This window comes from Flavobacterium sp. CS20 (genome assembly GCF_018080005.1).
Lineage (GTDB): Bacteria > Bacteroidota > Bacteroidia > Flavobacteriales > Flavobacteriaceae > Psychroflexus.
In genome coordinates, this window is the sequence record NZ_CP073015.1 from 57,672 (window position 1) to 115,342 (window position 57,671).

Annotated in this window: 57 protein-coding genes and 3 pseudogenes (2 of these 60 cut by a window edge); 16 read left to right on the forward strand and 44 right to left on the reverse strand. The window is 33.0% G+C overall.

Going from position 1 to position 57,671, the window contains the following annotated elements; all coding sequences use genetic code 11:
* The 25 genes from IGB25_RS00220 to IGB25_RS15300 all read right to left on the reverse strand — a co-directional run.
* On the reverse strand, nt 1-267 hold the 5' end (the start) of the coding sequence (locus IGB25_RS00220; RefSeq protein WP_305793948.1) for an MBL fold metallo-hydrolase. It extends 669 nt beyond the left edge of the window; only the first 267 of its 936 coding nucleotides appear in the window; its start codon is at nt 265-267; its stop codon lies off the left edge, out of view.
* A gap of 54 nt (nt 268-321) precedes the next feature.
* Nucleotides 322-777, reverse strand: a complete 456-nt coding sequence (locus IGB25_RS00225) for a PaaI family thioesterase (protein ID WP_211065658.1) — start codon at nt 775-777, stop codon at nt 322-324.
* 11 nt (nt 778-788) lie between these two features.
* On the reverse strand, nt 789-1,280 hold the full coding sequence (locus IGB25_RS00230; protein ID WP_211065659.1) for a luciferase family protein: 492 nt from the start codon (nt 1,278-1,280) through the stop codon (nt 789-791).
* 119 nt (nt 1,281-1,399) lie between these two features.
* Nucleotides 1,400-2,296: a dioxygenase gene (locus tag IGB25_RS00235; protein WP_211065660.1), complete on the reverse strand. Its 897-nt coding sequence runs from the start codon at nt 2,294-2,296 to the stop codon at nt 1,400-1,402.
* A gap of 31 nt (nt 2,297-2,327) precedes the next feature.
* On the reverse strand, nt 2,328-2,699 hold the full coding sequence (locus tag IGB25_RS00240; RefSeq protein ID WP_211065661.1) for a DoxX family protein: 372 nt from the start codon (nt 2,697-2,699) through the stop codon (nt 2,328-2,330).
* Between the two features lie 20 nt (nt 2,700-2,719).
* The gene (locus IGB25_RS00245; protein WP_211065662.1) at nt 2,720-3,145 is read right to left on the reverse strand and encodes a DUF6526 family protein; all 426 of its coding nucleotides are present in this window, start codon (nt 3,143-3,145) and stop codon (nt 2,720-2,722) included.
* A gap of 34 nt (nt 3,146-3,179) precedes the next feature.
* Nucleotides 3,180-3,635, reverse strand: coding sequence for a MarR family winged helix-turn-helix transcriptional regulator (locus tag IGB25_RS00250; protein ID WP_211065663.1), 456 nt, complete (start codon nt 3,633-3,635; stop codon nt 3,180-3,182).
* A gap of 2 nt (nt 3,636-3,637) precedes the next feature.
* Nucleotides 3,638-4,117, reverse strand: a complete 480-nt coding sequence (locus IGB25_RS00255; protein WP_127137566.1) for a glutathione peroxidase — start codon at nt 4,115-4,117, stop codon at nt 3,638-3,640.
* Between the two features lie 5 nt (nt 4,118-4,122).
* On the reverse strand, nt 4,123-4,458 hold the full coding sequence (locus IGB25_RS00260) for a dienelactone hydrolase family protein (RefSeq protein ID WP_371815916.1): 336 nt from the start codon (nt 4,456-4,458) through the stop codon (nt 4,123-4,125).
* The gene (locus IGB25_RS00265) at nt 4,436-4,960 is read right to left on the reverse strand and encodes a dienelactone hydrolase family protein (RefSeq protein WP_211065665.1); all 525 of its coding nucleotides are present in this window, start codon (nt 4,958-4,960) and stop codon (nt 4,436-4,438) included. The genes IGB25_RS00260 and IGB25_RS00265 overlap by 23 nt, the downstream gene beginning before the upstream one ends.
* 117 nt (nt 4,961-5,077) lie before the next feature.
* Entirely contained in the window at nt 5,078-6,277 is a 1,200-nt protein-coding gene (locus IGB25_RS00270) for an IS4 family transposase (protein WP_211065666.1), read from the reverse strand.
* Between the two features lie 96 nt (nt 6,278-6,373).
* The gene (locus tag IGB25_RS00275) at nt 6,374-6,523 is read right to left on the reverse strand and encodes a hypothetical protein (RefSeq protein ID WP_211065667.1); all 150 of its coding nucleotides are present in this window, start codon (nt 6,521-6,523) and stop codon (nt 6,374-6,376) included.
* A complete protein-coding gene (locus tag IGB25_RS15090) occupies nt 6,524-6,802 on the reverse strand; it encodes an aldo/keto reductase (RefSeq protein WP_211065668.1) in 279 nt (92 codons plus the stop codon).
* A 17-nt stretch (nt 6,803-6,819) separates the two neighbouring features.
* On the reverse strand, nt 6,820-7,320 hold the full coding sequence (locus IGB25_RS15095; protein WP_211065669.1) for an aldo/keto reductase: 501 nt from the start codon (nt 7,318-7,320) through the stop codon (nt 6,820-6,822).
* A 602-nt stretch (nt 7,321-7,922) separates the two neighbouring features.
* The gene (locus IGB25_RS00290; protein WP_211065670.1) at nt 7,923-9,509 is read right to left on the reverse strand and encodes a lipopolysaccharide assembly protein LapB; all 1,587 of its coding nucleotides are present in this window, start codon (nt 9,507-9,509) and stop codon (nt 7,923-7,925) included.
* A 488-nt stretch (nt 9,510-9,997) separates the two neighbouring features.
* Nucleotides 9,998-10,978 carry a hypothetical protein gene (locus tag IGB25_RS00295; protein ID WP_211065671.1) on the reverse strand — a complete coding sequence of 327 codons (981 nt, stop codon included), beginning with the start codon at nt 10,976-10,978 and terminating at the stop codon, nt 9,998-10,000.
* A 400-nt stretch (nt 10,979-11,378) separates the two neighbouring features.
* Nucleotides 11,379-12,551: an IS66 family transposase gene (locus IGB25_RS00300; RefSeq protein WP_256437282.1), complete on the reverse strand. Its 1,173-nt coding sequence runs from the start codon at nt 12,549-12,551 to the stop codon at nt 11,379-11,381.
* Between the two features lie 2 nt (nt 12,552-12,553).
* Entirely contained in the window at nt 12,554-12,742 is a 189-nt protein-coding gene (locus IGB25_RS00305; protein WP_211065673.1) for a hypothetical protein, read from the reverse strand.
* A gap of 209 nt (nt 12,743-12,951) precedes the next feature.
* Nucleotides 12,952-13,230, reverse strand: a complete 279-nt coding sequence (locus IGB25_RS15295; RefSeq protein WP_371815917.1) for an SdpI family protein — start codon at nt 13,228-13,230, stop codon at nt 12,952-12,954.
* Nucleotides 13,208-14,098 carry a sporulation-delaying protein SdpB family protein gene (locus tag IGB25_RS00315; RefSeq protein ID WP_211065675.1) on the reverse strand — a complete coding sequence of 297 codons (891 nt, stop codon included), beginning with the start codon at nt 14,096-14,098 and terminating at the stop codon, nt 13,208-13,210. The genes IGB25_RS15295 and IGB25_RS00315 overlap by 23 nt, the downstream gene beginning before the upstream one ends.
* Nucleotides 14,091-14,540, reverse strand: a complete 450-nt coding sequence (locus IGB25_RS00320; protein WP_211065676.1) for an SdpA family antimicrobial peptide system protein — start codon at nt 14,538-14,540, stop codon at nt 14,091-14,093. The genes IGB25_RS00315 and IGB25_RS00320 overlap by 8 nt, the downstream gene beginning before the upstream one ends.
* Nucleotides 14,541-14,571: 31 nt before the next feature.
* Complete coding sequence (locus tag IGB25_RS00325) at nt 14,572-15,783, reverse strand: DUF4209 domain-containing protein (RefSeq protein ID WP_211065677.1); 1,212 nt, start codon at nt 15,781-15,783, stop codon at nt 14,572-14,574.
* 276 nt (nt 15,784-16,059) lie between these two features.
* On the reverse strand, nt 16,060-16,368 hold the full coding sequence (locus IGB25_RS00330) for a hypothetical protein (RefSeq protein ID WP_211065678.1): 309 nt from the start codon (nt 16,366-16,368) through the stop codon (nt 16,060-16,062).
* Nucleotides 16,355-19,570 carry a type ISP restriction/modification enzyme gene (locus IGB25_RS00335; protein WP_211065679.1) on the reverse strand — a complete coding sequence of 1,072 codons (3,216 nt, stop codon included), beginning with the start codon at nt 19,568-19,570 and terminating at the stop codon, nt 16,355-16,357. The genes IGB25_RS00330 and IGB25_RS00335 overlap by 14 nt, the downstream gene beginning before the upstream one ends.
* A gap of 733 nt (nt 19,571-20,303) precedes the next feature.
* Nucleotides 20,304-20,468, reverse strand: a complete 165-nt coding sequence (locus IGB25_RS15300) for a tyrosine-type recombinase/integrase (RefSeq protein WP_211065680.1) — start codon at nt 20,466-20,468, stop codon at nt 20,304-20,306.
* Nucleotides 20,469-21,570: 1,102 nt separating this feature from the next.
* Here IGB25_RS15300 and ltrA point away from each other — a divergent pair.
* Nucleotides 21,571-22,644 (forward strand): annotated as a pseudogene (gene ltrA / locus IGB25_RS00345) (group II intron reverse transcriptase/maturase); the annotation flags it as partial.
* A 251-nt stretch (nt 22,645-22,895) separates the two neighbouring features.
* Here the strand turns inward: ltrA and IGB25_RS00350 are convergent.
* Complete coding sequence (locus IGB25_RS00350) at nt 22,896-23,558, reverse strand: hypothetical protein (RefSeq protein ID WP_211065681.1); 663 nt, start codon at nt 23,556-23,558, stop codon at nt 22,896-22,898.
* A 205-nt stretch (nt 23,559-23,763) separates the two neighbouring features.
* Nucleotides 23,764-23,928 (reverse strand): tyrosine-type recombinase/integrase, encoded by a 165-nt coding sequence (locus IGB25_RS15305; protein ID WP_211065682.1) that lies wholly within the window; start codon nt 23,926-23,928, stop codon nt 23,764-23,766.
* A gap of 1,113 nt (nt 23,929-25,041) precedes the next feature.
* Between IGB25_RS15305 and IGB25_RS00360 the strand changes: the two genes are divergently transcribed.
* Nucleotides 25,042-25,518: a reverse transcriptase domain-containing protein gene (locus tag IGB25_RS00360; RefSeq protein ID WP_211065683.1), complete on the forward strand. Its 477-nt coding sequence runs from the start codon at nt 25,042-25,044 to the stop codon at nt 25,516-25,518.
* Nucleotides 25,470-26,108 (forward strand): reverse transcriptase domain-containing protein, encoded by a 639-nt coding sequence (locus IGB25_RS15100; RefSeq protein WP_211065684.1) that lies wholly within the window; start codon nt 25,470-25,472, stop codon nt 26,106-26,108. Before IGB25_RS00360 ends, IGB25_RS15100 begins: the two co-directional genes overlap by 49 nt.
* 56 nt (nt 26,109-26,164) lie before the next feature.
* On the opposite strand, the gene IGB25_RS00370 is transcribed toward IGB25_RS15100, so the two are convergent.
* The 8 genes from IGB25_RS00370 to ccsA all read right to left on the reverse strand — a co-directional run bounded on the left by IGB25_RS00370 (nt 26,165) and on the right by ccsA (nt 36,202).
* Nucleotides 26,165-26,743, reverse strand: coding sequence for a hypothetical protein (locus tag IGB25_RS00370; protein ID WP_211065685.1), 579 nt, complete (start codon nt 26,741-26,743; stop codon nt 26,165-26,167).
* 83 nt (nt 26,744-26,826) lie between these two features.
* Nucleotides 26,827-27,942, reverse strand: a complete 1,116-nt coding sequence (locus tag IGB25_RS00375; protein WP_211065686.1) for a S41 family peptidase — start codon at nt 27,940-27,942, stop codon at nt 26,827-26,829.
* Between the two features lie 535 nt (nt 27,943-28,477).
* On the reverse strand, nt 28,478-29,269 hold the full coding sequence (locus IGB25_RS00380; RefSeq protein WP_211065687.1) for a cation transporter: 792 nt from the start codon (nt 29,267-29,269) through the stop codon (nt 28,478-28,480).
* A 791-nt stretch (nt 29,270-30,060) separates the two neighbouring features.
* Nucleotides 30,061-30,981 (reverse strand): ribonuclease Z, encoded by a 921-nt coding sequence (locus IGB25_RS00385; RefSeq protein ID WP_211065688.1) that lies wholly within the window; start codon nt 30,979-30,981, stop codon nt 30,061-30,063.
* Nucleotides 30,982-31,314 (reverse strand): ribonuclease Z, encoded by a 333-nt coding sequence (locus IGB25_RS00390; RefSeq protein WP_211065689.1) that lies wholly within the window; start codon nt 31,312-31,314, stop codon nt 30,982-30,984.
* Nucleotides 31,315-31,317: 3 nt separating this feature from the next.
* Nucleotides 31,318-32,265 carry an aspartate carbamoyltransferase catalytic subunit gene (locus IGB25_RS00395; RefSeq protein ID WP_211065690.1) on the reverse strand — a complete coding sequence of 316 codons (948 nt, stop codon included), beginning with the start codon at nt 32,263-32,265 and terminating at the stop codon, nt 31,318-31,320.
* Nucleotides 32,258-32,806: a bifunctional pyr operon transcriptional regulator/uracil phosphoribosyltransferase PyrR gene (gene pyrR, locus IGB25_RS00400; RefSeq protein WP_211065691.1), complete on the reverse strand. Its 549-nt coding sequence runs from the start codon at nt 32,804-32,806 to the stop codon at nt 32,258-32,260. The genes IGB25_RS00395 and pyrR overlap by 8 nt, the downstream gene beginning before the upstream one ends.
* 153 nt (nt 32,807-32,959) lie before the next feature.
* On the reverse strand, nt 32,960-36,202 hold the full coding sequence (gene ccsA, locus IGB25_RS00405) for a cytochrome c biogenesis protein CcsA (protein WP_247653550.1): 3,243 nt from the start codon (nt 36,200-36,202) through the stop codon (nt 32,960-32,962).
* A 184-nt stretch (nt 36,203-36,386) separates the two neighbouring features.
* On the opposite strand from ccsA, the gene IGB25_RS00410 reads away from it, so the two are divergent.
* Genes IGB25_RS00410 through ribB form a run of 4 tightly spaced genes read left to right on the forward strand, consistent with a single transcriptional unit; the run spans nt 36,387 to nt 42,139 of the window.
* Complete coding sequence (locus IGB25_RS00410) at nt 36,387-38,759, forward strand: DNA translocase FtsK (RefSeq protein ID WP_211065692.1); 2,373 nt, start codon at nt 36,387-36,389, stop codon at nt 38,757-38,759.
* The gene (locus IGB25_RS00415; RefSeq protein WP_371815918.1) at nt 38,752-39,462 is read left to right on the forward strand and encodes an outer membrane lipoprotein carrier protein LolA; all 711 of its coding nucleotides are present in this window, start codon (nt 38,752-38,754) and stop codon (nt 39,460-39,462) included. The genes IGB25_RS00410 and IGB25_RS00415 overlap by 8 nt, the downstream gene beginning before the upstream one ends.
* Nucleotides 39,463-39,468: 6 nt before the next feature.
* Entirely contained in the window at nt 39,469-41,010 is a 1,542-nt protein-coding gene (locus tag IGB25_RS00420; RefSeq protein ID WP_211065693.1) for an LptF/LptG family permease, read from the forward strand.
* Nucleotides 40,994-42,139, forward strand: a complete 1,146-nt coding sequence (gene ribB / locus IGB25_RS00425; RefSeq protein ID WP_211065694.1) for a 3,4-dihydroxy-2-butanone-4-phosphate synthase — start codon at nt 40,994-40,996, stop codon at nt 42,137-42,139. Before IGB25_RS00420 ends, ribB begins: the two co-directional genes overlap by 17 nt.
* On the opposite strand, the gene IGB25_RS00430 is transcribed toward ribB, so the two are convergent.
* Nucleotides 42,129-42,764 carry an NAD(P)H-dependent oxidoreductase gene (locus tag IGB25_RS00430; RefSeq protein ID WP_211065695.1) on the reverse strand — a complete coding sequence of 212 codons (636 nt, stop codon included), beginning with the start codon at nt 42,762-42,764 and terminating at the stop codon, nt 42,129-42,131. The two genes, ribB and IGB25_RS00430, sit on opposite strands and share 11 nt — an antisense overlap.
* 449 nt (nt 42,765-43,213) lie before the next feature.
* Here IGB25_RS00430 and IGB25_RS00435 point away from each other — a divergent pair.
* From IGB25_RS00435 to IGB25_RS00445, 3 genes and pseudogenes are all read left to right on the forward strand, one after another.
* Nucleotides 43,214-44,165, forward strand: a pseudogene (locus IGB25_RS00435) (isopenicillin N synthase family dioxygenase).
* A 3-nt stretch (nt 44,166-44,168) separates the two neighbouring features.
* Nucleotides 44,169-44,501 carry a translation initiation factor gene (locus IGB25_RS00440; RefSeq protein WP_211065696.1) on the forward strand — a complete coding sequence of 111 codons (333 nt, stop codon included), beginning with the start codon at nt 44,169-44,171 and terminating at the stop codon, nt 44,499-44,501.
* 21 nt (nt 44,502-44,522) lie between these two features.
* On the forward strand, nt 44,523-45,398 hold the full coding sequence (locus IGB25_RS00445; RefSeq protein ID WP_211065697.1) for a nucleoside phosphorylase: 876 nt from the start codon (nt 44,523-44,525) through the stop codon (nt 45,396-45,398).
* Here IGB25_RS00445 and IGB25_RS00450 read toward each other — a convergent pair.
* Complete coding sequence (locus IGB25_RS00450; RefSeq protein ID WP_211065698.1) at nt 45,395-45,889, reverse strand: hypothetical protein; 495 nt, start codon at nt 45,887-45,889, stop codon at nt 45,395-45,397. The genes IGB25_RS00445 and IGB25_RS00450 overlap by 4 nt on opposite strands.
* 285 nt (nt 45,890-46,174) lie before the next feature.
* On the opposite strand from IGB25_RS00450, the gene IGB25_RS00455 reads away from it, so the two are divergent.
* Nucleotides 46,175-47,485, forward strand: a complete 1,311-nt coding sequence (locus IGB25_RS00455) for a deoxyribodipyrimidine photo-lyase (protein WP_247653771.1) — start codon at nt 46,175-46,177, stop codon at nt 47,483-47,485.
* Between the two features lie 112 nt (nt 47,486-47,597).
* Here IGB25_RS00455 and IGB25_RS00460 read toward each other — a convergent pair whose 3' ends face one another.
* Nucleotides 47,598-48,029, reverse strand: coding sequence for a hypothetical protein (locus IGB25_RS00460; RefSeq protein WP_211065700.1), 432 nt, complete (start codon nt 48,027-48,029; stop codon nt 47,598-47,600).
* 93 nt (nt 48,030-48,122) lie between these two features.
* Between IGB25_RS00460 and argS the strand changes: the two genes are divergently transcribed.
* Both argS and IGB25_RS00470 read left to right on the forward strand, forming a co-directional pair.
* A complete protein-coding gene (argS, locus tag IGB25_RS00465; protein WP_211065701.1) occupies nt 48,123-49,892 on the forward strand; it encodes an arginine--tRNA ligase in 1,770 nt (589 codons plus the stop codon).
* A 77-nt stretch (nt 49,893-49,969) separates the two neighbouring features.
* A complete protein-coding gene (locus IGB25_RS00470) occupies nt 49,970-51,739 on the forward strand; it encodes a DNA mismatch repair protein MutS (protein WP_211065702.1) in 1,770 nt (589 codons plus the stop codon).
* 144 nt (nt 51,740-51,883) lie between these two features.
* Here the strand turns inward: IGB25_RS00470 and IGB25_RS00475 are convergent, their stop codons facing one another.
* From IGB25_RS00475 to IGB25_RS00485, 3 genes and pseudogenes are all read right to left on the reverse strand, one after another.
* Nucleotides 51,884-52,270, reverse strand: coding sequence for a PUR family DNA/RNA-binding protein (locus IGB25_RS00475; RefSeq protein ID WP_211065703.1), 387 nt, complete (start codon nt 52,268-52,270; stop codon nt 51,884-51,886).
* A 67-nt stretch (nt 52,271-52,337) separates the two neighbouring features.
* A pseudogene (locus tag IGB25_RS00480) lies at nt 52,338-54,103 on the reverse strand (ABC transporter ATP-binding protein).
* Between the two features lie 163 nt (nt 54,104-54,266).
* A complete protein-coding gene (locus IGB25_RS00485) occupies nt 54,267-55,205 on the reverse strand; it encodes an FKBP-type peptidyl-prolyl cis-trans isomerase (RefSeq protein WP_247653552.1) in 939 nt (312 codons plus the stop codon).
* 85 nt (nt 55,206-55,290) lie between these two features.
* Here IGB25_RS00485 and IGB25_RS00490 point away from each other — a divergent pair, with 85 nt between their 5' ends.
* The 3 genes from IGB25_RS00490 to IGB25_RS15310 all read left to right on the forward strand — a co-directional run bounded on the left by IGB25_RS00490 (nt 55,291) and on the right by IGB25_RS15310 (nt 56,998).
* Nucleotides 55,291-55,680 (forward strand): RNA-binding S4 domain-containing protein, encoded by a 390-nt coding sequence (locus IGB25_RS00490; protein ID WP_211065705.1) that lies wholly within the window; start codon nt 55,291-55,293, stop codon nt 55,678-55,680.
* Nucleotides 55,673-56,254 carry a methyltransferase gene (locus tag IGB25_RS00495; RefSeq protein ID WP_211065706.1) on the forward strand — a complete coding sequence of 194 codons (582 nt, stop codon included), beginning with the start codon at nt 55,673-55,675 and terminating at the stop codon, nt 56,252-56,254. The genes IGB25_RS00490 and IGB25_RS00495 overlap by 8 nt, the downstream gene beginning before the upstream one ends.
* A gap of 540 nt (nt 56,255-56,794) precedes the next feature.
* The gene (locus IGB25_RS15310) at nt 56,795-56,998 is read left to right on the forward strand and encodes an AAA family ATPase (RefSeq protein ID WP_371815991.1); all 204 of its coding nucleotides are present in this window, start codon (nt 56,795-56,797) and stop codon (nt 56,996-56,998) included.
* A 49-nt stretch (nt 56,999-57,047) separates the two neighbouring features.
* Here the strand turns inward: IGB25_RS15310 and IGB25_RS00500 are convergent, their stop codons facing one another.
* The 3 genes in view from IGB25_RS00500 to IGB25_RS00510 are tightly spaced (at most 10 nt apart) and all read right to left on the reverse strand, a layout consistent with a single transcriptional unit that may run on beyond the window.
* The gene (locus tag IGB25_RS00500) at nt 57,048-57,251 is read right to left on the reverse strand and encodes an integrase core domain-containing protein (protein WP_211065707.1); all 204 of its coding nucleotides are present in this window, start codon (nt 57,249-57,251) and stop codon (nt 57,048-57,050) included.
* Entirely contained in the window at nt 57,227-57,418 is a 192-nt protein-coding gene (locus tag IGB25_RS00505) for a hypothetical protein (RefSeq protein WP_247653553.1), read from the reverse strand. The genes IGB25_RS00500 and IGB25_RS00505 overlap by 25 nt, the downstream gene beginning before the upstream one ends.
* Nucleotides 57,419-57,428: 10 nt before the next feature.
* On the reverse strand, nt 57,429-57,671 hold the 3' portion of the coding sequence (locus IGB25_RS00510; protein ID WP_211065708.1) for an IS3 family transposase. It continues 240 nt past the right edge of the window; the window shows 243 of its 483 coding nt (coding positions 241-483); the start codon falls outside the window, past its right edge; its stop codon occupies nt 57,429-57,431.

Sequence of the window (57,671 nt, forward strand, 5' to 3'; positions counted from 1 at the left end):
AATAGGGTTAGAAGGTTTTTCAAATAGTTGCTCTTTTATCACTTGTGTCCAAGAATAATTAGGGGTAAGCATCGGTGTTGGACTGATATTTTGAAATTTACCATCCTTATAATTAGAGAGTTGTTCATATTTTTGCCTGTCATCTTTGGTTGGAGAAGCCCCAAATTTATCTTGTTGCATAAAAAGCCAAAGAGCAAGAATTAAAATGGAAACTATTACAATAAATACAATCATCACTTTTTTTAATTTTCGAAAAAACTTGTTCATCTTTTTTAGATAGAAAAATTTGATTCATTTAAATTCTTGAAAAAGCCAACACATCTAATCTTTTCCAGAAAGCTTATCACTATTTTCTTTTATTAATTTGCTAAAAACACAACGGGCAACTACTACGGGATTTTCTTGGTGGTCTTGAAAAAGTTGAATATCCACTTTAACGATGGTTTTCCCATCTTTAATCACTTGGGCTTTAGCTTCTATATCGCTGGAGGTTGCAGCGTGTAGATAGTCTATGCGCATATCAATGGTATTGAGTTTGTCTTTGGGAGATTGCAGCGTAGTAGCAGCTGCAGTGCCACCTGCTGTATCTGCAATAGCGACTAAAAACCCTCCGTGCCAACGCTCTTGAATGAAATCTCCAATGAATTCGTTTTTAAAAGGAACGTGAAGATGTGCATAACCCGACTTCACTTCCAAAATTTTTATACCTAATAGTTGATTAGCAGGCATCAATTCTTCAATGCCTTTTTTTAATAACTCAATAAATTCTTTTTGCATATTTTATGGCTTTATTTGTCATTTAATTTGCCGGTTGCAAATAAATAAGACCGCAAGATAATTTTTTTAATGATTTCTTTTTCTTCTTCATTTCGAGGGGCATACACCATAATAAAATTATGAGTAAGATAGCCCATTTTGGCAACTGGGTGTAACTCACCCCAACCTCGGCTTATGACATATTCAGCATCTTTTAATGTTAGACCTAAGTGCATACTGCCATCGGGCAATGGATGAAAGTGAGCAAACTCATTTCCAATCATAAAGGCGTGACAATCATTGCACATTTTGTCGGAAGAGAGACACATAGCTTGGGCTCCGGGAACAGATATTTTGCTGAACTCTTTGTTGATTTCAGGAAGCGAGAATGCCCAATCCATTAGTGAATCAACGAGTTTACGGTCTTCGGGCTGTTGATTCAGTCGCATATGTGGGTTGCTTGGTGTAGTTTTGGGTTTAATCCCATTTCGTAAGGGAAGTTCAAAGGTGTTTTCGTTTATCATATTTTTAGGGATTGATTTTTCATATTTTGTTAATTGTATTTTTCCTTGATTGAAACTGACGCTAAATGAAGTGAAAATCAAAACGATTAATAGTAAGTACCAATAACAGGATACTGTCATTATTGTTTGATGATAAAACTCCTTTCCCCAAAAGCGGGAAGGGAAGACTCTGATTCAAAAAAGTAATGTATTTCATCTTTGGAATCCATCAACCCTAAACTATATAATACAGGCACAAAATGGTCGGGCGTAGGAGCTGCCAGTTTGCCTAATTTATGACTGTTTTGATAATTAATAATGTTAGAGATATTTCTTTTATCTATTTGTTCCTTAACCCAGTTATCATATTCCATCTCCCAACCATAGGGCGAACTATCATTGCTTTGCATTTTTTTCATAGCAAGTGGGAGATTGTGAATTAATGCACCGCTGCCAATGATGAGCACTCCTTTTTCACGAAGTGATTTTAATTGTTTTCCTAACTCGTAATGATATTCAGGTTTTGCATAATAGTCGATGCTTAATTGAAATACAGGCACGTCCGCTTCAGGAAACAAGTGCATAAGCATAGGCCAAGCTCCGTGGTCGAGACCCCAGTCGGTAGTTTCGCTAACCGATGGGATAATGCGTTTTACTTCTTTTGCAATTTCAGGGGAGCCTTTAGCTTTGTAAAATACATCATAATATTCTTTAGGAAACCCATAGTAATCGAAAATCTGTTGCTGTTCAGGCGATACGTTAACAAAAGTTCCTCTGGTACACCAGTGAGCCGAAACCACCAAAGCGACTTTTACTTCATAATTTTTTTTCAATTCCTTTCCCAATTGAAATAAGGTATTCCAAAAGGTGCGTTCTTCTCTTGAAAGCGGAATATCCATAGGATTGCCATGCGAAGTAAATAAAACAGGCATCTTTTTTCCTTGAACAGGAAGTTCATCCGTATATTTTCTAAAGTCGCTTAAGGTATTCACAATTGTTAGTCCTAATGTTGCTAATATAAATTGTTTTCTATCCATTTTAAGTTGACTGTTCTAATCTTGGATTTGATTAAGAAGGATTTCCACTGATTAGTCTTGTAAACATTTCAGGGGTTCTTAACCAAGCAGTTACCCAAATAAACAACAGAACGATGGATTGAAAAACGTAAGGCTCGTCATTGGCTATATGTACCAATATGGCACCTCCAAAATAAGCACTCAATAACAATACCCCTAAAACAGCAGTGCGAGGTATCAAAAACAACAATACACTTACCAATTCGCCCAAAGCTATGATGGTTATCATTGAGCCCAAGCCCCATTTACCGAAATTTTCAACCATTTCGGGGTTACCTATTAGCTTTTGGCTGGCACTCATTACTAATAAAGCGGTAAGCAATCCTGCCATTACCCAACCTGTAATTTTTCTTTTTTTGCTCATAATTTTTTGTTTTAAAATGTTTAAACTCTATTTTCATCTGCAGTCCAATTTTTTATGCTTTCTTTTATGGCTTTTGGACTAAGGTTTTCTTTGGTCGCTCGCTCTATCAATGTCGCTAATTCTTCATCTGATGCAAATCTAGTGGCAACCAGTTGTGCCATAGTTAATTTATCTTCTAATTCTTCTAATCTGTTGCCTGTCAAAATATAATAGCGTAATCGTAGTTCTGCTCTTATGGTTCTGTCTTGATTTTTTGTGGCATACAATCTAGCTATTAAAGAAGCGAGAAAAACACTTAAAGCTAAAATCAGAAAAAAGATTTTTTCAGTCAGACTGTGGTCAGAGAATAGCAATACAATACTCAATATCACCCCAACAAGTGTGAGCGGAGATAGAATAAAATGATGAAGTGGATTGTAACGGACGTGATTTTTAAAATTTTGCATATTCAATTATTTTTTGGTTATACTTTGTTTAAAATTATTTACAATGATGCTCTTTAGTTAAGGCAATTAGCTTTTGCAAGGTATGTTTCATCTGGTCCATTTCTTCTTGACTTATCCCTGAATGACTAATGGAGCAAGATAATTTTTCAGGTATGTAACTCGCCTTCTTTTTTAAATTTATTCCTTTTTCTGTAAGGCTTATCTCCACTACACGTTCGTCACTACTAGAGCGTTTCCTTGAAATAAAACCTTGACTTTCCAACCTTTTAAGCAAGGGAGTCAGGGTGTTGGACTCCAGCATTAGTTTACTGCCAATATCATTTACCGTCAGGTTTTGGTATTGCCAGAGCACCAACATCGTTAAATATTGAGGGTAAGTAAGCCCCAACTCGTTGAGCAGGGGCGTATAAAGTTTGGTTACCACTCTAGATGTCGCGTATATCGGAAAACAATACTGATTTTCAATTTCTAATTCAGCAGAATTTTTCATTTTTAAAGAATTTTTCGCAGGTAACTTTCCATTTTCTCCGGCTTGGTGGTAGGAGCAAATCGTTTGACCGGCTTTCCGTTTTTATCAATGACAAATTTGGTAAAATTCCATTTGATGTTGCTACCTAAAATGCCTCCAAGTTTGGATTTTAAATACTTAAAAACGGGGTGAGCATTGGGCCCATTGACTTCTACCTTGTCGAACATAGGAAAACTTACCCCGTAATTAATTTCGCAAAATTCACTAATCTCATTGGCTGTGCCTTGTTCCTGCTTTCCGAATTGGTTGCAAGGAAATCCCAAAATAACCAACCCCTTGTCTTTGTATATTTTATACAAATTTTCCAATCCCTCATATTGTGGGGTAAGTCCGCACTTGCTAGCAGTATTTACCACCACTATGGTTTTACCTTCAAACTCTTTCAAAGAAATGGTTTCTCCGTTGAGTTTTTTTGCCTCAAGTTCAAATAAGCTCGCTTCCATTTTAATTACTTTTTAGTTGGAAAATAAGTTTTGAAAAAGGCTTTCATATCCTTCCAAGAAGCTTTGTCGGCGACTTCATTGTAGGAAATGGGAAGATTGAATTTTTCCCCGGTAGCTGTAGATGCTTTATTGGTAAAAGCGTGTGTGGCATCAGCATAAGACTTAAACTGGTAGGTAATGTTGTTGTCTTTCATTTGTTGATGAAAATTATCCACATCAGCTTGCGGCACAAACGAATCACTTTCACCGTGGCAAACCAATACTTTGGTGTTTTTCATTGCAGGACTAGCTTGAAAGCCGCTTAGTCCACCGTGAAAACTAACCACAGTTTCTAATGGCACCCCTAAGCTGGCAAAGAAAAAGCGAAACCGTTCCGCCAAAGCAATAACCTATGGCACTTACTTTTGAAGCGTCCACCTGTTGTAGTTGAACTACAGCATCATAAGCCGCCTGCATCCGACTTTTTATCAGGTTAGGATCCCCATAAAACCTTCCGGCATTGGACTGGGCATCGGCAGGGTTTTCTACGACCAATCCATTACCGTACATATCCACCGCCATAGCTACATAGCCTAACTCTGCCAACATTTTAGCACGATTTTTCACATAGTCGTTCAGCCCCCACCATTCGGGCACTACTAAAATGGCAGGTTGTTTTCCCTTTTGCTTTGCAGGATAATAAACAACGCCATTGAGTGTAACCTCGCCATCTTTATAGGTAATTTCTTCAGTTTTAACCTTGCTTTTTACATTTTCTTTGCTGTTTTGGGCAGTCAGAGTTTCTACACTAAAAAGGAGTGTAAAAAGCAATAAAATGTATGTTTTAAAATTTATCGTATTCATTCTGTTTGGTTTTTAAATTTTATCATTGTTGTCCGATAAAAATCTAAACTACAAAAAAAATCATTTCTATCACCTAATTTTACTGTATAGCTCAAGTATTTTAAAAATAGAACCTCCTTATGGATCAAAAAGGCTTAGTTGCCCTATGTTTTTTGTGGTTATCTCTTCCCATTTTGCTTCCGGGTTTTTCAAGAATTTGAAAAGATCTATGTAGGTCATTAAGTGATATCTGATTACGGACATCATATTGGAATATGCCCATTTTCTTTCTGCTTTTCGCTGAATGACAAGCATGATGAGTTGGATGATTAAACTGACCCATATCTGTATTTCGATTGCATTTTGATTGTCACCGAGAAAATATTTTAGCGGGAAGTTTTGTTTAAGGCGTTTAAACATAGTCTCAATCTGCCACCTGTTCTTATAAATTTCAGCTATTTTGTCTGCAGGAAGTTCATAGTTGTTGGTTATAAATTCATAGACTTTACGGTGCTTATCATGCCAAAAAGCTATTCTTCTAAGTGAGAACGCCTCTCCATTTTTATCCAAAAGTTCAATTTTCTCGTCCTTTAGGACAGCATCGTCTATAGTGTTGGGAATATCAAACTCTTCAAGGCTTGTGTATCGGGCATTATCTTTTTGTCTGGTAACAAAGTAAATATCATCCAATATCCATTTTTGGTATTGCTGATAATCTACATATCCTTTATCAAAGACCACATAAGAACCTTTTTTTAACTCAAGGTCTTTTAAAAAGGTATGGTCATGGGTAGCGGCACTTGAAAACTTTATCAGACAGGGCACATCTTCCATAGCATTTATCATGGTGTGCATCTTTATACCGCCTTTCTTTTTGCCGTTGATAGGATTTCTTCCAACGCCTTTAAGAATGTCGCTAAATAGGGTTATTGTTGACGAATCAACAATTTTAAGGTCTTTTACAGCCGGTTCACAAGTTCTGCTGTCCGATAAAAATCGATGGTAACGTTTGTACAGTAAATGATAAATGTCGGCAAATACTGCTGCACTTCTTCGCTTGTTGGCATCGGACAATGTACTTCGCTTGGGGAAGTCTTTTAGCCCTAAATGATTGATCTTCCCTTCACAGGCAAGCATGATGCTGGATACTTCACGAAGCGAGCTACAACCACTGATAACAGTGAAAATCATAGTAACCAAATGCTCATAGGTATTGAACTTTTTGGTGTATCTGTCGCTATGATGCTTTTTGGCTGTCCGATAAACATCGTTAGGCAAAATGAAATTTAAAACTTGTTTGATTATGGGTTGACCGCTAAAATTTTTACTTTTGTTCATATCTTAATTCTTGGAAAAATCAAGATATAAAAAAAGCGGGAAATCCAACTATGGAAATCCCGCTTTTAAAAATCTTTATCGGACACTACTGAAATTTTATAAAAAGAAATCTCCATTGGCTCTATCCATAGCTGTAAACTGCAACATCCAATAAGGATAAATAGGGTTTAATGCTGTTAGCTCATCCAGGATTTTAACATCTTCTGCATCCATTTCCCAGGTAGTAGTTTTGATGTTGTCTTCCAACTAGTGAGGCTTGGTAGCTCCAATAAGTACGGAAGTTACTCCGGGTTTTCTCAAAAGATAATTTAGGGTCGCTTGTGCTATAGAAGCCTTGTGTTTGTTGGCAATTTTTTCCAACTCATCAACAATAGCATAGCCTTTTTCCGGATCGATTTGAATAAAATTCTGCTCTTCATTGGTTCTTCTTGCTCCTTCCGGCATTGGCTTGTCTTTTCTGTATTTACCGGTTAAAAATCCGCCTCCAAGTGGCGACCAAGGGGTAAAGGCTAGTTTTTGATGCATAGCAAAGCGGTATCAATTTATTCTACATCTCTGGATCGATTTGAGTTACTTACCCCATAATATCTAATTTTTCCTTGTGAAACGAGGTCATCAAGGGTTGAAATGGTTTCTTCAAAAGGAGTAATTGGATCGTAACTATGAAGTACATAATGGTCGATATAGTCGGCACCCAATCGTTTTAAACTGTTGTGACAACTCTCGATAATGTGTTTTCTGGAAAGGCCCACATCATTAATTTCTTTACTCATTCTACCGCGGACTTTGGTAGCAATGATGACATCCTTTCTTTTGTCTTTCACTGCTTTTCCTAAAATATCTTCCGATTGGCCGTGAGAATAAACATCAGCAGAATCGAAGTAATTAATGCCAGAGTCTATGGCGATGTCCACTAATCGCTTGCTATCTTCATAGCCTAGAGAACCTACCACACTCCAGTAGCCACTGCTACCAAAACTCATCGTTCCCATACAAAGTTCTGAAACTAAAATTCCTGAATTTCCTAATTGATTGTACTTCATAGTGATTTAATTTAAAGTGAATGATAAATATTTAAGTGTAAAAGTATATCTTTGAAGATTAAATCGCAAGCGATATATTTTGTTTTAACAAATTTTAGGATTTTGAAATTTTTTACACTGACCGCTAACTAGTATATATCCACAAAAATATACCACTTTTTTAATTTTTAGGCTTGTTTTTATACTTTTTTGCCATTTTATCTAATGGACTTTCTATCTTTTTAGTGCTTTTTTGACTAATATGAGTATAAACTGTAGTCGTTTTGATACTGCTATACTTCAAAAACTTTTGTATATATCTTATGTCTGTCCCGCCTTCTAACAAGTTCTGACTAACGTAAAATTATATCACTATAAATCAGTTGTTTATATTTTATTCAACATTACAATTTTCAATCCAAATTTACTCATTTTACGTTAGTTGAGGGACTAAAGTTTCTATGAGTCTATGAGGGATTGTGCCCAACGGTTTTGTATAAGATTAGTTGCGTGGTTTAAGCAACTAATTTAGTAAATACAAACCGAATAGAAAATCTGCGAGGATTTTCGTAAGTAGGCTTGCACTAGCAATTAATTTTATACGTTGTTGGCAACTGGCTTTGTCAGAATGGTAAATCATCATCTTCAATTCCGTTGTCAGGTTTATTTGGTTTTACATTTTTCATTTCCTTTATTTCGGTCAATTCGTAAGGTAAATTGATTTGGTCGAATTTTCCGGTTTTATGGTTACAATAACTAAACACGCTACAACTAAAGCATTTGTTTGCGTAAGAAATTCTGTCCGCATCTATTTGCATTGATTTAGTTGTTTTAAGACTTTTAACTCGGTTTAATGCATTATTAAGTTTATTAGAATTTGTATTAGTTCGCTCAACTTTTACAATTCTGTATGATGTTATTTTAATTTTCTTTTTAATTCTTCCAGTGTTCGTTTCTATATCAATTAATTCCCAATACCAAGTGATAAAGTAGCCATAGTTTAAATCCATTTTGTCAAATTTTTCCAAATAGGCAAAATGTTTAACCAAATCGCTGTCAAAAGGTGTTTTAGAATCGGCAGAATGAATACTGCTAAATTTCTCTGTTAAAACTATTTTTTTTCCATCATTGGCCTTTAAAATGTAATCTGGTGCTCCAACAATTGATTTTTGGCTATCAGTAAAAAGTTGAAGTAAACTCTTTGAAACATTGTCAACTATAATTTTTGAGCTAAATAAATAATCAAAATCCTTTTTAAGTTCATCATTAATAAGAATGTCAGAATCATCAAATGCTTTTTCGTAATCATTATGTTTATTATAATATCTATGTCTGTCACTAAAGTTTCTTCGATTTCCTAACCATTCATCTTTTTCCCAAGTATCGTTTGCATCTATTTCGTAAGTTTCATTAATTGCATAGCTAACTGGACAAAATAAATATTGACTCAAATCACTTACCGAAATTGTTTTGTTAGGATTGTATATTTTCTTAAAATTCTTTTTTTCTCTTAATTCAAATTCTTCTTGAAAGTTCTTGATATACCTTGCCAGTTTAACACGCGATATATAATCGTCATAGGTTATTGAATCTATTAAATGGCTTTTAAATTGCCTTAATTTTGTAGGCGAGAAATTTAATTGTTCAAAGCATTCATCTATATAATCGATATGCTTTCCAAGGATTATTAAAACATCAGCAAGTCTTATAAAGTAAACTTTTCTATCGGCTGGAAACCACTGTCCATTATATAGAAATCCTGTATTACTGATTTTGGATTGGTCTAATTTTAAAAGCCATTCATAAGCCTCATTATGCTCATTTTTATAACATAAATAACGAACTGTACTTAAAACGGTTTTTCTATAAATATTTCCTTCATATTTGTCGTGTTGATTTGTTCTCGACAAAATATCATTTGCGTCCGAAACTAAATCTGAATTATCCCAATCTTTTATTTTTTCACTATAATCCAACCAAAGTTTGTCGGTTTTTAACGGTTTAAATTTAGGATACGTTTGTGCTAGTTGATTATGTAAATCTCTCGCTTTCTGAAAATTATTTGATTTACGATATACTTGGGCTAGAAAATAGCCATTCCATTCATTTTTTTCCTGTTTCCAAAGTTCTTCATACAGTTCCATTGACTTATCAAAGTTTCCTTCGATTTTGTACTTTTTAGCTGTATTTTTTAATTCTGAAACGGTCATTTTTTAGCTTGTTGCCAACTAGTATATATCCACAAAAATATACCACTTTTTTAATTTTTAGGCTTGTTTTTATACTTTTTTGCCATTTTATCTAATGGACTTTCTATCTTTTTAGTGCTTTTTTGACTAATATGAGTATAAACTGTAGTCGTTTTGATACTGCTATACTTCAAAAACTTTTGTATATATCTTATGTCTGTCCCGCCTTCTAACAAGTTCTGACTAACGTAAAATTATATCACTATAAATCAGTTGTTTATATTTTATTCAACATTTCAATTTTCAATCCAAATTTACTCATTTTACGTTAGCCGAGGGACTAAAGTTTCTATGAGTCTATGAGGGATGGCTACCAACGTCCCGTATAAAAACAGTGCGATGATTGCCGGCGATGATTTTCCGCAGGAAAATTAGACGCAACAAGTACGCACAAACTATCAATTAGAAACTAAGATAGCATTGTTTTTATATGTTGTTGTACACAGTATTTATTCTTCAATTATTATTTTAATTAAGTATATTTTTCCGTTAAACCAATCGTATGCAATGCCATAACCAATTGTTGAGTCAACAAAATCTACCTTTGTTATTGAGTTAAACTTGTCATATAGTGTTGTTTCCCAATTTTTTCCAGAATTATTTGAAATAAACATCGCCCCATCAGGAAAAAATCCTTGCTCAGGATATTGTAATCCAAATCCAATTACAATATCATCTTTATAAACGTGAAAATCATTTATTGATGCTGATATTTCAAATTCCTGTGTTGTTCCAATATTTGACTTTACAACACTTTGTCCTCTAAAATAAAATATATCTTGAAATGGATAGATTTCATACAGATGAGAATTTATTCCTAAATTTAATTGTTCCCAATTAACACCCCAATTTGTACTTTTAATTAGTGTGCCATTTAATCCGCAGGCATAAAGTTCATTGCCTATTTCTATCAAATCATTCCATACATTAAAATCTAGTTCTATTTCAGTCCAAATTGAACCATTGTTCGCCGTTCTTAAAATATGATTACCTAAAGCAAACCCAACATTATTATTTGTAAAATATATTCTTCTTAAATCGCTACCATTAGGAATAGACGTTACTTGAAAGGACATCCCATAATCAGATGTTTTTAAAAGAAAAAAAGGTTGTTCATTTTGACTTTTTGCCAAAACATATCCAACTTGTTTAGAAATAAACTGAATATCTAATAGTTCGTATTCTGATGAATATAGTATTACCCAGTCAACACCTGAATTATTGGTGTTTAGAATTTGACCTTGTGTGTCAATTGCAACCCCATTGTTTTCATCTATAAAATCAATATTAAATATTCCGAAGTTAACAGTAGTTAGCTGAATTTCGATATTGTTTTCAGTTAATTGGATTTTATTGTTTAGAGAATCGTCATCATTAGCACAAGATGTCAAAATCAACGATAATATTATATATTTAAATATTTTTTTCATATTCTGACTAACGTAAAATTATATCACTATAAATCAATTGTTTATATTTTATTCAACATTACAATTTTCAATCCAAATTTACTCATTTTACGTTAGTTGAGGGACTAAAGTTTCTATGAGTCTATGAGGGATTGTGCCCAACGGTTTCCTGCTATAAGCAGTGGCGGTTTTTATTCAGTTACTATTCAGTTAAGTATGAAGATTGCTAAAATCTCAAAACTTTCGTGCCGGAACTTTCCCCGCCATTGCTTATAGCAGATGTTGTAGCACGTACTTTTTCTTGGAGCTATTCTTTGAATTTTTTGTTTATTGAGGTCTCTGTTTTAAAAATAATTAAGAAAACTCCAATTATAAATAATATTATAGCAATAAAATTACTTATGTTATTATTTAAGTGTAACTAATCAGTCCGCAAATTAGCAATAATATTTAGTGTAGATAAAACTGATTGCTGATTTTTTAAACAAGAATCTGTTACAGATCTAAGTATGGCAAAGTTATCACAGCCCTGTTCTGATCTAAATTGTCCAGAGATTTTCTGTTTTACTTTTATATTTCTTATTGCTCTTTCAGAGGCGTTGTTATCTGGAGGTACATCCAGATGATAGAGGAATGTAAAGATATAGTTCCTGTATTTTATAAGTCTTTTTTTAAAAGTTATTAATTCTTTATGTTCTTTTGGCGGATCATGATTTAAGATGATATCCATTCTTTTTTCTATACTTTTCTTTATTGGACAATCCTTGTTAAAGGCTATATCTTTTATATTTTTCTTAAAGTTGATGGCTTTTAAAAATAAGTTTTTGCAAGCTCTACTCCATTTATGATCGCATTTTTCAGTTAGATAGTTTAAATCCCGAAGTAAATGTGCCATGCAAATTTGGTGTGATTGAGCGTTGGTATTGAAATGACTCTTCCAACAATCGTGCACTAACACAGCATTTTCAAAACCATTTTCAAAGGTTTGTTCTATACTTTTTTGTCCTCTATTATCAGTTATGGTAATAAAGGTTGCTTTTTCATTTTGCCATGTCCACGCCCAGTTTTTGTCTCCTGATACTTTTACTCCTGTTTCATCGCTACCGATAGGCGATTTTGAGTTTGCTATTTCTTGTTTTATCAGATTATATGCAGGTTCAGCTTTAGTGACAAGTTTGTTTAATAAATAGTGTATTCCTCCTTCACTTATAGGAATATTAAAAACCGTATTGAACATTTCTTGCATTCTCTTAAAAGGCAAGTATTGTCTGGTATGAAAATATCCTATTAAACTTTCAATATTATTCCCATAGCTTACGGGTGCATTTGCTTGTGATGGATAGTCGCTTTTTGTTTCACAACCGCAAGGACAAACTTTTTTATAAACCTTGTGTTCTGTGACTTTTATTTTTATTTCAGGGATGTCAAATACCTGTCGACTTCCTGCATATTGATGTGGAAGTGATGAAAGGTCGTTTCCACAACAGTTACAATAATCTGGTATGTGTTCTTCTGTAACATCAGGTATCTCAACCATCTTCAAAGTATTGCCTTTTCTTCCTGTTTGCCCACCTGGCTTACGCCCTGTCTTTATTCTTAGGCTTTTCTCTTTGGTCTATTTTCATCCTTTGAGGGTGGTATGGAGCTATTATTACTGTTTTTTGGAGTTTCATATTTGGTCAGTCGTGCTTTAAGTTGACTATTTTCTAATTCTAAAGCAATTAGCTTTTTAGAAAGTTCTTCTACCTTCTGCAAGAGTGATTCTATAAGCTTATCCTTTTCCAACTTTTTTTCTTACAAATGTAGGGTGGTATGTTTGTAACAAACAAATTATTAACCAATTAGTTATCAATCCAAAAAGTTAAAAATGTTGATAAAGGTCTGATTTTTAAAATCAAGCTCTAATGAGTGGCTTATTTGAAATTTTTTTTAAAAAATTGAAATAAGCACAAAGAAAATATATGCTCAGTTTGTATTATCCAAAATTTATAGTCTTATTTTTGACACTGATTAGTTACATTTAAGTTTAATAAATATATTAATAAGGCGGAGATTAGTAAAATTACACCTAGTAAAATAAATAATTTACCTGAATAAAAATGGGCAAAATCCCAGTGTTTTTGACTTTTCATTGAACTTTTAGTTCTATATCCATAGAAAATATTTATTTTTTTTGGGTGATTAAAATAAAACCAAAAACCTGTAATTAAAGTAATCACTGACAGGACGCATAAAATAATAGTTGTGCTGTTATTTTCTAAACTCATAAACATTTTTTTTAATCTTGTTAAAATTGATTTGTTTTTCTATTGGCAACAAATAAATGATAAGTAAAGCTGTTATTGAAAAGAAAAAACTAAAGAGACCGTGAATAAGTATAATTGAAAAGTGAAATAGAACACCGATTACAAAAAGATGTTTTCGGTAATTTTTTTTCATTACGAGAGCCATTGATAATATTACTTCCAATATTATAACGCTCCAAGTTGCAATGGCAATTAATGGACTCTCAATTAGTGGTCTTGAGATTGCATAAAAAAAATCATTTGCACCAAAAACAGGATGTGTAAACCAATAGTAAAGAACAGTACCGTCTTGCCAATGGGGCTCTTTCATTTTTAGTGCCGCAGAAAAAAAGTAAACAACAGAAGCCTGAACCCTGATTGTTATAAAAACAAAAAAGATAAATATTTTGTAATAATCACTAATTTCATTTTTAGGTTTTGACCAATGCCACTTTCTATTGTCAACGAGGCCAAATGGAATAAGAAGTAAAGTTAGTATCGCCGAAATTTGGTCGCCTCCATCAATTACCAGTGCAGATGAAAAAAAGCTAATTGATAACCACCAATGCAGAACTACAGTATATCTTGACCATATGCCAATAATTACAGTTAGTAGAATTAAAATAGCAATTAATTTAGATAATAGTAGATTCTCTCTGAAAATGTAAAAGTAATTATAATTAAAAAGAGGATTAAGTTTTACATTTTTTATAAAAACTTCGTCAAATTGAAATAGAATATCAGTGGAATTAAATATTAAAGTAAGAAGCAGTCCCATAGCCAACAAGCTTCTTGAAATGCCATAGACATTAGTAATATAATTACATCGAGTTATTTTTGATATAAATTTATTCAATTTCAATTTCAATTACCTTATAATGATTTTTTAATTTTTCTTTACTCTTACTCCAAGCCCAAGGAATTGCCTTTTCTTTTTTAAGAAAATAAGTCCCTTTAAAATAATTGTTTTTATTTTTTGTATTATTACTTATAATTACTTTATTTATGTCACAATTTTGTACACTAATCTCATTGCATTTTACAAACTCTTCTTCTTTAATATCAGAAAGAAGTGCAGACATTTGTATTGCTTCGTAGCGTTGCCTCCTTGATAAACCAAAATAATTATTAAACGAGAAGTTTTTATCAGTAATTTTTACAACACTGTCTTTTTCGTCAAATTTGTACATAATAATGTGTTGGGCAATCGTACTTTTTTTTCGTCCGTCTGTCAGCGTTGGCAAAGACATACTCTTTGGCAAGTTTTGGCTTGTGTGTCGGCTGGTGCGACTTGCCAATGTGTATGGCTTTATGCGTTGGCTTTTTCATTTAAGATTCTTTTTCTTTCGTTTTAAGTTCATAATTACCAAGTCTTAATAATGCAACAATTAGCAATAGCATAACTGCTGATGTGTAATTCTTAGTCGTAAAAAAGCAATGAGCAACATTGTTTCTTAAATTCATTCCGTTTGAAGTGAACAGAAATTTAAAAAAGGCAATATCGTCTTCAGGAATCAATGCCTTTAGTTTTTCATTATCCAATAATTTATCGAAACCAATCCTTTCTTCTGTACAATTGTCTTTAATTTCTATTGTCTGAGCACCAATCATTCTTGAGAATTCACGCAATAGTCCTTCAAATTTCAATACCAAACTGTCTATTGCTAATATGTAGCCTTGTGGATTATGATTGTTTGTTTTTAAATCAATTTCTGTTTGAACAAAAAAGCTTTGTAGAGATGGTGAAAGTAGCTCAATCCAATTAAAACCTTGGGTTTCGTTATTTGAATCTATGTAAGTGAAATCTTGACCGTACCAAGAATCATTTTTTAAGTAATCGATTAAACTTTCAAAGGAAATTTTACCACTTTTAATTCCTTTTGAAACAACAAGCCAAATGTGATTAATGGAAAAATTATTTATATGTATTGAATAAGAATTAATAACACCTGATTTATTTTTACTGACGTTTTTGTTAATGTCAAATGTCATTGTTGAAACTAAATCAAGCATAACTGGTTTTATTTCTTCATTCAAGACAGCCGCTTTAGGTAATAAATTATCTAAAATCAAATAACCGTAGATATCCTTAGAATTTCCGTTTTCGATTAATTGAGTAGTTTTTTCCTTAGTAGAATCCCACCATTGGTTTAAAAGCTTATTATATTTCTCGTCTTCCAATTCAAATGAAACTTTTTTAAGGTCAATGGTCTTTTTCGCTTGCTCTAATAAAACAGCAGTTTGTTCAATCTTTTCTTTATTATTAGCCTTTTTATATTCTTCTAAAGCGTTTGTATAATAATGATGAGCAATAAAACCTTTGTTTTTTTCATTTTCGAGTTGTGATATATGATAGTCGCCTAACTTTTCGTGAAATTCACTTGGTGAAGTATTAAGTTTTCGACTAAGAATCACGAGTAATTTTAAATAGCTTTCTAAAACCCTTTCGTCTAAATCGGAAATCTTGTTTTTTGAGTAATCGAAAAATTTTTGAGTAATTGAAGAATCTATTTTTTTGCCATTTTCAATGATAAAATCCATCAACGAATATTTTGTAAAATCGTTTAGTTTATCACTTTCTAAAAGCGAAACCAAATAACTTATAATTTCATCTTTTTTGTGGTTTACAGTTTGGCTAAGGATAAAAAGATTTTTGAAGTACTTGCCAAATGACAAGCATTGCAAATTATCATCAACTGAAAACGAAGAATTTTTTAGAAGCAATAAATAACTTTCAATTGCTTCTTTGGCAAAATCAATGTGTTTCTGTGGACTTAACCAAAGTAGATGATTGTATTTTGCTTTGTATTTTGGGTTTTATATTTTATTTGCTCGTGTTTTGATGTAATCGAAATTATCATCAAATAGCTCTAATGTTGGATAAGCATTTGCACCGCTTTGGAATTTTGGAATATGTTTACCTTCTTCAATGGAAAAGTCAGCAAAGAATAATTCATACGAACATAACTTTTTCGTGTTTTCATCTTTAATTTTATCTCGTAAAGCCGTTATGTATTTGTACGTGTTTAAATCTAAATACTGGAAATTGGTATCATTTTCTAGGTATTCGTAATATTCATCTAAATTCTTAAAATCCATTTTGTAGTAGGGTTTAGATGATTTCAATTTTATCAATCTCTTTCATAAGTCTGTCCGTTTCTGAAAGTGCCACAATGATTTTCTGATAGTGCAAAATGTCGTCAAACTCCAATTTGCGGTTTTTTCGGTCTTTGAGCCATTTTTGGGCGGGTTGATATCCACCAATGTAAAATTTCCAAGCTGTCAATGGTACATTTGCAAAATACTGGGAATCATTGATGAAAACATTTCCTTGTAAAACTCCTGTTTCTTCATTTTTAGGTATCGGAACGTATTTAGGTTTGCCAACTACATTATCTCCGTCCATTGGATATTGCGTAATATATTGCTCCACTTTTGGGCTTTCCAATAAATGGATTTGGCGTATTTCTCCGCCCAATTTTACCAATTGCCAAAAAGTGTCTTTGTCTTTAGGATAAGGCACTCTCGGAAAATCAATTTTTAAAAACTCTTTGTATTTCTCTCGGTATGTTGGTGAATGCAAAACTGCATAGATGTAATCTAAAATGTCAATTGGGGCAAATGTGTTTTCGGTGGTTTCCTTTTCGTTGGTAAAAGTCAAACCTAAACTCTCTGCTATTTGATTGACTATTTCAGTTTTTAAATTTGGCTTTCTTTCATTTGATTGTTCAATGGTTTGTTGTCCGTTGGTTTCGGGGTAAAGGTAAAGAGGGAATAAATTGGTAATAAACCTATCTGCTAGCCGTGCTTCAGTTATATTTTTAGTGATAAATACACTAGTGTATCCTACTTCGTCTTTTTCTTTATTTGTTCTTATCCCTGCAAAACCAATATTATCGCCATTGATAAAGTTTTGCATAACCTTTCTTACTGTTCGCCAAACCAATTTATCTTCATAAAAGACAAAACGATTATCAAAAGGTCGATATGAAATTGGCTTGATATACTTACTTAAATCAGTTTCGTTTTTTATATTATCGTAACCCTGTAATATATCCCAACCTGTCTTTTTCCTAACTTTGAATTCTTTATGTAAAAATTCTGCATCTCTAGGTGAAGATTGAAATTTTTTATAAAATTCTAATAATTCCGCTTTGTTTTCTTGAATAACAAATTCATCGTGTGCAGTGGTTAATCCAACTCCATTAACTAAGAATAAATCATTTACTTGAAATCCCTTATCGTAAGATGCTTTTACTTCAAAATCTTTTTGCACCATAAAATACATTGGTGCTACATTTGATAATTCATTAAAATCAATAGATTGGATTGAGTTTTCATTTAGAAAATCATATTTAAAATCACGTTTGCCATAAAGGTCGTAATGCAGAATTTTACCTAATTCGTTGGCTTTCTTTTTTCCTGTTTTTACAAAAACGTTAATTGAAACTCCTTGTTGAATATCAAAAACATTAGTGTCAACACTTCCGTCTGGTGCAGTTTCTTTTTTCTTGCTGTTTCCGTGTAAATCTATTGTATAAATTTTGTCATATGTTTTAAGTAAATTCCAACGCATTCCCCTGAATGTTGGATTGTCTAAGAATCCGTGAGGATTAATAAAAGCCAAAACTCCACTTCCGTTTTTCTCAATAAAATGTTGACCGTAACGCAAGAACTTCACATAATCATCATTTATCCATTTTGGGTTTCGTTCTTTTAGTTTTTCTTTTCCGCCTGGTTCTTTTTTGTAATCATCCATTAGGCTCATAATCCATTCGCCTTTATTGGCACTTTCTCCGCTATATGGCGGATTTCCAATCACACACATTACTGGCGTATCTCGTTTAATGTGGTTGGCTTCATTGGCTTCTGTGCTCAACCAATTGGCAAATAGAGTTCCTGTGTCTTGGTGGTGTTCTTCTAAGCTGTTGGTCAAATAAACTTTAAAGCGTTGATTTGAAGTTGGTTTAAAGCCTGTTTCGGTCAAAAGCAAATCCAATTTTAAATGTGCCATTGCATAGCTTGCCATTAGCAACTCAAAACCGTTCAAGCGTGGCAATAAATGTGTTTCTACATAATTGCTCCAAATGCCTTGTTGTCCTTGAAATTTTTTGTGAATGTGTTTTACCACTTCTGCCAAGAAAGTTCCTGTACCTGTGGCTGGGTCAAGAATTTGTACTTTGTGTACTTCTTGCTCTATTTGTTTGTAACCTGTTGCCGAACGTTTATCTGCGGTTTGGGTATTTACTTTAATTGTTGTTTTACCGGTGTCGGCAAGTCCTTGCGGTAAATTAAATTCCGTTTTTAGAATGTCGTCAACTGCCCGAACAATAAAATTCACAACGGGTTGCGGTGTGTACCAAACGCCACGAGACTTACGCAATTTTGGGTCGTATTCGCTTAGAAACGTTTCATAAAAATGGATAATCGGGTCTTCCATTTTGGTGGATTTCCCATAGTTCTTTAAAATTTCTTCAACGTTACACGCCAAGAAGATTTCCGAAAGGTTTTCTACTACCCATTTAATTCGGTCGTCAATGTCAGGTCCTGCAATGTAGCCAAACAGTTTTCGTAAAAACGGGTTGGATTTTGGAATCAGTTCAGCCGCTTCTTGTCTGCTAAAATTATCCAAAGTAGGGTCGTGCAAACGAGTCGCAAACATTCCGTAAGCAATGGTTTGTGCGTAAACGTCTGCAAAACCTTGTGGCGTAATGTCGTGAATCAGAATTTGCTTGAAAGCCAACATTTGTTCTTTCAGCGTACTATTCTCTTGATTTTCTTCATCACTGGTCAACGACTTTTCAATAATATCAGAAAGAAGGCGGGCTTTGCCCGCCATCATTTCTGCTAATTTTTTTGAGCTTTTTATCGTTTGACCAACGTGAACGCAAAAATCTTTGATTAGATTTTGAAAGTTGCCAAAGTTCTCAGTTAAAGGTTTAATTCCCTTGTCCGTTATTTCAGCAATGGAAATTTTTGTGATTAATTCGCCTTCTCGGTACAGATGAAAGTTAATGTAGTCCGTGAAAATCAAATTGTTTAGAGAAGCTTTGTATCGGTCAAACTGCTCTTTGTTTCCTGTTTTCTTTGCTCCGTCAAGGTCTTTGTCGCCAATGTCTTTAGCTTCAATAAATCCAACAGGAATATCTTTTTTAGTCAAAATGTAGTCAGGTGCACCGCAACTTTGTCTTTTCGGTTCGTTGGTCGCTCTGATAGTCGGTACCAAACTTTCCAAAAGTTGCTGTAAGTCTCCACGAAAAGTATGTTCGGTTGCGTTTCCGAGTCTGTACCTTTTGTCTAAGTTGTCAATATATTGTTCTAATGTCATTTATTCATTCAATTTCTGTCAGAGCGTTGGCAAAAAACAGCTCTTTTGGTTTTTTCTGCGTTGGCTTTTGTGTCGGCAAAAACCAAATGTGCTGTTTGTGCGGTTGGCTTTCTTTGTATGTTGCCCAACGTCCCGTATAAAAACAGTGCGATGATTGGCGGCGATGATTTTCCGCAGGAAAATCAGACGCAAGAAGTACACACAAACTCTCGAATCGACACTAATATAGCATTGTTTTTATACATTGTTAGCAAATGGTTTATTTTCTAAGATGGACTATAAGAGATCAGTGTTTTATCAAGTTCTTTTAAAGAATCCGGATGAATAATGGTTGTGTCGATTCTCAGTTCAGACTGATCTGTTTTAATTATATAATCTCCCGCAAACTTTCTAACTGTCCGAATTTTATTTAATTCTAATTTCTTGGGGAATAGAGAAGTCCTATAAATAATTCCGTTTTCGATCTTCAAATACTGATTGAAGTATTCAAATGAGTAGTAAGCGATATTCGCAATTGGCAAAAATACCCAGATCCAAAAAGTCCACTCTCTGCTATCGACAAATAGGATATTTACGATCAAAATTATGAACCAGGCAATGACCAACATAAGGTAGAACCTCGACCGTCCTTTTTTGTATTTGATCTTCATTTTTCCTGAATTAAGTAAAGTGATTTATTCGTTTTTTTAACTATTTGCTAACTAGTATATATCCACAAAAATATACCACTTTTTTAATTTTTAGGCTTGTTTTTATACTTTTTTGCCATTTTATCTAATGGACTTTCTATCTTTTTAGTGCTTTTTTGACTAATATGAGTATAAACTGTAGTCGTTTTGATACTGCTATGACTTAAAAACTTTTGTATATATCTTATGTCTGTCCCGCCTTCTAACAAGTTCTGACTAACGTAAAATTATATCACTATAAATCAGTTGTTTATATTTTATTCAACATTACAATTTTCAATCCAAATTTACTCATTTTACGTTAGTTGAGGGACTAAAGTTTCTATGAGTCTATGAGAGATGGCTACCAACGTCCCGTATAAAAACAGTGCGATGATTGCGGCGATGATTTTCCGCAGGAAAATTAGACGCAACAAGTACGCACAAACTATCAATTAGAAACTAAGATAGCATTGTTTTTATATGTTGTTGTACACAGTAGTGTGTCCTGCGTTACTTGGGGATACAAGATAGTGATTAAGTTCATTGAAAACAAGTAACATAACTGTAATTGAGATGAGAGTCTCATTGGTATTTAGAAACGACCCTGGCATTTGTTTCAGGTGGATTCACGTAAAGAGATGATGAGGATTGGTCTCTCGGCTGGGAGTGATTAGGCACACCAGTCAAACCGCCTTATGGGGCTTTCCTTTCACGGGTTGGTCTTGAGCGATAAGGTTAAATGCACTACCTGTGTTGTTTTCAGAGTAGTTTGCTATGGTAGGAGTAAAGAAGCTGAAAGAGACGAGATTGAACCCTTGTAGAAGTGTCGTAAACAACTTTAGTATTGTCAAAATCGAGGGATGGGCGGTCTTGCGAGAACAGAACTTGACATGATACCTATTTCTGGTCAAGTGGCAATCGGCATAAAGAGGGCAGGAGCTTTGCTTACGGCTCAATTACGGAACAGGAGAAGCTAATTAATAGTGCAAAAATACCACAACCCCGAAGGGCAAGGTAGAAAGTAGCGATACTGTTAATTAGTGGCGGATTAGTCTGTAGTAGTGATGAAGTTTCTGTAATGGAAATGGAGCGAAGGGACTGACTTAACAGTTTTAAATTGTATTACAACTAAAGATTTTTTTTTAGGATGATTTTCAAAGAGAAACAAAAGTCGCAACCGATATTAAAGCGACAGGTATGGGATGCCTTTAAAAAGGTAAAGAGTAACAAAGGTATTTCAGGTGTTGATAATTTGTCAGCACAAGAAGCACATTCACGTCCTATGAAATACTTATATCCTGTATGGAATAGGTTAGCCATGGTAGTTATTTTCCAGCACTGCGCGAGGTAGAAATACCCAAAGAAGACGGTCGAATCAGGAAGCTTGGCATTCCAACAGCACAAGACCGAACGGCTCAAATGGTAATAAGAGAAGAATTAGAACAGATTGTAGATAAACAGTTTAGTAAAGATTCTTTTGGCTATCGACCAAACAAATCAGCGCATCAAGCCATAAAGCAATGCAGGGAAAACTGCATGAAAATGGATTGGGTGATAGATTTGGATATCAAGAGTTTTTTTGATGAGATAGACCATGACTTAATGCTTAAAGCATTAGGACATTTTACCAAAGAAAAGCATATTCACTTGTATGTAGCACGTTGGTTAAAGGCTCCAATTCAAAAGAAAGACGGTAGTATTCATTCACGAGACAAAGGCACACCACAAGGAGGTGTTATTAGCCCATTACTGGCAAACATTTTCTTGCATGTTGTTTTTGATAAGTGGATTGAGAACAACCACCCGGAAGTAAAGTTTGAGCGCTATGCTGATGATATTATCATCCATTGCGATAATTTTAAACAAGCCTTGCGGACGTTGGAAGCGGTAAAAGCCCGATTTAAACAGTGCAAATTGCAGATAAAAGACGGCAAGAGCAATATCGTTTATTGCAAACGCAACCAAAAGAAGCATCCACCATTTAAGGTTCATTATGTAACATTCGATTTTCTTGGATTTACATTTAAGCCAAGAATGGTAAAGGGCTATTTTGGGAACTTTCATTTGGGATTTACACCGTCAATCAGTCGTAAACGACAGAAACGCATCAATCAAACTTTGTTTAAGATGAAACTTCATCGTATGGTTCATTTACGCCTGCCAGATTTGGCAGGCATAATAGCAGAAAAAGTACGAGGTTGGATTAATTATTACGGCAAAGTAAGAATGAGTGAATTACACTATGTATTTCGTTTCTTGAATATGCGTCTGGCAAAATGGGTACGCAACAAATATCGGAGATTTAGGCGTAAACACTGGTTTTTTGCCTACAAATGGTTACAGGAAACTGCAAAGCATTATCCTAATCTGTTTGTGCATTGGCAATACGGTTTTACGCCATAGACTTGTTAAGAAGAGCCGTATGATGGGAGACTATCACGTACGGTTCTGTGAGAGGTTTAGGGGTGAGATTCCCTTTACCTACTCGACTTTTTTCTCCTAATTAAAATCAAAAAAATTATAATTAAGAAATATAAAATATTTTCTCTTATTAAATCAACTACTGTAATATTATCATTAAAGTAAGCATAAATTGACCAAATAAAAAAAAATGAGACTATAATAATTATTAAAATAAAAAAGTATTTCATTATCTAATCACGACAAGATTGAATCAAATTATATGTTGCCCAAGCTTTAGTTACTAAAAATGAGCCTAATGCCAAAGCTCCTACACCTGTTGGTCCTGCTGCAACTGTGGCAACTGCAGCTCCTGCTGTAACAAGTAGACTAGATACTATTGCTCTATCACAGCCATCCATAGCACTTACATCTACATTTTCATCTTCATATAAATCTGACAAGTAGTTATCAAACTCTAAATAAATAATTACATTTTGATTGTCAGCTTCACTAAGATTATATCTTGCAAGTTCTTCGTAAAACATATCTGATTGGAAGATACCTTTTAAACTTTCACTGATATTTATAATATTAGGATTATATCCATATTCTATTAAAAGACTTTCTGATCCAAATTCTCGGGCATAACTTAAAGCACTAGGGAATGACTCTTCAACAAAATTCCAATGATTATTAAGCTCCTCAGTTGAGAAGTAATCTGAAGCTGAAGTTCCACCTCTTTTAAAAGAATTATTATTTTGATTACCTAATAAATTTGCATGCATTGTTTTTAAATCATCACTATCAACTGAAAGATTTTTTGGATCATCGTCTACAGTGCAAGAGATTAACAAAATAATAGATACAAGAAATGTTGCAATTTGTGTTTTTTTAAAATTTTTAATAAAATTCATTTTTCTTAAGTTTATGAAGGATTTATTAACCTTCTGATTAACATTAATCTACTCTTTCGATTTTCGTAACTCGTCTGTCATATTTTTTATTTCTTTTCGACAGAATTTCACATGTTTTTGATTTTGGATTGTCAGTCCTTTTTTAACCGTAATATAGTTTTAATGTAGCATAACTAGTATATATCCACAAAAATACACCACTTTTTTAATTTTTAGACTTGTTTTTATACTTTTTTGCCATTTTATCTAATGGACTTTCTATCTTTTTAGTGCTTTTTTGACTAATATGAGTATAAACTGTAGTCGTTTTGATACTGCTATGGCTCAAAAACTTTTGTATATATCTTATGTCTGTCCCGCCTTCTAACAAATTCTGACTAACGTAAAATTATATCACTATAAATCAGTTGTTTATATTTTATTCAACATTTCAATTTTCAATCTAAATTTACTCATTTTAAGTTAGCCGAGGGACTAAAGTTTCTATGAGTCTATGAGGGATTGCCCATAACGGCATCGGCTATGAGTAGTTGCGTGGGTTAGCACTTAACTTTGCAAGTACACACCAAACTGAAAATCCGCGAGGATTTTCAGAAGTAGGCGAGAACAAGCAATTACTTATAGCCATTGTTGTAGCCAGTTGTGTGTCCTGCGTTACTTGGGGATACAAGATAGTGATTAAGTTCATTGAAAACAAGTAACATAACTGTAATTGAGATGAGAGTCTCATTGGTATTTAGAAACGACCCTGGCATTTGTTTCAGGTGGATTCACGTAAAGAGTACGATGAGGATTGGTCTCTCGGCTGGGAGTGATTAGGCACACCAGTCAAACCGCCTTATGGGGCTTTCCTTTCACGGGTTGGTCTTGAGCGATAAGGTTAAATGCACTACCTGTGTTGTTTTCAGAGTAGTTTGCTATGGTAGGAGTAAAGAAGCTGAAAGAGACGAGATTGAACCCTTGTAGAAGTGTCGTAAACAACTTTAGTATTGTCAAAATCGAGGGATGGGCGGTCTTGCGAGAACAGAACTTGACATGATACCTATTTCTGGTCAAGTGGCAATCGGCATAAAGAGGGCAGGAGCTTTGCTTACGGCTCAATTACGGAACAGGAGAAGCTAATTAATAGTGCAAAAATACCACAACCCCGAAGGGCAAGGTAGAAAGTAGCGATACTGTTAATTAGTGGCGGATTAGTCTGTAGTAGTGATGAAGTTTCTGTAATGGAAATGGAGCGAAGGGACTGACTTAACAGTTTTAAATTGTATTACAACTAAAGATTTTTTTAGGATGATTTTCAAAGAGAAACAAAAGTCGCAACCGATATTAAAGCGACAGGTATGGGATGCCTTTAAAAAGGTAAAGAGTAACAAAGGTATTTCAGGTGTTGATAATTTGTCAGCATAAGAAGCACATTCACGTCCTATGAAATACTTATATCCTGTATGGAATAGGTTAGCGATGGTAGTTATTTTCCAGCACTGTGCGCGAGGTAGAAATACCCAAAGAAGACGGTCGAATCAGGAAGCTTGGCATTCCAACAGTACAAGACCGAACGGCTCAAATGGTAATAAGAGAAGAATTAGAACAGATTGTAGATAAACAGTTTAGTAAAGATTCTTTTGGCTATCGACCAAACAAATCAGCGCATCAAGCCATAAAGCAATGCAGGGAAAACTGCATGAAAATGGATTGGGTGATAGATTTGGATATCAAGAGTTTTTTTGATGAGATAGACCATGACTTAATGCTTAAAGCATTAGGACATTTTACCAAAGAAAAGCATATTCACTTGTATGTAGCACGTTGGTTAAAGGCTCCAATTCAAAAGAAAGACGGTAGTATTCATTCACGAGACAAAGGCACACCACAAGGAGGTGTTATTAGCCCATTACTCTGGCAAACATTTTCTTGCATGTTGTTTTTGATAAGTGGATTGAGAACAACCACCCGGAAGTAAAGTTTGAGCGCTATGCTGATGATATTATCATCCATTGCGATAATTTTAAACAAGCCTTGCGGACGTTGGAAGCGGTAAAAGCCCGATTTAAACAGTGCAAATTGCAGATAAAAGACGGCAAGAGCAATATCGTTTATTGCAAACGCAACCAAAAGAAGCATCCACCATTTAAGGTTCATTATGTAACATTCGATTTTCTTGGATTTACATTTAAGCCAAGAATGGTAAAGGGCTATTTTGGGAACTTTCATTTGGGATTTACACCGTCAATCAGTCGTAAACGACAGAAACGCATCAATCAAACTTTGTTTAAGATGAAACTTCATCGTATGGTTCATTTACGCCTGCCAGATTTGGCAGGCATAATAGCAGAAAAAGTACGAGGTTGGATTAATTATTACGGCAAAGTAAGAATGAGTGAATTACACTATGTATTTCGTTTCTTGAATATGCGTCTGGCAAAATGGGTACGCAACAAATATCGGAGATTTAGGCGTAAACACTGGTTTTTTGCCTACAAATGGTTACAGGAAACTGCAAAGCATTATCCTAATCTGTTTGTGCATTGGCAATACGGTTTTACGCCATAGACTTGTTAAGAAGAGCCGTATGATGGGAGACTATCACGTACGGTTCTGTGAGAGGTTTAGGGTGGAGATTTCCCTTTACCTACTCGACTTATTATTGAATTCCAATATATTCCCATTTGTCCTCGATTTACCATTTTCAGTTTAATGTTTGTTAAGTCAACAACATTTTCGTCTTTTTTAAATTCAGCTATGTTTTTAAATCTTGCAAATACAAAATCCCAGTTCAAATAGTGATTTAACATCCATTTCAATTCATTGTCAGTTTTATTTTGGTCAATCCGCTTTTTTAATTCCGTAATGATTTTCAATTCCGCATTTTTGTCCAATTCAGCTATTCCAGTCAGATAGTTCGGTTCTGTCATTGAGTACCATTGAATAAACAGTCCTCTTTTCAAACATTCAATATCAGTTTCCGACATATTTGCATACCCCTTATGCACTTTTCTGTAGCCAGCATAAATTTCATTTAAAGTCAAGCCTTTTCCTTCCGAATTTCCTTTTCCGTTGTAAAGGTCAATTGTCGAAGAATATAATTCAGTTTCTTTTTTTGTTAAATCAGTCAAGGTCATTTTTTTAGCTTGCAGGTAACGTTTTGCCGCTTTGCGAAGGCGGGGATTTTTAGCACTAAACTTCATTAGATGCACAAAGCTTGAATTTAGCACTTCACTGTCATAGAAGCACGAAACCCCCGCTTTTGCAAAACGGCTGTTGTAGGCAGTTATTGTTTTTCGCTTATTAATTTTAATGCATATTCTAAGTAAATATTTTCATTATTAATATATTGATTTATTGTTGGGATTACTTCGTAATTGGGTTTTACTCCACTTCCAAATGGTAATTTTGGTTCAACATTCATCACAAATTGTAATGCTGGGATTTCAATGGTTATTTTGGAATTTGGCAAAGTTAAATCTTGACTATATCCACTCGTATTTCCATAATAACCTCCGCCTGTTTCTTGTCCAATAAATGTTGCTAATCCTTGCGAATACATCATATTTGAAAATTCGCTACCGCCAGAATATGTTATTGGACTAATGAGAACATACACATTACCTTTAAAGGTGTCTTTTGGTGCTTTTTTGTATGCCATAAGTCCGAGACCTAAATTATTTTTTCTTTCAAGACTTCCATCTTTCATTTTTTTGTTTACAAAAATTCGTTCTAAAAATCCGAATACTTTAAGTTTTATCGGTTTGTCAATTCCATTATTAAGGATTGCTTTTTGAGTTTTGACTCTTACTTTAGAGTATTTTTGGTAATTATCGCCAAAATAAGAATATAACAAACCTTCATTTCCTTCAGTTCCACCGCCATTTTTACTAACGTCAATAATCACATTTTTAATATTATGTTCTTTTATTTCGGAAAAACTTTGTTTCAAGAACTTTTTTAATGTTTTATATTTGCTTTCTCTTTTAATTATGTCGTTTGAGAATGTTTGAATATCCAAATAAGCTGTTTTTGCATTTATAATTTTGAATTGCAAAGGTTCATTTTCAGTTTTTTCTTTGTCAATATTGTTGTTCTTTTTTAGGTTTTCATTAATTTGACTAATTGACAATGAATTAATTGTGATAGGCTCTGTAATTTCTTTGAATTTTACTTTATATTTCTCAATTATTCCATAGTAGTAAAAATAGTTTTTAGAAAAATTAAAGCCACCCAAATCACTGTATTTTACAGATTTTATGTACCCATCTGATGCAAATAAATTTCTAATTTTTGTGACAATTTCTTTGGGTGTTTCTCCATTGATTTTTTCAATTTCAAGATTTTCAATTTTTGCAGAATTATTTGAAGCATTTTTGACACAATATAACTTCTCGCCCAAGAAAACCACAGTTAAAGGTAAAAATCGAATATTTTCATTTTTATTGGTCTGTTCTTTAACTTCTTTTGGTAAAAAAATGTCTGTGTGGTCTTCTCTTGATAATGCTACTAATGGTGCGATTATTTTGTGAAATTCATAAACATTAAGGTCGGTTGTGATTTTGTTTTTCGCAGTTTGGAAAGCAAAATCAACGCTGTCTTTTGGGGTGTACTAGTACATTCCAGAATGAAACTTGTCCAAGCCTTGATACAATAAATCTAAATCTCTATGAAGTTTCTCCTTTGCAATTTTGGGAAAATCTCCAAAATTCTGAGAATACGTGGTTTGTATCAGTAAAATTAAAAGTATAAATGTCGATATTTTCTTCATTGACGGGTCGTTCTGTATAATTGCCTACAACGTCCCGTATATGAAAAGTAGGCGATTTCGAAGCACCAAATTTTCGGTTAAGCACAAAGTCTGATAAGAGTCATAACCCTTGGATTTACTACTATTTCGCCTATTTTTTATATACATTGTTGTAGCCAGTGCTTTCTTATTTTCCAAGTTTTAAAATTTGAATAGCACCTCGAATTACAATAACAAAAACAACAGCTCCAACAATCAAATCCGGTAAGCTTGAATTTAACCAATTTACCAAAAGTCCGGCTAAGATTACACCTGAATTTATAATTATATCATTTGAAGTAAATATCATACTTGCCTGCATATGAGCTTCTTTGCTCTTTGATTTTTGCAGTAAGTATAGACAAGTTGCATTGGCTAAAAGTGCTAAAATAGAAACCACTATCATAGTTGAAAAATCAGGCAATTCTTCATTTGCTATAAATCTTCTGACTACCTCCAAAAAACCAATTATTGCCAATGTCATTTGAAAATATCCTGCGAGTTTCGCAACTTTCTTTTTTCTCGTTAATGTACCGCCAACAGCAAATAAACTAATTCCATAAACAAGCGAGTCCGCCAACATATCCAAGCTATCAGCAACTAATCCCATTGATTTTGAAATCAGTCCTGTCGTCATTTCAATTATGAAAAAAACAAAATTAATTGCGAGAACAGACCAAAGAAGCTTCTTTTGATTTGAGTTTTCTGTAAATTCTATTTGGTCGGCTTGTTCGGTTGTTAATCTTTTACTGCCTAAATTCAACTCTTTTATCGATTTTTCTATTTGGTCGATTTGTTCGTTATGAAAAACTGTCAATTTTCGATTTGGAATATCAAAATCAAGATTTTTAATGCCCGAAATTCCGTCCAATTTCATTCGGATTAGATTTTCCTCTGAAGGACAATCCATTTTTGTTATCTTAAATATTGTTTTTTCCATTTACAATTTTGATTTTTTTTCGCATTGGCTACAACTAGTATATATCCACAAAAATACACCACTTTTTTAATTTTTAGACTTGTTTTTATACTTTTTTGCCATTTTATCTAATGGACTTTCTATCTTTTTAGTGCTTTTTTGACTAATATGAGTATAAACTGTAGTCGTTTTGATACTGCTATACTTCAAAAACTTTTGTATATATCTTATGTCTGTCCCGCCTTCTAACAAGTTCTGACTAACGTAAAATTATATCACTATAAATCAGTTGTTTATATTTTATTCAACATTTCAATTTTCAATCCAAATTTACTCATTTTACGTTAGTTGAGGGACTAAAGTTTCTATGAGTCTATGAGGGATTGTGCCCAACGGGCGAGTGTATCATTAGTGGCGTGCAAAAAATCAACACATTTTCGTTTTTATTGGTAAAGATAGAAAAAAATCTCAAACCCTAAAATTCTGCCAAAACACAGCCATTAATGATACACATTGTTGGTAGTAGCGGTGGAGCAGGCGAGGTCTTTTGCTGAAAACGCCTTAACCATTCGCACCTATTTTTTTTACTTCCAGGTTTCAAATTTCCCTTAATTTTGATGTTATAACATTTCGTTGAAGATTAGCCATAGTTTTTGATTTAGCATCGTAGAAAGCGGTGTGAAGAAAGAAATATCGAGATGACAGTAATTCCAAAAAAGAAAAAGCGAAGTTAATTCACCGTTGAATTTGAGCTATATTATTTATAACAAATCCGAAATCTATAACTTTAAATTCTGATTTTCTGAGAAAACCTATTTAAACATATAAGTTTTTCCGCTTTCTGCTATTGAAACAGGTTCAAAAACAGTTTTAGCTTCCTGTTTGAAAGCGTCAAGGTTTTTATAACGTGCAGAATAATGCCCTAAAATCAAGTAACCTACTTCAGCTTTAGCGACTATAATTCCAGCTTGTTTTGCTGTAGAATGTTTCGTTTTTTTACATAAATCCTCGTCAATTTCTAAGAATGTTGATTCGTGATATAACACAGTAGAATTTTTGATTAAAGGAACTATATCTGGCTTAAATGCTGTGTCACTACAATAAGCATAAGATTTTACTGGGTCAGGAGGTAAGGTTAGCTCTTCGTTTGCTATTTTATGACCATTGTCCAAAACAATATCTTCACCATTGACAATTTTGTTATAGTATGCTTTACTGATAGGTAGTTTTTCTACTTTCTCAATATTGAGTTTTTTTTTGGCAGGTTTTTCAGTGATTAAAAAACCGTTAGTGTAAATCCGATGATTTAGTGGTATGGTTTGAACTCTAAATTTTGAATTATTGATGATTTCTTCACTATTTTCAGATTCTAATACATTAAATTTTAAAGGAAAACTCAGAGAAGTTTTTGAAAATTTGAGTTGTAACATTATAATTTCTTTTGCTCCTTTTGGTGCAAATATTTGTAGGGAAGCTTGCCTATTGAGCAGACTTAAAGTTGATAAAAACCCGATAAGACCGAAAAAGTGATCACCGTGTAAATGAGAAATTAAAATGTGTTTAATATTATTGAATTTAATCTTTTGTTGCCTTAGTCTTACTTGGGTTCCTTCACCGCAATCAACCATAATAAGCTGATTTCTAATTTCAACGATTTGAGCAGTTGGAAAAGCATTAGCTTTTGGACTCGCTGAGTGGCAACCTAAAATATGAATTTTTAATGGTGAGCTCATCTAAAAACCTAAATCGCGTTCTATTTCTTCCATTTGTATCAAATCTTCTGCTTCTTTTAGTGTAGGGACTACTCGAAGCTCTTCAGGAACGTTATCTATCAATATAGTGTCATTAACAATGATAAAAGATTTTTTATTTTGATAATGCTTGAGCGAAGGTTTTAAGAAAGTTAATAGTTCTTCTAAAGTTAACTTTCCGTATTTCAAAAGGTCTATAACTAAATTGTTTGATTTAAACTGGTCTAGAAGGCTTTCAATAAAACGAGCAAAATCTTTAGGGTCATCCTTATCGTCTTTTAAAATGATGTAATTGTCTTTCTTGATACTTTGCATAAATTATAGAGTTGGGGTTGAATAATGTTTTAGTTTAGAAGCCAAAAGATATAAAACGGCCATTCTAATTGCAACACCATTTTCAACTTGGTTTAGAATAATAGAATGATGTGAATCTGCTATATCGCTTGAGACTTCAACACCGCGGTTGATAGGGCCTGGATGCATCACTACAATAGATTTATCAATGGTATCTAAACGCTTTTTGTCTAAACCGTATTGACACACGTACTCTCGAGTTGAAGGATAATATTTCGTGTTCATACGTTCGTTTTGTACTCTTAGCATATTGGCAACATCACACCATTTTAGAGCTTTATCAAGATTAAATTCAACCTCAACACCTAAGTTTTTTATGTGTTGAGGTATCAAGGTGTTTGGTCCACAAACTTTAACTTTTGCCCCTAATTTTTTTAAACAAAAAATATTACTCAAAGCCACTCGAGAGTGGAGAATGTCTCCGACGATGACAATTTTTTTATCTTCTACTTTTCCTAATTTTTCTCGAATTGAAAACGCGTCAAGTAAAGCTTGGGTTGGATGCTCATGTGTGCCATCTCCTGCATTGATAATTGAAGCATCCACATTTTTGGCTAAGAATACACTTGCACCTGGATTGGGATGACGCATCACAACCATGTCAACTTTCATGGCTAAAATATTGTTTACAGTATCTATAAGGCTTTCTCCTTTTTTTACAGAAGATGAAGAGGCTGAAAAATTGACAACATCTGCACTGAGTCGTTTTTCTGCTAATTCAAAAGATAACCTTGTTCGTGTACTGTTTTCAAAAAATAGATTTGCAATAGTAACATCTCTTAATGAGGGAACTTTCTTAATAGGTCTATTTATAACTTCTTTAAAGTGGTCTGCAGTTTCAAAAATAAGATTGATATCAGCTTTACTGATGTGTTTTATGCCTAATAAATGGTTTACACTGAGTTCACTCATCGCTTTCTTTTATTAAATATACGGCGTCTTCTCCATCGTTTTCTACCCAAGATACAATGACGCGTTCTTGATTGATAGCATCAACTTGTCTGCCTTTATAATCGGGTTGTATAGGAAGATGGCGACTAAATCTTCTGTCAATTAAAGTCAGCAACTCAATCGATAAAGGTCTTCCAAAGGATTGTATAGCTGTTAGTGCAGAACGAATGCTTCTACCTGTATAAAGCACATCATCTACAAAGACAACTTTTTTGTTTTCAACTATAAAATTAATCTCTGTTTTGTTGGCTTGCAAAACTTTATTGCCTCGCATAAAATCGTCTCTAAAAAAAGTGATATCTAATTTGCCGAAATTTACATTATTGATTTGATATTCTGATTGAAGCAGGTGTTTGATTCTTTCACTTAAATAGATGCCTCTTGGTCGCAAACCTATGACAACAGTATCTTGAAAGTCATCGTGATTTTCTATGAGTTGACAAACAAGTCGGTTTAATATAATATTGAGCTCCTTGTGATTTAATAACTTTTTCTTGCACATTTAATTGGCTTCAGTCATACAAAAATAATTAAATTCTTGAGATCTTAGATTTTACTGTTCATTATATATAGGTATTGAATGATGGACTTTTGCTATACACTTGTTTTAAAGCCTGTTAAAAGGTTTACTTGATATAAAAGTTTTGACAGCCATTTATTTTTGATAGTACTTAAGGTATTGTCGCCTTGCAAAATATCCTAAAACCAATAATACTGCTAGGGTTATAAAGATAAATTGATAGCTGATAATTTGGCTACCGCTTGCATAAGAATGCAAACCTGTCAAGTAGAAATTTACTCCAAAATAAGTCATCATTATCGAACCAAATGCAATGACAGAAGCCCAATTGAAAGCAAATCTTCCGCGTAAGCCTGGCACAAATCGCATATGAATCACAAAAGCGTAAATCATGATGCTTATCAACGCCCAAGTTTCTTTAGGATCCCAACCCCAATAGCGTCCCCAACTTTCATTAGCCCATTGACCACCGAGAAAATTACCTATAGTTAGCATCACTAAACCTACGGTCAAAGATATTTCGTTAATCACGGTCAGCTCTTTGATATTTAAATCTAATTTTTTCTTGTTTTTCTTGTTTGTAAAAAGCATTAAAACCAAAGCGACCAAACCGATGATCATGCTCAGCGTAAACGGTCCGTAACTGGCTACAATTATTGCCACGTGAATCATCAACCAATACGAATCTAATACGGGTTGAAGGTTGGCTATTGTTGGGTCAACCCAATTCATATGTGCAACCCACAAAATTATAGACGTTACAAAAGCGGTTGATGCCATGGTTAAATCGCTTTTTCGCCCAAAGATAAAACCAAAAAACATCGTTGCCCAAGCCACATATATCATACTTTCGTAAGCATTACTCCATGGGGCGTGTCCAGAAATATACCAACGAGCAATTAATCCTAAAGTGTGAGCTATCCAAAGCAAAAGTAAAATGATTTTAAAACCATTGAGTAGCCCAAGATTGAGTTTGTTTTGTTTAAAAATACGATACAACACCACAAAAATCATCAATACACCAGCCAATAAATAATACTGATACAAACGATTAAAAACATCAACTTTATTGTATAGAACTTCCACATCAATTTTGCGGTCAGAAAGCATGACTTCAGAGCCAAAACGCTTTTGGAAATTTTTTATTCCAACTAATATTTCATCTGCTTTGTCATAGCCACCTGTTTCTCTTGCATTTTGTAACCTTTGCATATAAATCGGAAGAATTTGTCTGGTGTAAACAGAATCCATTCCTGTAAAGTGATTTTCTTCAATAGCTTCATTTCGAGAAACCCACTTGTTGTTTGGATGATTGGGAATAGGAAATATTTTTAAAAGTTTACCTTGTAAAGCATCGTAAAACAAATTAACACGTTGGTCGGCTTTAACAAAGTCTTTTTCAAACTGATTTCTAACTTTAGCCCGATAGGCTTCATCTAAATAAGGACTCAATTTATAACTGCCATCAGGATTAAAAAAATCGGTTAAACTGGCATATTTTTTTCCTTTTTCAATACCGAGAACTTTATGTAAACTATCATTTCTCGATTTTAAATAAATTAAAGGCGTGGTGTACCAAACCACTGGATTTTCAATCATAGACAACAACACCTGATCAGAATTTAACGATTTGTAGGTGTCTTTGTGGCTGAGTTTTCGTAATAATTCAGACGAAAAAGTATTCATTGGTTTCATACGACCTTCGACATCTTGTATGACCAGTTTACCAAATTTAGAGGCATGTCTATCATCAACCGCATTAGCTATAATAAGCGAATCAAAGGTTTTGGAATTTAAGCTGATTGGTGATTCTTCTTCTGTATGGTTTTTGTGTATATCATCACTTGATGGCTGAATGCTATCTGATGTTTGAGCAAATCCAGATATGCTGATAAACAGAAACAAAATTCCAAACTGTTTAGCTTTTTTTGCTTTAATTTTATCGAGTTGTTGTTTTAATTTTCCAAAACGAGAACCTTTATCAATCAAAATTAATATCAAACCTAGATACAATAAAGAATAACCGATATATGTAATCCAAGTACCCCAAAAATCATGGTTAACCGATAAAATAGTGCCGTGTTCGTCGGGGTCAAATGACGATTGAAAAAAACGATAACCTTTATGGTCTAAAACGTGGTTCATATAAATGTCGTATGAATAAGATTGACTTCCGTCTATGACTTGCACTTTACTCTTAAAGGATTTATAACTCGGATTGGGTCTATCTTCTGTGCCTGGATGTTTGTCAGCTATAAAATCATCAAGTTTTAAAGCAAAAGGCAGTTCTATAACTTTGCTGCCATAGCGTAAACTGATGTCAAAATCGCCAACTTTGGTTGTTTCCATAGGTTTTAACAAGCCTTTTCCACCTATAAGATTTAAAGTGTCTGATTGACCTTGAGCAGAAATTTTGATTGTTATGCCATCGGGTTGGTCTTTTGACATCATATCCGATTTAACAAGACCTTCAACGCCTTTGACAGGCATTTCAGGAATCACAAACTGCATTTGACCAATGGTATAGAGCGATCTGAATTTTAAACTCTGTAATGAATCTTTTTTGAAATCAAACAACTGTTGATCTGCCATACGCATCACTTGACCTTCAAAAGGACTTTCTATGCTGAAGTTGTTAGACTCGTCTTCAATGATATTGATAGCACCGTCTGTTTTTTTATTGTAAGTAAATAGAGTGTTGTGAATATTGGCAACTTCGCCTTCTTTTAAATAGTGTTCATGACGTTGTCCGTCACCAGATTCAACAATTTTGAGATGTTTTTTACCTTTTAGATCTTCAACAATTCCCATTTTTGCATCGGGAACAAATTCCAAAATTTCAAATGTAACGGGAATTCCGTTATAATTGGTTTCAATGGTTTTATTATTGTTTAAACCGTCTGACAAAACCAAGGGGAAATGTTGACTCCTTCTTTTGGGTTGTCCGTTAATTTCGCCATCGATATAAGTTGTTAGATAAACATCTCTAGACAGCATTGTGCTTTCAACTTCGCCTTCTCTGATTGGCATTGAACCTTCAAAACCAATATAGCGTGTTACAAATGCACCAACTAAAATCAAAATAAAGGATAGATGAAAGAGTAGGGTAGTCCATTTTTCTCTACGCCATAATTGGTATCGCGAAATGTTCCCTAAAAAATTAATCACAAATAAAGCCATAATAGCTTCAAACCACCAAGCATTGTAAATCCATTCTCGTGCCGTTAGTGTTGTATAAGAATTTTCAACAAATGTTCCAATTGCCATTGCTAAAGCAAAAACAATAAACAAGGTCGCCATAAGTTTTGTCGAAAACAAAACAGATTTAATTTGTTCTATAATTTGTATTAAAATAGGTTGATTTTCAGATTTTGACATGATTGTGCAATTGGGTCTGCAAATATAGACATTATGTCTTGATGTCTATAACAAAATAAGCCTAAACGGATTTCAAAGTTTGTTAAAATCAATATTTTTATTTTTGAAAATAAATCATCAAAGTTACTTTTATATTTACAAAATCACTTTGTTTTGTAACTTTGTGCATTATCTTACACAAACTATGGCAAGAACCAAAAAAACAAAAACGAAGTCAAAATCAAAATCTTCATTTTTTTCTATAACCCAAAGACAAAAAATTGTTTTGGGCAGTTTCTTCTTTTTTGTAGGTTTGGCATTATTCATTTCATTTGCATCATTTATATGGACTTGGCAAGCTGACCAGAGTACAATTGGTCATTTTTTTAATCGCGACATTCCTTCAAAAAATCTGTTAAGTAAATTCGGAGCCACTTTAGGGTATTTTTTTATTTATAAAGGTATTGGCATAGCCGCTTTTAATTTTTCGGTTTTGGTCATGATGAGTGGATTGAATATGTTTTTAAATTTAAAACAGTCTCAGCTCGCCAATAGATGGTTTTGGGGTTTATATTTGATGTTAGTTTTAAGTCTTGGATTTGGATTTTTTGCTGATTCTTATCCCATTCTTGGCGGTATGATAGGCTACGAAGTCAATGACATTGCAGTAGATTTTATAGGCAAAACAGGTACAATTCTGGCGATAAGTTTTTTGTTTATCATATATCTTGTCGTTCGTCTCAAAGTAACACCACAACATGTTGCAAACCTCTTTAAATCAAAAAGCGTGGCTGAAGATTTAAACGATTTAAAACCAAAACCTGAAGAAAAAGACATTGAAGAATTACAAGTCGAATCTAATTTTACTGAAAAAGATAATTCTTCAGCAGAAACAGATAACGATGCCGACATAGAAAATTCTTTTGTTTTAAATAATAACAAAAAAGACCAAACAAAAAATGAGCAAACAAAAACATCAAATTCAGATAGCGATGATGTAAAAATGGAAGTAGAAACCACAAATGAAGATGAAGAAGTTGATGAAAAATCTCAAAAAATTGTTGAAAATTTTGGTGAATTTGACCCGACTTTAGAGCTTAAAAACTTCAAATTTCCAGGTCTTGATTTACTAAATGATTACAGTGAAGGCACTGGCATAACCATAAATGAAAAAGAACTCGAGCAAAATAAAAACAAAATTGTTGAAACGCTTAATAATTACAAAATTGGCATTGCTCAAATCAAAGCAACCGTAGGACTAACTGTAACATTATATGAAATTATTCCAGATGCTGGCATTCGCATTTCAAAAATTAAAAATTTAGAAGACGATATCGCACTTTCACTATCGGCATTAGGTATTCGCATCATTGCACCAATTCCGGGAAAAGGCACTATTGGTATTGAAGTGCCGAGTCAAAAACCTTCTATCGTTTCTATGAAATCTGTTGCGACTTCCAGCAAATTTCAAAATGCAGAAATGGCATTGCCAATAGCTTTTGGCAAAAATATTTCTAATGAAACTTTTGTGGTTGACCTGGCTAAAATGCCGCACTTGCTCATGGCAGGTGCTACTGGACAAGGAAAATCGGTTGGGCTTAATGTGATTTTAACCTCTTTACTCTATCAAAAACATCCCGCTGAAGTCAAATTTGTGTTGGTTGATCCTAAAAAAGTGGAACTCACTTTATTCAACAAAATAGAACGCCACTATTTGGCAAAACTTCCAGATACTGAAGATGCTATTATCACAGATAACACAAAGGTTATCAATACTTTAAATTCATTGTGTATAGAAATGGATGCCCGCTATGAGCTTCTGAAAAAGGCTATGGTGCGTAACATCAAAGAATACAATGCTAAATTTAAAGCCCGTAAACTCAACCCTGAAAACGGTCATCGTTTTTTACCTTATATCGTATTGGTTGTTGATGAGTTTGCAGACTTGATTATGACTGCAGGAAAAGAAGTAGAAACCCCAATAGCGAGATTAGCACAATTGGCTCGAGCCATCGGTATTCACCTCATTATAGCGACACAACGTCCTTCTGTTAACGTCATTACAGGTATGATCAAAGCTAATTTCCCAGCCCGAATTGCATTTAGAGTAACTTCCAAAATAGACTCACGAACCATTTTAGATGCTGGCGGTGCCGATCAACTTATTGGTCGTGGTGATATGTTGTTTACTCAAGGCAACGAAGTCATCCGTTTGCAATGTGCTTTTGTGGATACGCCAGAAGTTGAAAAAATCACAGACTTTATCGGCTCTCAAAAAGCTTATCCTGAAGCCTATCAGTTGCCAGAATATGTGGGTGAAGAGTCAAAATCAGCACTTGAAGACAGTATTGAAGATAGAGATAAATTGTTTAATGACGCTGCAGAAGTCATCGTAACAGCACAACAAGGCTCTGCATCTTTGCTTCAGCGAAAACTAAAATTAGGATACAATCGTGCTGGACGAATTATAGACCAGTTAGAAGTCGCAGGAATTGTTGGTCCTTTTGAAGGTAGCAAGGCACGTCAAGTTTTGGTGTCTGATATGAACGCTCTAAACGAATTACTAAAAAATGAATAAAAAAAATGGTATCAATTTTGATACTCTTACTTTTGAAAAAAAATTATTAAACTATATCTTGATGAAAATTGTATTATTTGTTGTTCTTTTTGTGAGTATTAGTTCGGTTCAAGCTCAAAATGATCCTAAAGCAAAAAAATTAGCTACTGAGGTTTTAGATAAAGTGAAAAACTATGAAAATATCAGTATCGAATTTTCTTATACTTTAGAAAATATTTCTGAACAACTCAAGGAAGAAACCCGTGGAGAAGTATATGTTAAAGGTAATAAATATCGTCTCAATTTAATGGGAACAACACAAATATTTAATGGAACTAAATTATACACCATAATTCCTGCGGATGAAGAAATCAATATTTCTTCAGTAAACTCTCAAGATGATACCGCCATAACGCCATCTAAAATGCTAACCTTTTTTGAAGATGGATATTTGTATAAATGGGATATTCAGCAAAACCAAAATGGTCGCGAAATACAATATATCAAACTCATCCCAATTGATTCTAATGCTGATTATAAAAACATCTTGTTGGGTGTTGATAAATACACTAAAAACATCTCAAACTTGATTTACTCCATGAATAATGGTACGCGAACTGAAATTAAAATTTCAAGTTTTAAACCTAACGAGCCTTTATCAGAAAATGTTTTTAAATTTGATAAAAGCAAATACCCTGACTATTACATCAATGAATTAGATTAAAGTAATTTGAAAACACTTGATAGATATATTCTCTTCTCTTTCTTAAGAACTTTCTTATCGGTATTTATGATTTTGATACTCATTTTTACCTTGTATATTGTTTGGTCATTTATTAAAGACTTGGCAGGTAAAGATTTGGATATCATAATTATAGCAAAATTTATTTTTTATATTTTACCCAGTTTAGTACCGTTAATTTTACCGCTTACCATTTTGGTTACTTCAATCATGACCTTTGGTAATTTTTCTGAAAATTATGAGTTTGCGACTATGAAATCGGCAGGAATTTCGTTACAACGTGCTATGGGAAGTTTGATTGTCTTTATCGTGGTTTTAGGCTATGTAACCTATCAATTTTCAAATACAGTGATTCCATGGGCAGAATTTAAATCGTTGAATTTGAGAAAAAATTTAGCTCAAGTTAAACCAGCAATGGCGATTGACGAAAACAGGTTTAGTGATATCGCTTCTTATGTGATAAAAGTAGAAAAAAAAACAGGTGAAAATGAAGAAATCCTAAATAATGTCATCATTCACGAAAAGAGTCAAAAGTTAAGTGGAAATCATACGGTTATCAAATCTAAAACAGGTGAATTAATTTCTGGTAACAATCCAAATTTAGTTTCATTGGTTTTAAATGATGGTAATTATTACAACGAAATTCCACCAAAAAATTATAAAGAAAGGCAAAGTCGCCCATTTGTAAAGACTTCTTTTGATGAATATGTTTTGAATATTGACATCTCCGAGCTAAACAAAACAGATTTAACAGACGAAAGTGCAACGCATCCTTATAAAGCTTTAAACACAGACGAGTTAAGAACGCATTTAGATTCATTTTCTCAAGATTATGTCAAAAACATCAGAATTTATAACCGCCTAATGAATCAAAGAAATGGATATTCTAATCTATTTAAAGATTCTAATAAAAAAGATAAAATTCGAAACAAAAAAAGAAATATCTCTGTAAATGATTCAAATACCCAACAAGTTGCCGATAGCATAAAAGCTAAAGTCATAGATCCAAAAGGGTTTTACCGTATTGATAGTCTAATTTTTGTTCAACCTAATTATACATATAGCCAAATATATAGTTTAGCAAATAATTCAGTGGGAACTTTAATACGAGAAATTAAGACCAAACAAAAAATATTTGCAAATAAAACTAGACTTTTAAATCGTGTTGAGCTTGAGCTACACAGAAAATACGCACTTGGCATAAGCTGTATTGTCTTGTTTTTTGTAGGAGCTCCACTTGGAGCAATCATCAGAAAAGGCGGTTTAGGTTTGCCACTTGTGGTCTCAATTTTATTGTTTTTGGCTTACCATTTCTTTGGGATATTTGCTGGAAACAGCTCAGAAACAGGTGGTATAAGTCCTTTTTTAGGAGCTTGGTTGTCCACTTTAGTTATGATGCCTTTAGGGGTTTACTTAACTTATAGAGCCACAACCGACCAAGGCTTTATCAATACAGATGCGGTAACAGACCCGATAAAAAAAATACTTAGAAAATTAAAATTGATCAAACCTGATGACGAAAACGATTAGCCAACAAGATATAAAATTAGACAGCATAGAAGAAGCCATAGCAGACATAAGAGCTGGTAAAGTTATCATTGTTGTTGATGATGAAAACCGTGAAAACGAAGGCGATTTTGTGGCTTCGACTCAAAACGTCACACCAGAAATGATCAACTTTATGGCTAAACACGGTCGTGGTCTAATTTGTTGTCCACTTACTGAAAGGCGTTGCGAACGGCTCAAACTCGATATGATGGTTGGCAATAACACAGATCCTATGGAAACGGCTTTCACTATTTCTGTAGATCTCAATGGCGAAGGCGTTACTACGGGTATTTCGGCGACAGATCGTGCAAAAACCATCAAAGCTTTGTGTGACGACAATACCAAACCGCATCAATTGAACAGACCAGGACATATTTTTCCATTGAAAGCTAAAGAAGGTGGCGTATTAAGAAGAACAGGTCATACAGAAGCGACCATTGATTTTGCAAGATTAGCTGGCTTAAAACCTGCGGGTGTGATTGTTGAAATTATGAATGAAGATGGCAGTATGGCAAGATTACCACAATTGGTGAAAGTGGCTCAAAAACACAACCTCAAAATTGTTTCTATTGAAGATTTAGTCGCCTACAGAATGGCTCATGATTCTCTTATTGAGAAAAAAGAAGATTTTGATTTGCAAACGCGATTTGGCCAATTCAGGTTAAGAGCCTATCAACAAACCACCAACAATCATATACATTTAGCATTGACTAAAGGCGAATGGAAAGCTTATGATCCTGTTTTGGTGCGTGTTAACTCAACTTTGGTCAACAATGATATCCTTGGCACGTTGACCAACAACGCCGAAAAAAAGCTTGATGATATGTTTAAATTGATCAACGCCGAAGGTCAAGGTGCAATTGTCTTTATCAATCAAGATGTGCAAAGTTTAAATCTTTTGTCAAGATTAAAAATTTTAAAAGAACAACAAGTCGATGGCATAGTCAAAGTTCCACAACTCAAAATGGATAATAAAGATTTTGGGATTGGTGCACAAATATTACACGATATTAATGTACACAAAATTAGATTAATGTCAAATTCTAAACATACCAAACGCGTTGGTATGATAGGTTATGGATTAGAAATTATTGATTACGTTAATTATTGATTTCAATCACAACATCTTCTAACGGGCGTCGCACTTTTTTAAACTTTGAAAAATCATCATCTTGAGCACGATAGCCAATTGGCATTACTAAAACAGGTTCAATTCTATAAGTATCTAAATTTAATATTGAAGCGTAACTTTTAGCATCAAAACCTTCCATAGGACAGGCATCTATTTTTTCTAAAGCACATACAGTAAGCATATTGCCAATGGTCAAATAGGCTTGATTTATTGCCCATTGTTGAAGTTGAGAATCATTTTTATTTAAAAAATCTTCAATTAAAAAATCCCTGAATGGCTTTAAAATCTCATCAGGAGTTTGACGAATTTGTTTAACCAACTCAAAGTGATTTTCTATAAATACTTGATTGATATTTTTTTCAACACACAAGACAAACACATGAGAAGCTGTTTTGACTTGTTTTTGGTTATAGCTGGCTTCAAAAAGTTCTTCTTGAATCGTTTTATCAGAAACAACAACAAGTTTTAACGGTTGCAACCCGTAAGATGTTGGTGTTAAGTTAAATGCTGTTTTTAAATTATGAATTTTTTCTTCAGGCAATATCTTTTGGCTGTCAAAATATTTTGTAGCGTAACGCCAATTAAGTGCATCTATGATGTCCATAAAAATTTTTTTGCAAAGGTAAATGGATGCGAATTAGAAGATTATCAAATAAATCATAAAATTAATTATTAAGGTTTTGCACCAATTTGAATGAAGAGTACCGACGTCCCAGCCTGTTACAGACTGATATTTTAACGTGAGTTTGATATAAATTCCAATAAAATATATTCATATAAAATACAGATATTTAATCATTTGTCATGACGACAGAGCGAAGCATGAGCGACGAGACATCTCAGTAGGATGAGATTTCTCCTCATTCTTCGTTCGAAATGACAAAATTTGTTTACAAAAATATGTGATCATCTGATTTACAGCTTTCAATAAATCGAACTCACGTTATTTTAAGGATTCCTTATATACGGGAGACTTTTAAAATAACATTCGGTATTAAAGCTTTGTGGTTAAAATTTATTAAATTAGTAGCTTTAAATTTTATCAATATGTCAATGACCAGCATACCTAGCGTCGATTTAAAAAAATTTTTATCAGGCGATGCTCAACAGAAACAATCCTTTGTCGAAGAAATTGGTTCGGCTTACGAAGAAATCGGTTTTGTATCACTAAAAAATCATTTTTTAGATGAACAATTAATGTCAGATTTATACCGAGAAGTTAAAGCCTTTTTTGATTTACCTGAAGAGACTAAATCTAAATACGAACGAGAAGAACTTGCTGGCCAACGTGGTTATGTATCTTTTGGAAAAGAACATGCCAAAGGTCAAACAAAGGGTGATTTAAAAGAATTTTGGCATTTTGGTCAAGAGCCAGAAAAAAATGCTGATTTACCTGAAACCTATCCTGAAAATCTGAAAGTTGAAGAACGCCCTAACTTTTATCCTACAGGGATGAAAGCCTATCGAGCTTTAGAAAAAACAGGAATTTATGTTTTAAGAGCACTTGCTATATACATCGGTTTAGAAGAAACCTATTTTGACCATTGGGCTAAAAATGGTAATTCTATTTTAAGACCTATTCATTATCCGCCAATCACTGAAGAACCCAAAGGTGCTGTGAGAGCTGCTCGCTCACGGTGATATCAACCTGATTACACTACTTATGGGAGCTTCAACAGGTGGATTGCAAGTCAAACGAAAAGACGGTCAATGGATTGATGCCAAACCCGACGAAGATGATTTGGTTATCAATGTAGGCGATATGCTTGAAAGACATACCAATAACAAATTGCGGTCAACCATTCATCGCGTGATCAATCCGCCACAAGAAGAATGGGATAAGCCTCGATATTCTATTCCTTTTTTTATGCATCCGCGTAGTGATATGAAGCTGGATTGTTTACCCCAATGTATTGATAAAAATAATCCGAAACATTACGCTGACATTACGGCTGGAGAATTCCTTAATCAAAGACTTGCTGAAATTGGTTTAGCTAAAAAATAACCTATGGACTTAAAAGACCAATTACAGAATCTATTTCCAGACCATGAACCAGAGAAAGATGAAGAATTCAAACCTGAACCTGAAATTGATATTTGGTTACAAGACGAACCTTTGATATGTAAATACGAAAAACGACAAGGCAAACCAAATACCATTATCGAAAATTATAACGGTGCTAAAAGTGATTTTAAAAAACTGACAAAATATCTTAAAAAAGCTTGTGGTGTTGGCGGAAGCCATAAAAACGAAACTATCATTATTCAAGGCGATTACCGAGATGAAATTATGGATATGCTTAAAGATTTAGGGTTTAAAGTTAAACGTGTTGGCGGTTGATAAAATTTAAAAAATAAAAATATGACAAAAATAAAAGACTCAGAACTAATACTTAATCCTGATGGCAGTGTTTACCATCTTAATCTCAAACCTGAAAATATTGCCGATACTATCATAACCGTTGGTGATCAAGACCGTGTAGAAAGGGTCTCAAAATACTTTGATAGTATTGTCTTTGAAACTCAAAAACGTGAATTTAAAACCCATACAGGTTTTTATAAGGGCAAAAAACTCACGGTGATTTCTACTGGTATTGGCATTGACAATATTGACATTGTGATGAACGAACTCGATGCCTTAGTCAATATTGACCTAAAAACCCGACAAATTCGAGATAAGCTCAAGTCTCTTAATATTTTTAGAATCGGAACTTCTGGTGGTATTCAAGAATTTGTTGAGTTAGACAATTTTGTTATGGGAAAAGCTGGACTGGGTTTTGATGGCTTAATCCATTATTATGAAAATGATATTTCGCAGTCAAAAGCCACAAAGCAATTGATTGAACATCTAAATTTATCCAAATTCAAAGCCCAACCTTATATCGTTGAATGTAGCGATAAATTGGCTGAAATGTTTGAACATGAAGCTCAAGTTACTTCTGGAATTACTGCCACCAATATCGGTTTTTATGGACCTCAAGGCAGAACTCTTCGTTTAAAATTACAAGATAAAGATTTTGTAGATAAACTCACTTCTTTTGAATACAACGGTGCTAAGGTTACTAATATGGAAATGGAAACCAGTGCTATATATAGTCTATCTAAAATGTTAGGTCATCATGCGTTATCTATGAATGCTATTATAGCCAACAGAACTCATGGTGAATTTAGCAAAAACCCTAAGCGAGCTGTAGATAATTTAATCCAATTTACGTTAGATAAACTGTGTAAACTCTAAAGTTCAACTTGGGTTTCAATAGCTTTAACTTTCATATCTCTTTTTGACTCGTATTCAAATTTGAGATGATAGCCTCCTTTTTGTTTTTGAATATCAAGTTGACCTTGTTGGATAAGTTCATAACCCGCATCTCTGCAAAAACAAGACTTTTGGGTAAAAACCTTGGCATTTGAAAGGTCTTTGTTTGATAGTGATAGATTTTTAGCGTCTTTAGGCACTTGAAAGTAAAACGTTTCTACGTAACTATCATCTGCAATATTGGCTTGGTCTTTATACTTATATGTATATTTTATGATGTGGTAATTATCATCAGATTTGGTGTTAATATAAATTTCACCAATACTGTCTTCTAATAATTTTATAGACTGATTTTTAAGAATTTCAGTGTTGCATTCGTATCCTTTTGGACATTCAGGTGTCTCTTGAATGGTGTTTAAACTTTTACAAGATAAAACAGAAAACAAAACAATAAACATTAAATATTTTAGCATTTTAATTTTTTGAGTAAAACTAAAGATTTATTCTAATTGTGAATTCACATCTTTTAAATAATAACAATTGTTTAATTATATATATTTTATATTAAACAAAAGAAATAATACTTTTGAATTATGAAATTTGAAGCTTAATCAAAATTGGCAGACAAAACTTATACTGTTTAATTGATAAAAATATTTTGCACAACAGATGATAATTACTTAACAACTTCACAATGGCAATGTAAACATATTTATTTTAAGAAAGTGATGATTATTTTAAGATTAAAAATGGGTTAAATAATGAGTAAAGTTAATGTATTTTGGTTTAGACGAGATTTGAGATTAAATGACAATGCGGGACTTTATCAAGCCTTGAAGTCAGATAATCCTGTTTTGCCTATATTTATTTATGATAGAAACATCATAGATGAATTGCCAAAAGACGATGCAAGACTGACTTTTATTTTCAATACACTTCAAAATATTAATGAAACTTTAAAAGAAAAGCACAACTCTTCAATAGCGTTTTATCACGGAAAATCAGATGAGGTTTTTAAAAATATAATAAATGAGTATGAAATTGATACCGTTTATACCAATCGCGATTATGAGCCTTATGCTAAAGAACGTGATAGGCAAATTGAAAGCATTTTAAATCAAAATGATATATCATTTAAAACCTATAAAGATTTAGTCGTATTTGAAAAAGATGAACTTGTAAAAAATGATGGTAAACCTTATTTAGTTTTTACTCCCTATATGAAAAAATGGAAGAAAACTTTTAAAGATGTTGACTTGCCAAATTATCCATCAGAAAATCATCTTGGCAACTTAATTCAAAGCAAAAATTTACCACATTTAAGTTTAGAAGATATGGGTTATAAACCGTCTTCAATTAAAGTTCCTGGTTATAATTTATCTATAGATTTAATTGAAAATTATGAAATGACAAGAGATAAACCTTCAATAAATGGAACTTCCAGGTTAAGTCCTTATTTAAGATTTGGTTTGGTAGGTTATCGCGAAGTCATGTCGAAAGCTTTGTCTGCAAAAAATGAAACCTTTCTCAACGAGCTCATTTGGCGAGAATTTTATATGATGATTTTATTTCACTATCCCAAATCTATTGGCCATGCTTTTAAGAAAAAATACGACCGCATTAAATGGCGAAATAATGAAAAAGAATTTGAAAAATGGAAAAACGGCCAAACGGGATATCCCATTGTAGATGCAGGAATGCGACAACTCAACGAAACGGGTTGGATGCACAACCGAGTCAGAATGATTGTGGGCAGTTTTTTATGTAAACATTTGTTGATAGATTGGCGTTGGGGCGAAGCTTATTTTGCCGAAAAACTCCTTGACTATGAACTATCTTCAAATGTTGGTGGCTGGCAGTGGGTTGCTGGCTCTGGTGTAGATGCGGCACCATATTTCAGAATTTTTAATCCTTATAGCCAAGCGGATAAATTTGATAAAGACAAAAAATATATCAAAAAATGGGTGACAGAATTTGAAACCGAAGATTATCCAAACCCCATAATTAGTCATAAAAAAGCAAGAGAGCGATGTTTAGAAACTTATAAAACCGCTTTAAAGGAAGTATAATAAATTTCTAATTAACCCATTGAATACATGATTTGGTAGAATATGTTTTGCCTTTGTGCATATGTTTTGAATTGTAATCATTGATTTTGGTTAGTGGTATTTTTATGATGTTTTAGTTGTAGTATTGATTGTTATCAAGACCAGAAATTGAAAGTTTGTAATCTAATATTTTTCTCATAAATTTATGAATATGCTTTTCATTGGCTTTGATTTTTACAAAATATTCATCCATATAAATGGAATACTGTTCAGATTTTTCTTTATAAATATGAAGTTTTCTGTAAGGAATCACTAAGGCATAGGTTTCTAACAAAGACTTAAAATTCAAAATAATACCTTGAGGTCTCATTTCAATATTACAAACATTTCTATGATTATCTAAAACAAGTAAATTATGAATTTTTTGATTAGTAGATTCTATAATCAACTTTCCAGAACCAATGCCACCTAATTTAATCCGATCTTTAAAGGAAAATGCTTTACCAACACTTTCATCAATTTGCGACTTTATTTTTGGTTTATTATAAGAAACATTTAATAGCATAATCATTTTTTTTGTAAGTTAAAAAAAATCAAAAAATACCATGCTGTAAAGCTCTATTTTTTAGATTATATTTGCCTTTGTAAAAAATTATGTATGCAATTTGAGCAAGTAGTTATACCACACTTAAAAGAATTTTTTAAAAGCAAGTATCAAAAAGATATTGTTGAGTTTGAATTTCAGCAAACCCGAAAAGAATTTGAAGGTGATATAACTTTAGTAGTATTTCCATTATTGAGATACATCAAGACTAATCCTCAAGAATTGGCTAATAATATAGGTCAGCATTTAAAAGACAATTTATCAGAAATTAAATCTTATAATGTTATTAAAGGTTTTTTAAATATAGAATTGCATTCTTCATATCACCTGTCTGTTTTAGAAGATATTTATTCTCAATCAGAATATGGTAAACAACCAGATATGGCTCAAAAAGTGATGGTTGAATTTTCATCACCAAACACAAACAAGCCTTTGCATTTAGGGCATGTGAGAAATATTACCTTAGGTTTTGCCTTGGCTCAGATTTTAGAATATGCTGGTTTTGAAGTCTATAAAACTCAAATCATCAACGACCGAGGTATTCATATTTGCAAGTCAATGCTAGCTTGGCAGAAATTTGGTCACGATGAAACACCAGAAACATCAGGAATGAAAGGCGATCATTTTGTCGGTAAATATTATGTTCGTTTTGATTTGGCTTACAAAAAACAAATTCAAGAACTGATTGACAAAGGTATTCCCAAAGATGAAGCAAAAGTTAGAGCTCCCATTATGTTAGAAGCTCAAGAAATGCTTAAGCTATGGGAGAATGGCGATGCTGAAGTAACCTCTTTGTGGAACAAAATGAACCAGTGGGTTTATGATGGTTTTAATGAAACATACAAACGTTTGGGAGTATATTTTGATAAAAATTACTACGAAAGTGAGACTTACCTCTTAGGGAAAGATATCATTTTAGAAGGTTTGAACAAAGGCGTGTTTTATAAAAAATTAGACGGAAGTGTTTGGATTGATTTAAGCGATGAAGGTCTTGACGAAAAAATAGTCTTAAGAGCTGATGGAACAGCCGTTTACATGACTCAAGATATTGGAACAGCGGTAAAACGTGTTGAAGATTACGATATCAATAGAATGATTTATACCGTTGGTAATGAGCAAGATTATCATTTTAAAGTCCTGTTTTTAATTTTAAAAAAATTAGGATATACTTGGGCAGACAATTTATATCATTTGAGTTATGGAATGGTAGATTTGCCAAGTGGTAAAATGAAAAGTAGAGAAGGAACCGTTGTAGATGCTGATGATTTAATGAATGATATGAAGTTAACCGCTAAAACCATATCAGAAGAACACGGTAAGCTTGATGATTATGATGAGGATGAAAAAAATAAACTTTACCACACAATTGGATTAGGAGCACTTAAATATTTTATCTTAAAAGTTGACCCTAAAAAACGCATCGTGTTTAATCCTGATGAATCTGTTGATTTTCAAGGCAATACGGGACCATTCATTCAATATACTTATGCCAGAATACAATCTATTTTAAGACAGTTCAAAGGAAGCACTACTCAAAAACTTGCCAAGATTGACTTACACGACAAAGAAAAAGAGTTGATCAAAATATTAGAACAATTTCCAGACATTATCCAGCAGTCAGCTGAACAGTATAGCCCTGCTATTTTGGCAAATTATACTTATGAATTGGTTAAAGCATTTAATTCTTTTTATCAAAATTTAAGCATCTTAGGAGCTGATAAACAAGAACAAAAAATATTGAGAGTAAAACTTGCTACTTCAACTTCAAAAGTCATTAAAACCGCTTTTAACTTGCTTGGAATTGAAATGCCTGAACGCATGTGATTTTTGATAATAACCTTATTGCTTTTAATTTGAGAAAATTGGCGGGTTTATAATCTTGACAATATAAGATGTCCATTATGAATAGAATTCAATTTTATAGTTCACAGATAGAACAATATCACCAATCGATAAAAGTATTAAAACGAAAACTATTATACATCAGTCTTGTCAGAATTGCAGTTTTTGTAACAATCGCCACTGGTATTTATTTTTTATGGTCTTCTATAAATATAGTGGTATTGCTGGTTTTGGTTTTTGCAGGCTTATTTATTTTTTTAATCAAAAAGCAACTAAAACTCAAAAATGAATTAAAAAAAATTAGACTACTCGTAACAATAAATAAAAATGAAATTTTAGCCTTAAAAGGCGATATTAGTCATTTTAAAAATGGTAGTGCATACAAAGATTCAACACATGCATTTGCTGATGATATTGATTTGTTTGGTGAACATTCCTTTTTTCAATTCATAAATAGAACTGCTCTGATACAGGGTGAAATCAAGTTGACCAAATATTTAAAAAGTAATTCTATAAGCAACATATCAAATAAGCAAAAAGCAGTTCAAGAATTAAGCAATCTGATAAAGTTTAGGCAAAATTTTACAGCAGAAGCATTAGCCTTAGACAAACAAGATAGGTCAGAAGAAATTCTTAAAACCCTATCAACTCATCGTAATTTTATACCAAAATATTTTAATATTTTATCGATTTTGTTCAGTCTGATTTCAATTTCGGTTTTATCGTTATTTATATTTGACTTCATCAATTTTAAGCAAGTCTTACTTTGGTTTTTTATTGGTTTAGGTCTAACGGGAATATATTTAAAAAAAATTAATGTACTATCTCTAACAACGGCTAAGGCACAAAATCTTTTTAGGCAATATCAAAAACTTATCCAAGCTATAGAAGCTCAAAGTTTTAAATCTCAGAATTTAAATTTTAAACAATCCTTACTGAAATCTGATCAAAGACAAGCTTCTCAATTGATGAAGTCTTTCTCACAACATATTGATGCGTTAGAACAAAGGCAAAATATGATGTTAGGTGTTGTTTTAAATGCTTTTTTTCTGTGGGATATTCGGCAGTGTTTAAAAATTGAACGTTGGTTAGATCAACATAAAAATGAACTTAAAGCATGGTTTGATGTCATTGCCTATTTTGATGCCCAAAACAGCTTAGCAAACTTGGCATACAATCAAACCGAGTTTGTTTTTCCAAAAATAAATCTTTCAGATTCATATATTATTGAATGTGAATCGGCAACACATCCGTTAATTCCAGATAAACAAGCAGTTAGAAATAGTTTTGCTATACAAGATAATGATTTTTTAATAATCACTGGAGCTAATATGGCTGGCAAAAGCACTTTTTTAAGAACTGTATCTTTGATGATTGTCATGGCTAATATAGGTTTGCCAGTTTGTGCTAAGTCTTGTCTGTATAGACCAATTAAATTGATTACGAGTATGCGTACATCAGATTCTTTAACCGATGATTCCTCTTACTTTTTTTCTGAACTTACCCGTTTAAAAACTATTGTAGAGCATTTAAAAAACGATTCGTATTTTGTGATACTTGACGAAATTCTTAAAGGAACAAATTCTCATGACAAAGCTAAAGGTTCAAAACAGTTTATTAAAAAATTAGCATCGACTAATAGCACAGGGATAGTAGCAACGCATGATTTGAGTTTATGTAGCCTTTCCAAAAAATTAGAAAATGTCAAAAATTACTATTTTGATGCTCAAATTATTGATGATGAATTGTATTTTGATTATAGTCTGAAAGAAGGCGTTTGCCAAAACATGAATGCCTCATTTCTGTTAAAGAAAATGGGGATTGTATAATTTTTTTTTGAATCAAAACAACAGGATTTCAAACAATTTTGCCCTGAATAGTTCAAATCATAGCCAAGGCACAAATAGTCTTCCTTTTTTAGACTTTTGTGCCTTGGGTTTAATTTATAGAAATATTTTTTAAAGACCGCTTATTTATATGTCGTCAAAGTTAACATCTGTGTATTTTTCTGCTTGGGTTGTGGTTTTTTCAGATCCGTTTGAGCTGTTATCTTCAAGTTTTTTGTCATAGTTAGGTTGATGTCTTTCGCTAATGACTACTTCACCTTTTTCGTCGATTATAAATTGTGTTGCATCTTCTAAAGCGGTTTTAAAATCTTCAAAATCTTCTTTGTACAGATAAATTTTGTGTTTTCTGTAAAAAAAAGATCCATCATCATTTGTAAACTTTTTACTTTCAGTGATGGTTAGGTAATAATCGCCAGCTTTAGTTTCTCTAACATCAAAAAAATAAGTGCGTCTTCCAGCTCTAATAACGCGTTCAAAAATATCTTCATTTGGTCGTTCTGCCTTTTCACTCATAATTAAATTGTTTTTGTTGATTACAGTGTCAAAAGTCTTAAAAAAATTAACATAAGACAAACATTATTTAATTTTCTTTTGTTTTAAGTTGTTTTTCATACAATGATTGGTAGTAACCTTCTTGATTTGCCAACTCATGGTGTTTTCCTTGTTGAATGATTTTTCCGTTTTCTAGCACAATGATGTTGTCTGCAAGTCTTGCTGAAGATATTCTGTGGCTTACAATAATGGCTGTTTTGTTTTTAGATAAGCTATTAAATTTTTGCATTATAACTTCTTCGGTTTCAGTATCAACGGCTGAAAGGCAATCGTCAAACAAGATAACTTCAGGAGATTTTATAATAGCTCTTGCAATTGAAATACGTTGTTTTTGTCCACCAGAAAGAGTAACGCCTCTTTCGCCAAGCACAGTGTCATAACCTTGGCTAAAATTCATAATATTTTCGAGTACTTCAGCGTTTTTGGCGTTACTATAATTTCTTCTTCACTTGCATCAGCTTTACCAAACTTAATGTTGTTTTTGATAGAATCACTAAACAAAAACGCATCTTGAGGAACATAACCAATAGCATTTCTCAGTTTGCTTAAATTGATTTTTTCTATTGAGATGCCATCTACAAAAATTTTGCCTTGCTTCACATCATACAGTCTGCCAATAAGTTCAAGAATTGTTGATTTTCCTGAGCCTGTATTTCCTAAAATTACCAATCTTTGCCCAGCTTTGACTTCAAAACTCACATTTTTTAAAGCTTGTATATTGGTATCTTCGTAAGTAAAACTTACATTTTCAAAGCGAATATTACCTTTTATATCAATATCTACCGCTTTTTCTGAGTTGGTTATTTCTGGTTTTTGATTTAAAAATCGATTTATCCGCTTTTGAGAAGCTTCTGCACGCTGTATCATAGTGGTAATAAATCCTACAGAAGCCACAGGCCATGTCAGCATATTGACATATATGATAAATTCAACTATGACGCCTACATTTTCAATTTCACCATCAAAATACTGATTACTGCCTATATATATAACAATGATATTACTCAAACCAATCAACAAGATCATCATTGGAAAAAATAGAGCTTGAACTTTTACTAAGTCTATATTTTTAGCTTTGCTTTCATTAGATAAATTCACAAAATTTGAGTTGACTCCAGCCATCATTCCATAAGATTTGATAACACTTATGCCACTAAAAGCTTCTTGAGTGAAGGTGTTGAGTTTTGATAAAATTTCTTGAACAACCTTGCTTTTTTTATTTATTGCTACACTTAATTTATATATGGCAAATGACAAAAAAGGAAATGGAACTAATGTGTATAGCGTTAGGGTAGGAGCTTTTATAAACATGTAGGTTATAAATACAACAAAAAGCGTAATTGTAGATACACTGTACATTAAGGCTGGACCAACATACATACGCGATTTAGATACATCATCACTAATGCGGTTCATCAAATCTCCAGTACGATTTTTTTTATAAAAGTTTAAAGATAGATTTTCGTATTGTTGAAATATTTCATTTTTTAAATCAAACTCAATATAGCGTGAAGCTATAATAAATGTTTGTCGCATCAAGAATGTAAGTATTGCTGAAGCTAAGGTCGCACCAATTATTAAGGCGATGTTAATCATTAAATCTTCACGTAAATCAACGTTACTATATTTCTCACCATTTAAATATTTTTCAATTGAAGCAGTAGATTGACCAATAAGTTGAGGTGGAAAAATTGAAAAGACTTTTGCACTTATGGTAATAAAAACACCTAGTAAAAGCCGACCTCGATATTTATATAAATACTTATTTAAATGTGAAAGTGAATTGTTTCTCATCGTGGCGAATTTACTTGATTAGCTCATTAAAATAGCCAAAATAATAGAAATTTTAACTAAAATATATCCAACTTATGCCAGGTTTGAATTGCTTTAAAAAACTCAGGACAAAGTTTTAAAACACCGTTGGATATTGAGCCAAGCTAATTAAAAGCTTAAGATTTTAGAGACTATTTCCTGGATATGTATTGTCAAGATAATCAGGGATTCCATTAGCATTTGAATCTGGAAAATCAATTGTACCATCTTCATTGATGATGATTTCATCTATAGTTAATTTAGAATCACCATCATCATTTCGGTCAGCATAATTTGGTATGCCATCACCATCGGTATCATCTCCAATATCATCACCATCTCTGATATCATTTACACGACGATTGTTATTGAGGTCTTCTAAATATGAAGGAATCCCATCTTGGTCGTGGTCTGTAAGTTTTGATTTGTAGAGTTGTACTGAGAAAATAATAGGTTGATACTGTTTAATTGGCGAAGCAATTGGAGGTGAAGCAAAAAAACCTAAACCTGAAGGTACAAAAACTACACCAATTCCAAAATCGTCATTAAAACTTACGGTTCCATCGTTATTTTCTACAAATCCAGATGAACCTCTCAATTCGGGTAACAATTCATAGAACCCTCTAACAGTTTGAGGTAAGTCAAACCATGTCGGGTTGGGATTAGTGTCAAAAACTTCATTTTCAATAGTAATTCCTTGAAAGGTAACAAGTGTGGAGTCGGCAAATTTTGGATGTCTTTCATTTAGGTTGCCCTCACGTTTTAATAAATAATACAATGTATATTCAACGTCCTGTTGAGTAATTTGTTTGCTATTGAGAAACTCTGATTCTATGATTGGCGTTTTGTCAATATTTTCACCTGCAATAGTATCAAAGACAACTATTTGAAAATTTGGATTTTGGGGATTATCTACAAATTCAAAGAAATGCGTTTCTAAAAAATTTTCAATTTCTATTTGGTTTTCTACTTTAACTTCCTCAGGATCTCTCAATTGAATATTTGAACTCGAGCCACCACCATCATCACTGCCACAGGAATTAAATAGTAATAGTGAAAACGCTATAAATAAAAAAGATTTCATTAACTTCATTATAACAATATTTTGGGTGCAAGATACAATTTTCTCTTATTTTTGATGTTAAAAACCATTTAAGACCGTTAATATTATGCGCGTAGATAAATTTTTGTGGTGTGTTCGGCATTTTAAGACAAGAAGTCAAGCTACAGTAGCATGTAAAAAAGGTCATGTTTTAGTAAATAATGATAAAGTGAAAGCGTCCAGAGATGTTTATCCTACTGATACAATACAAGTTAGAAAAAATCAAATCAATCATTATATTGAAATTATAGATATTCCAAAATCAAGGGTTGGTGCAAAACTGACTAATATTTATATTATTGATAAAACGCCTAAAGATGCGTTTAAGTCACAAGAAATGTTAAAATATTCTCAAAATTATTACAGAAAAAAAGGTTTGGGAAGACCAACAAAAAAAGATAGACGAGAGATTGACGAATATTTAGAAAAACCTAAAAATAAAGAAATAGATGATTGACATTCAAAACTATTGGGAAGAACGTTACAAAAAAGGTAAAACAGGATGGGATATGAATCAAGTCTCTCCACCTTTAAAGAATTACATTGATCAGCTTAAAGACAAATCCTTAAAAATTTTAATTCCTGGAGCAGGTAATGCCTACGAAGCCGAATACCTATTCCAAAATAACTTCAAAAATGTTACTGTTGCTGATATTGCTAAAATACCTTTAAATAATTTTAAAAACAGATTGCCCAACTTTCCTCAAGATAATTTGTTACACATCGATTTCTTTGATATCAATGACACTTTTGATTTAATTATCGAACAAACTTTTTTCTGTGCTTTGCCACCAAAAAAAAGACCAGACTACGTTAAAAAAATGCATGATTTGTTGAAGCCTAATGGCAAATTAGTGGGATTGTTATTTAATTTTCCATTAACCGATGAAGGACCACCGTTTGGTGGTAACATAAATCAATATCAAAACTATTTTGAAGAGCTGTTCTGTGTTGAAAAGCTTGAACCTTGCAAAAATTCTCATCCAAAACGACAAGAAAAAGAATTGTTTTTTATAGGGATTAAAAAATAGTTTATGAATTTTAAAACAGGCTTATAAATATTGATTGCTACTCAAAATACTATTTCAACGTCTCATAAATATTCCTCAAAATACCTGCTTGCCACTTTTGGTTTGGCAAATTAAAAATATTGACTTAAAAAAGGATGTTATGGTGATGTTGAAATTTTATTTTTTTTGACATATAAAACTAATTCTATCTAAAAACATAGTATTTAGCGATTATAATAGCGAATTATTATATTTGTGTTAAGATAAAAAGAACAATTAAAAATATAATTGAATCTAAAATTGGAAGAGGTAAAGCTATAATGGTTATTGGACCACGCCAAGTTGGTAAAACAACTTTAATTCTTAAAAATGAAGATTTTGCTTTCTTTAATGGAGACGATCCCATTGTCAGGGCAGAATTAGATACTCCAAATATAAAAAGAAATAGAAAACATTTTAGCAGGAAAGAAAACTGTCTTTATAGATGAAGCTCAACGCATTAAAAATATAAGCTTGACTTTAAAAATTATAACCAATCAGTTTAAAGATCTGCAATTATGAATAAGTGGTTCATCATCGTTTAATTTATTTAATGAACTCAATGAACCTTTAACTGGAAGAAAATGGGAATATGAGCTTTTTCCTATAAGTTGGGAAGAATATGAAAACCACGTTGGTTATTTAGAATCAAAACAAGATTTAGAAAATAGACTTATTTATGGGATGTGTTTAGAAGTCATTAATAATAAAAAAGGTGAAGAATAAAATACCTCGATTTGTTTAGACCATTATCAGTTGATTCTTAGTTGATTTTTTAGGTCGCATTTTTATATTTTTCAATTGGTTTTTCATTGATCCCTTGATGTTTTTTATTGTGGTATTTATCCATCCATTTTTTTATTCCTTTATATAGGGTTATTCCATCCTCAGCTGGGTTAAGATATATATGTTGATACTTTATGGTTCTCCAAAAGCGTTCGATGTAAATGTTATCTAAAGCTCTTCCTTTACCATCCATACTGATCTTGATGTTCTTCTTTTTAAGTAGTTCAACGTATTGTAAGCAAGTAAATTGGTGCCTTGATCTGAGTTTAGTATTTCATACCTTCCGTTAGTCTTAATAGCTTGTTTAACGACTTCTATGCTGGCTTGAGCACCTAATGTATTAGATAGACCCCATCCCATAATAGCACGGCTATAGACATCTATAATCGCAGTTAAGTATAAATCCTTTTTCCATAGGGATGTAGGTAATATCTATCTCCCAAACTTGATTTGCTTTGTTAATATCCAGGTTCTTCAATAGATAGGGATATACATATTTTTTCTCGCCTAAGACCGTTAAATGTCGCCTTGGGTAAATAGGACGTATATTTGCTTTACGCATTAATCGTCTTACTCGTTCATACCCAGCTATTATACCTTGATCTAATAGCAT

Bases quoted from the DNA above. Each gene is read 5' to 3' on its own strand.
- IGB25_RS00245 (WP_211065662.1), bottom strand. From the start codon at position 3,145: ATGCAAAATTTTAAAAATCACGTCCGTTACAATCCACTTCATCATTTT.
- IGB25_RS00235 (WP_211065660.1), bottom strand. From the start codon at position 2,296: ATGGATAGAAAACAATTTATATTAGCAACATTAGGACTAACAATTGTG.
- IGB25_RS00500 (WP_211065707.1), bottom strand. From the start codon at position 57,251: ATGGATGGTAAAGGAAGAGCTTTAGATAACATTTACATCGAACGCTTT.
- IGB25_RS00440 (WP_211065696.1), top strand. From the start codon at position 44,169: ATGGACTTAAAAGACCAATTACAGAATCTATTTCCAGACCATGAACCA.
- IGB25_RS00460 (WP_211065700.1), bottom strand. From the start codon at position 48,029: ATGCTATTAAATGTTTCTTATAATAAACCAAAAATAAAGTCGCAAATT.
- IGB25_RS00250 (WP_211065663.1), bottom strand. From the start codon at position 3,635: ATGAAAAATTCTGCTGAATTAGAAATTGAAAATCAGTATTGTTTTCCG.
- IGB25_RS00295 (WP_211065671.1), bottom strand. From the start codon at position 10,978: ATGAAAAAAATATTTAAATATATAATATTATCGTTGATTTTGACATCT.
- IGB25_RS00335 (WP_211065679.1), bottom strand. From the start codon at position 19,570: ATGACATTAGAACAATATATTGACAACTTAGACAAAAGGTACAGACTC.
- IGB25_RS15295 (WP_371815917.1), bottom strand. From the start codon at position 13,230: ATGTTTATGAGTTTAGAAAATAACAGCACAACTATTATTTTATGCGTC.
- IGB25_RS00265 (WP_211065665.1), bottom strand. From the start codon at position 4,960: ATGAATACGATAAATTTTAAAACATACATTTTATTGCTTTTTACACTC.
- IGB25_RS00230 (WP_211065659.1), bottom strand. From the start codon at position 1,280: ATGATAAACGAAAACACCTTTGAACTTCCCTTACGAAATGGGATTAAA.
- IGB25_RS00390 (WP_211065689.1), bottom strand. From the start codon at position 31,314: ATGCAAAGTATCAAGAAAGACAATTACATCATTTTAAAAGACGATAAG.
- IGB25_RS00495 (WP_211065706.1), top strand. From the start codon at position 55,673: ATGATTGACATTCAAAACTATTGGGAAGAACGTTACAAAAAAGGTAAA.
- IGB25_RS00505 (WP_247653553.1), bottom strand. From the start codon at position 57,418: ATGGGATGGGGTCTATCTAATACATTAGGTGCTCAAGCCAGCATAGAA.
- IGB25_RS00475 (WP_211065703.1), bottom strand. From the start codon at position 52,270: ATGAGTGAAAAGGCAGAACGACCAAATGAAGATATTTTTGAACGCGTT.
- pyrR (WP_211065691.1), bottom strand. From the start codon at position 32,806: ATGTGCAAGAAAAAGTTATTAAATCACAAGGAGCTCAATATTATATTA.
- IGB25_RS00370 (WP_211065685.1), bottom strand. From the start codon at position 26,743: ATGAAGTTTAGTGCTAAAAATCCCCGCCTTCGCAAAGCGGCAAAACGT.
- IGB25_RS00490 (WP_211065705.1), top strand. From the start codon at position 55,291: ATGCGCGTAGATAAATTTTTGTGGTGTGTTCGGCATTTTAAGACAAGA.
- IGB25_RS00240 (WP_211065661.1), bottom strand. From the start codon at position 2,699: ATGAGCAAAAAAAGAAAAATTACAGGTTGGGTAATGGCAGGATTGCTT.
- IGB25_RS00380 (WP_211065687.1), bottom strand. From the start codon at position 29,269: ATGGAAAAAACAATATTTAAGATAACAAAAATGGATTGTCCTTCAGAG.
- IGB25_RS00225 (WP_211065658.1), bottom strand. From the start codon at position 777: ATGCAAAAAGAATTTATTGAGTTATTAAAAAAAGGCATTGAAGAATTG.
- IGB25_RS00290 (WP_211065670.1), bottom strand. From the start codon at position 9,509: ATGACCGTTTCAGAATTAAAAAATACAGCTAAAAAGTACAAAATCGAA.
- IGB25_RS00350 (WP_211065681.1), bottom strand. From the start codon at position 23,558: ATGAATTTTATTAAAAATTTTAAAAAAACACAAATTGCAACATTTCTT.
- IGB25_RS00430 (WP_211065695.1), bottom strand. From the start codon at position 42,764: ATGGACATCATAGATGCACTTAATTGGCGTTACGCTACAAAATATTTT.
- IGB25_RS00450 (WP_211065698.1), bottom strand. From the start codon at position 45,889: ATGCTAAAATATTTAATGTTTATTGTTTTGTTTTCTGTTTTATCTTGT.
- IGB25_RS00385 (WP_211065688.1), bottom strand. From the start codon at position 30,981: ATGAGCTCACCATTAAAAATTCATATTTTAGGTTGCCACTCAGCGAGT.
- IGB25_RS00395 (WP_211065690.1), bottom strand. From the start codon at position 32,265: ATGAGTGAACTCAGTGTAAACCATTTATTAGGCATAAAACACATCAGT.
- IGB25_RS00410 (WP_211065692.1), top strand. From the start codon at position 36,387: ATGGCAAGAACCAAAAAAACAAAAACGAAGTCAAAATCAAAATCTTCA.
- IGB25_RS00255 (WP_127137566.1), bottom strand. From the start codon at position 4,117: ATGGAAGCGAGCTTATTTGAACTTGAGGCAAAAAAACTCAACGGAGAA.
- IGB25_RS00270 (WP_211065666.1), bottom strand. From the start codon at position 6,277: ATGAACAAAAGTAAAAATTTTAGCGGTCAACCCATAATCAAACAAGTT.
- IGB25_RS00470 (WP_211065702.1), top strand. From the start codon at position 49,970: ATGAATAGAATTCAATTTTATAGTTCACAGATAGAACAATATCACCAA.
- ccsA (WP_247653550.1), bottom strand. From the start codon at position 36,202: ATGTCAAAATCTGAAAATCAACCTATTTTAATACAAATTATAGAACAA.
- argS (WP_211065701.1), top strand. From the start codon at position 48,123: ATGCAATTTGAGCAAGTAGTTATACCACACTTAAAAGAATTTTTTAAA.
- IGB25_RS00415 (WP_371815918.1), top strand. From the start codon at position 38,752: ATGAATAAAAAAAATGGTATCAATTTTGATACTCTTACTTTTGAAAAA.
- IGB25_RS15095 (WP_211065669.1), bottom strand. From the start codon at position 7,320: ATGAAGTACAATCAATTAGGAAATTCAGGAATTTTAGTTTCAGAACTT.
- IGB25_RS15090 (WP_211065668.1), bottom strand. From the start codon at position 6,802: ATGCATCAAAAACTAGCCTTTACCCCTTGGTCGCCACTTGGAGGCGGA.
- IGB25_RS00325 (WP_211065677.1), bottom strand. From the start codon at position 15,783: ATGGATTTTATCATTGAAAATGGCAAAAAAATAGATTCTTCAATTACT.
- IGB25_RS00485 (WP_247653552.1), bottom strand. From the start codon at position 55,205: ATGAAATCTTTTTTATTTATAGCGTTTTCACTATTACTATTTAATTCC.
- IGB25_RS00445 (WP_211065697.1), top strand. From the start codon at position 44,523: ATGACAAAAATAAAAGACTCAGAACTAATACTTAATCCTGATGGCAGT.
- ribB (WP_211065694.1), top strand. From the start codon at position 40,994: ATGACGAAAACGATTAGCCAACAAGATATAAAATTAGACAGCATAGAA.